The following is a 57,671-nucleotide window of genomic DNA, read 5'->3' as shown; positions in this document are numbered from 1 at the left end:
CCGCTAAAAACCATCCGCTTAGTAAAAGTATAAACAAACCTATGACACGGCAGATCGTTCCGAATGTGTTGCTCATCGGTGCTCCTTTAACGCTTTAATGATCGCTTGGATTTGTCGTCGGTGGATGAAGGTGTGCATGTACATAAACGAGTTCCAGTCGAAGTTGTTGAACGAGTAGAACCATGGATGGGGTTTGGTCATTTTGGAGTGATATTTTGGCAAAGCATTGAAAAAGGTTTGGTATTCATCGATAAAGGCTTTAAAATCATCGAGTGTACCGGAACGGTTGGCGAACGGTTTTACCCCTGCTATCGTGACGATTTCACTGTATTCTCTCTCCTCGGATAGGGCGGTGATAATCCCCATCACTTTTCGTCCCGTGATGCAGAGGTGCTCTATAACCATGTTGAGGGAAAATTGGCGTGAGTGATCTTCGATGGCGAACGTTTTGTCGATAACGACTTGTTGCAACCGCTCCACTTCTTCTAACCCCTCCAAAAGAGAGATGATAATACGTGCTTCGCGTTTAAAAAGCCAAAAAGCGATTTGCCATGTAAAAAATGTCCGCACCAGCGGAATCAACAATAGCCGTATGAGTAAAAATTCTCCTCGCGGCAATCCATCACCCGGTTTTCCCTGTACCATATCAGCTCCTCGCCCAATCAGATAGGTGCATAGTAGTCTCAATTTTCTAAATTAAATCTTAAAATTAGTGCAAATACTCTAATTTGTAAAATATAATTCGTATATGTACTCTAAATATGGTAGAATTTTCCCATGACAAAGCCAAAAAAGATAACGACTAAAGAGCGGATTAAAAGCACGGCGATAGAGCTGTTTAATGCCCATGATTCACTCTCTATCACAACTAACCATATTGCCAAAGCGGCGGGAATTTCTGCGGGGAATCTTTACTATCATTACCGCAATAAAGAGGAAATCATCCGAGAAATTTATTCTGATATGTCTCAGCGGATGGAATTATCAAAAAGTTTTGAAAAAATGGTTAGTTCTGATAACCCTTTGAGGGTATTGGATGAATCGCAAGAGCATTTTGGGGATTTGTTTTGGGAATACCGATTTTTTATGCGAGATGCTCCGGTGTTGATGGCACTCGATAGCGAGTTAAAAAAGGTCTTTGTCGCTAACCAAGAGAAACGGATTATTCAGATAACAGGGCTAATTAGATTCCTTATTAGCGAAGAGATTTTAGAAAATATAGCTAAAGAGGATATTCCTCTACGTGCCAAGCTCTATTGGTTTGTTACGGCGTATTGGCAAGTGTTTGCCTCGATGGATGGCGAAGTGAGTCGTGAGTCGATACGGGAGACAAAAGAGACGATGTTTAAAATCCATATTGCCCCGTTTTTATCGGAGAAAGGGCGGGGGATGATGGGAATAGTCGGAGAGATTAATCCAATTTAGTTTTTTTAAACAAAAAACAGTTACAATTTATCATTATTAATAGTAAAAGGGTGTGTATGAAAGCAATCGGCGGAATTTTAGCGGCAGTCATCATTGGAGCAATCGTGATGATGTTTGCGGGGCATATGAACAGCGTCCCAACATTGGATGAGTCGGCAAAAGCCTCATGGGCACAGGTACAAAACCAGTATCAACGTCGTGCCGATTTGGTTCCTAATCTTGTTGCCACGGTCAAAGGATACGCATCACATGAAAAAGAAGTTTTAGTCGGTGTTACTGAAGCGCGTGCCAAAGTGGGACAAATGAACATCACTCCGGCGGTTTTGAATGATCCAAAAGCATTTGCCGCATTTGAAAAAGCGCAAGGGGAACTTAGCAGTGCGCTGTCACGGCTGATGATGGTAAGTGAGCGTTATCCTGAGCTCAAAGCCGATAAAAACTTTATGGCATTACAATCACAGTTGGAGGGGACTGAAAACCGTATCAGCGTTGCACGCCGTGATTACATCGATACCGTGAAAGAATATAATCTCGAATTGCGTACCGTTCCGGGTCGATGGGTAGCCGCTATTCTCTATCCCGATGCGACGGTAAAAGAGACATTTTCCGCAGAACCGCAGAGTCAAAAAGCACCTACTGTATCGTTTTAAATAATGATACGTTTTTTTGTAACTCTTCTCTTTTTTATCGGAGTTGCCACTTGGGCGGCTCCAACCTTTCCAGAGCTGAGTGGTCGTGTTGTCGATCAGGCAGAATTGCTTACACCAGATCAGGAACAATCCCTATCCGAACTCTCGAAAACGATCGAAGATAACAGCACTGCTCAGGTCGTCGTTGTCACTCTCAAATCACTGGAAGGGTACGATATCTCTGATTACGGCTATCAGCTCGGACGCTACTGGAAAATAGGGCAGAAAGATAAGAATAACGGTCTTTTGATTATCATCGCACCGAATGATCACAAAGTCCGTATTGAGGTTGGGTATGGGCTAGAAGGTGATATTACGGATGCTCAAGCAAATGATCTAATCTTAACGAAAATGGTTCCACGTTTTAAACAAAAAGATGTTTATGGTGGTATCAAAGATACGATGGAAGAAATCAAAGTAATTATTTCAAAAGAGTATCAGGCAGAACCTGTCAAGGAAAAATCGCACCTTTTCTATATTCTTTTAATTGCATTGATACCACTTTTAGTTTTAATTTTTTGGGCAGGTACCTATTATTTTTCAAAACAAGTGATGGTTATTCTTAAATTGACGGCTTCACTCTTTATTGGAGGAATCGTCGGTATGTTAATTTGGATAGCAAGCCATCTAGTAATAATTAGCGCAATTGTGGGTTTGATTGTATTTATCATTACCTACTTCTCTAACAAAAATTCTGACTTTGGTTCTATTATCGATACAATTGGCAATTCGTCTGGATCAATGAGCAGTGATTCGTTTGATATTTTTAGTGGGAGTGGCGGCAGTTTCGGCGGTGGCGGTTCTAGTGTCGATATCGGTGATTTATTAGATGGATTGGGGAGTTAATGAAACAGTTAAATGAGACACTAAAAACTCAGATTAAAGAGGCAATAGAGAGTGCCGAAGCTCAAAGCTCGTGCGAGTTTGTCGCAGTGATTACTCAAAAAAGCGGAAATTATAGAATATATGCCTTCTTTGTTGCGGCATTGAGCGCATTATTGATCCCCCATTTGATTTTTTGGCTAACAGATTGGTTTAGTATTGAAAAAATATTTCAGTGGCAGATCACATCCTTTATTTTATTGATGATCCTTACCCAATTATCAGTGGTCACAAATGCGTTAGCCCCATTTGCAGTAAAACAACGTCAAGCAGCATTGGTCGCACAGCAGAGTTTTAGAAAATTTGGATTGTATCGGACGTCGAAACGGCGAGCTATTTTATTTTTTGTCTCTATTGATGAAAAATATGCCGAGATTATCACCGATATCGGAATCGATGCGAAAATATCTACTGAAACATGGCAAGTGGTTATCGATACATTTCGCCAAAATTTAGAGACGAAAAATGTAGCGCAGGGCTATCTGGAAGCTATCGAAGCATGTGGTGCGATTTTAAAGCGAGAGTTTCCTGCCGAAGCAGGGGATGTGGACGAGTTGCCGAATGAGTTGATTGTAGACACTTCTAATTAATTTGTTATTTGTTCAATCTTTTCAACCCATGGATACCCTAAAAATCCCTTATGTAGATAGACTCTAATGTGATCATTTTCATTATACTGATGATAGAGGGTTGAATCGATTTGGATACGGTGTTGCATGGGCTGATTATTCCATCCGTAGAGATTTAGAAAATAGGTGGTTGATTTTTTACGTCCGCTGTGTATCTCTTTTGAGGTGATGGAAGAAGCAAAGGTAGTCGCATCAGAAGAATCGAGATAGACATTGACCTCTTTAATCTCTACCAATGCACTGAGAAATAATCCCAAAGACCCCAATGTGAACAGCTCAAACAACACAGGAGAAAAACGGGAACTTTGACGCAGATATTTGTAGACGATAACGATGATGGCGACGAGAGAGATTATTGTTACTGCAATACCCATTGGGAGGATGCTGTAAGAATCACTCAGCTGGGGGAAGGTTAGATAGTTATTATGTTCAAAATAGAGCATCATTCCACCATTTACGATGAGTGCAACGATAAGAGTGTGAAATACAAAAGCGATCTTTCCTGAATATTCACGATAGATCGGATGGTGTGGAGCTGCTTTGGAGGGGAGATGCTCTATGGCTTGTTTCATCAAGGGGACAATGGTTTTAAATAATCCTTTTGCCTGATCATCGCTGAGGGTTTCCGTCGTATTTTTAGTTTTTAGAAGAAACCGACCGTCAAAACACTCTATTTTTTGTACTTTTATCCCTTTTTCATGATGAGACCAGAATAGGGAATAAAGAGCTTCTCTCAAAGATTTGTTATTGCTTAATTCGTTGCAGAGCCATTCATCATCGGAGATGATATAGATAGTTTCATCAAATCGACTATCTCCGCTTTGACATTCGGTGCTAAGTCCCAAAGATTTGAAAAAACGTTCAAACGGTGTTTCAAATTTGAGAGAAAAATCGTATCCATAGATATTTTCAATTGATATACTTATCGAAACTACCGAATCATCTTTTTTATGCCCAAGTGTATAATAATAGGTTGTCCCCTCGATCATTCCACTCATTAGATTTATATCTTCGAAATAGCCGTTGTGTCTATCGCTATACTTTTTTCGAAAGGTTGAGAACCATAGATAGATTCCTGCAATCATCACGATTAATGCGATGCGTAGAGGCGGAATGTACATGTATTCGACCCCGAAAATAAGTGCGGCAATAATAAAAGGAAAAAAAATGATCGATAATGCAAAAAATGCTAGAGCCAAGAGAAACCTTATTAATTAATTATCAATAATAATATATCATTATAAAACTTTAATAGTATGAAAAAATTATTTATTCATGAAGGAAAAACATGCGTATGCAAATAGTTGTTTTGTTATTTATATCATTGAGTCTTGAAGCCGGAATCATCCGCGATATGTTTCAAAAACGATCTTCTGTCCAAGAGGTCAAAAAACTCACCGACATAGCCTACGGCGTGGACAAAAAACAGTCTCTCGATGTCTATCTCCCCTCAAACCCTAAAAATGCTCCTATCATCGTCATGGTTCACGGCGGTGCATGGAAAATGGGGGATAAGAAATCGGATAACGTCGTTCAAAACAAAATGAATCGATGGGTTTCTAAAGGTGCTATATTTGTATCGGTCAATTATCGATTAGTTCCGAAAGTGGCTCCACAGCAACAAGCTGAAGATGTCGCAACGGCTCTTGCGTTTGTTGAGTCGCATGCAGCTTCGTGGGATGGTGATGCTTCAAAAGTAATTTTGATGGGGCACTCTGCGGGGGCACATTTGGTCTCGTTGATCTCGGCTAATCCTCAAAAATACGTTTCGCTCGGTCTCCAACCGTGGCTTGGTACAATATCTCTCGATACGGCAACGATGGATTTGGTACAGACAATGCAGCGGAAGCATTACGATTTTTACGATGATGTGTTTGGGAGCGATAAGGATATTTGGATGCAAGATTCTCCGCTCTATCAACTTGATCGTTCCGCACCTCCGATGTTGCTCGTCTGCTCCAGTATTCGTGAAGATAAACCGTGTGAGAATTCCAAACCGTTTATGATAAAAGGGGTTAATATGGGGCTTAGAATCGAGATGAACGAACAACCGCTGAACCATGGTGAGATTAATGATGAACTCGGCAAGCCAAGCGGTTATACCGAGAGGGTTGAGCAGTTTATCCGCTCATTAGGAATTGATCTTTAATCAACAGCACATAAGCTTAAAAATTATATTATATTAAAAATAATTAATAGGTAATTTGAATGTCCCTAAACGTTACAAAATATATTGTATTTATGTCTGTATTTATAATTTTTACCGGATGCTCTTCGCACAACATGGAAAATAGTATGGATACAAATCAAATAAACAAGGGCATTGAAATTTCCCCTCCCGAGTTAAACACTTCGATTCCCGCACCAACAATAGAAAAAAAGGTTGAGCCTAAAAAAAATCCGTCCGCTAAATCGGTTGGAAAAAAAGATGCAACTAAAAAATCCAATAAAACTTCTCTCAACAATGAAACAGATACGGATAAGTCAGAATCAGCGATAAAAGAGCTCAATCAAAAGGTTAAAGAGAGTAAAACACGTGAAGTACGTGAGATTTTAAACGCAAATCCAAAAGCCATTGATATGATCGAAGAGTCGGAAAAAAAACTGCTTTATGTCGGTCCTAGCGGCTGGAGAGTGATAGACATTATCGAAGGATTACGAAACGGCCGTTTGCGTGAGAAAGAGATCGTATCACATATCAAAGCGGCTAAACTCCCTTATAAAAAGTATTCGTATGATGAGATACAAGCCCTTTTAAAACAGAAGATACCGTTTAAGGTCATTAATACCATGATGACGGTGTCAAAGTAAGCCATCACTCCCAGATAATTTTGTTACGTCCGCTCTCTTTTGCCCGATAGAGTTTCATGTCTGCATCATTTAGGAATTCGCTAAACCCGTCAAACTGTGTGCTGAATTCGGATACCCCCATACTGACCGTGCACGATATAGATCCATTTTTCGTCGGAATGACCAATAAAGCAATACTTTCTTTAATGGATGCTGCCAAAATGACGGCGTGTTCGACAGAGGTATTGGGCATTAGAATAACAAATTCTTCCCCTCCGATACGTGCAAAAATATCATCTTTGCGAATACGGGTTTTGACACTTTGTGAAATATAGATTAGAACATTATCCCCATTCTGATGACCGTATGTATCATTGATGGATTTAAAAAAATCGATATCAAAGATGATCAGAGATAATGGCGATTCATGCCGTATGGATTGAGCGATTTCTCTTACAACATTCTCTTCGAGATAGCGTCGGTTGTAAATATGAGTGAGTGGGTCGGTAGTGGCTAATTCCATAAGCAGATCATTGGCTTTTTGAAGTTCGGCTGTTTTGTTGAGCACTTCATTTTCGAGATTCTGGGCTAATGATTCTAACGCGGCATTGGATTGCAGCAGTAAGGCGTTGGTTTCATTCATTTGACGGAGAAAAGCGCCGAAAAAGAGGGTGGATGTCATAAGTGCTGCGATAAATTCCTGTATATACAATGTGTTTTGTACCGAATCAAAAATCGCAAACGGACCCTGATGACGGATAGTATAATAAATGGCAATCATACTAATAATCATCCCTATGTCCATACCTGAACGAAGACCGTTACGATAGACAATCCATAATGTCATTAAAATAAAAATCATAGGAGTCGTAGGTAGAACACTTGGGGTAAATTCGATAGAAAAGAGGGCAATAGCAAGTAAAATAGCTAACGTATCGGTCAGTATCGATTCAAAAAGATGTTGAGTAAAGAGAAATTTTTTCGGGTACTCTGCCCATAAAATAATGAGCGGAGTAAGAAACAAAATACCCAGAGAATCTCCGAAAAAGCTGATACGCCAAAAAGCTATAAAATTGGTTTGAGATTCGATTTGGGTATTGTAGATAAGTGTGGTAAAAAAAGCGCTTACCGATGGGTTGATTGCCAGAGCGATAACGATAAACAAAAGGGTAAATCGAATATTATTGAAACTATCATCATTAGGACAAAGACGACGAAGAAGATACGCCGAAAATAATGTTTCGCCTAAATTTATGAGTATAAATTGTAATGTCTGAAGCGAGGTCAACATCGGTATATCTGCGATAATTTCTGCGGGAATGATTGCTAGAACAATCCATATCCATTCGCGTATAGGGCGTAAGAGAAATACCGCTAATAATAAACCGTTTGGGAACCAGACAATCGATAATCCCTCACTCATTGTGGTGAAATAAAGACTGATTTTGATGAGGGCAATGTATGTGATTATCAGAGAAAGGAAAAAAATCGGATAGGATCTAATGGCGTTTGTCTGATTATGGACGTTCATCCTGCCCTCGCTAGAAATGATAAAAAATCATTATAGCTTAATATTGGGAGGTCTATGATGTTTTTGTAATCAATGATGGTGATGAAACTCCAACACCTCTTTGATCTCTTCTGGGGTTGCTTCATGGATATCCAATACGGTTCCCTCGAAAACGAGATCCATACCGGCGAGCGGGTGATTACCATCGAGTGTCGCGTGATCACCCTCTATCTCGGTGACGGTATAAATGATTACATCGTCAGAATCCTCTTCAAAATACCCATCGAGTTCCATTCCGACACTTACCTCTACCGGTAATTCGCTGAGGGCTTCTGTGATAACGAGGGAAGGATCATAGTTTCCGAATGCTTTATCCGCAGAGAGTTCAATTTTAAACGTTTCGCCGATACTTTTCCCTTCTAACCCTTTTTCAACGGTTGGAAAGATGTGACCGTAATTACCGTGGAGATAAACGAGTGATTCTTCCTCTTCATGGAGAAGATTTCCTTCGGTATCGTTGATGTGATAGTCGAGGGTAACGAGGCAGTCTTTTTTAATGGTCATGAGATTTCCTTAGGGTAATGGTATAAGAATCGGATTAAACGCTTTGGTCGAGATTATAGCGTGTCCACCTATTGTAAGCTCTGAAGCTTCACTGGAACTCAAAACGGTACGGACGATAGAAGAACCGACAAGCAGGGTGACGATAAAAACCGGAGTATCCTCTTCGATTTTAAGAACCTCTCCGATTAGCTGAAGTTTTCCGCTTAGGCTCTGGGGGCTAAAGAACTCCATAGGCGAGCAGAGCCGCTTGATATGACCTGATTCGACCTGCGCGAGACGATCGGAGAGTTTGACGGTCTCGGCGATATCGTGGCTCACCAGTAGCGTTGTGACACCGAGCCGATCATGTATAAGGCTTAGTTCATCTTGGAGCTTTTGGCGCATGGAAGGGTCGAGCGCCGAGAGGGGCTCATCGAGGAGCAATATCTTCGGATGACGTACCAATGCACGGGCAAGGGCAACACGCTGTTTCTGTCCCCCTGAGAGAGTCGCGGGGAGACGGTTTGAGAGTTGAGAGAGTTCAACGAGTTCGATCAGCTCATCGACATTATGACGCTGCTGTGCATTTTCGGCGGCGAAGAGGAGATTTTCCCGGACACTCATTGTCGGGAAGAGAGCGTAATCTTGGAAGACAAACCCGATGCTCCGTTTCTGGGGTGGGAGATTGATTTTCTTACTGCCGTCAAACCACACCTCTCCGTCTACTTCGATAGTACCGCCATCAGGTTTTTCGAGTCCGGCAATCATACGCATCAATGTCGTTTTTCCGGCACCTGAGGGACCGAAGAGGGTTAGGAACTCGCCGTCGTTGATGGCAAGGTCAAAATGGGCATTGATTGAGCCTTCAGCAGTATCGAGACGCTTGGTAATATTAATTACTATCATCGAATACCGCCGAGTGATTTTTTATTGAGGGTGTAGACGAGGAGCAGTATCGAGAATGTCACGATAAAGAGGGTGAGAGCGTATTGATGCGCCATTGCGTAGTTGAGCGATTCGACTTCGTCGTAGATGGCGATGGAGGCAACACGCGTTTCGTCGGGGATATTTCCTCCGATCATCAGGATCACCCCAAACTCTCCGACCGTGTGGGCGAATGCGAGGACGATTCCCGAAATCAGTCCGTGACGGATTGAGGGGAGGATAACACGTAGCATTGTCTCCAGTTTTGATTTGCCGAGGGTGTAGGCGGCTTCAAAGATCGATGGAGGGACTTGGGCTAAGGCGGATTGGATCGGATGAACCATAAACGGGAGGCTGAAAAGGACGGAGCCGATTACTAACCCCTCAAAACTGAATGCCAAGCGGATACCGTGCTCGGTTAAAAAGCTCCCGATAGCGGATGCGGGGCTGAATGCCAGTAGAAGATAAAACCCCAGAACTGAAGGCGGTAGTACGAGGGGCATGCTCACCACTGTTTCAATGATACTTTTGAACCGCATTTTTGAAAAAACCAAAAATGATGCGAGGGGAATAGCGATAAAAAGCAATATCAATGTAGTAATGGATGCGAGTTTAAAGGTCAGCACCATCGTGCTGATGAATTCAGATTCCATGGGTCTCTCTCAATAAGGATATTTCGCTTGGACTCACCATCCAAAACACTTCATCATCTTGATCAATACTGAGTGTATCGAATGTCAGTGTAGGGACGAGAGCGCTAAGCGTCGTCTTATGGTAGGTGAGGGTGATTTGAGAAAGGATGCTTCCGCGCTCTATGGTTTGAACAACAGCGCGCTGAATATTTGCGGTGGTGGCGATGCGTGTTTTAGAGAGGATAACTTCGGTCTCTTTAAATGCCAGAGTGACCGGAGTATTCAGTAACTGGTTTTCGTCCGAAATTTCGGCGAGAAGAAGATAAAAAGTATCTTTTTCTACATTAACCCCTAAACAGGAGAGATGTTCAGAGGAGGTTACGGAGGTGATAGTGGCGGATATGATGTTCATAAAAGTTCTATTCTCACTTTGATATCGGCAGGTTGTGCGTTGTAGGGCGATGAGGTGACGATCATATCGACACCTGTTGCCGCGTATTCGGCGATATTTTTGGCACTGATTCCTCCGGTTGCGATGAGGGTGATGTGGGGATAATCGGCTCGGAGGATACGTACCGCATCGGAGAGCTTGCTCAGAGGGAGTTTTTCGAGCTGGAGGATATCAGCTCCCATCGCGGCAAATTTGAGCGCTTGGGCAATGTCTTCGGCTTCCATGACGATCTTTTTCTCCGGATTTACTTTTTTGGTTTTGATTAGTGCTTCCGCAAACACTTTATCCGATGGGAAAAACACACGGTGATATTCAAACACCAGGATTGATTCGGAGAGTCCCAGACGGTGTGCGACACCTCCGCCGGATTCGACCGCTTTAATCGCGATTTTTTTCGTAAACGGAGTCGTTTTACGGGTGGTGGCGACCACGATATCGGGGTTGATCGAATGCGCTAATAACACGGCTTCACGGGTATAGGTAGCGATACCGCTCGCATAATCGAGGAGGTTTTGGACACTTTTCCAGATACGGTGGATATTTCCGGCTTCACCGTGTGCTTCGAGAAAGACACTTTTGGGCGGGATGAGGGTTCCTGATTTAACAAACCCATCGATCTCTAACCCGTACAGACCGCACAGACGCACTGCCTCTTCCATACATGAAACGACGAGAGGACGTTCACGGCTAGCAAAGGTGATACGGGCGCGTTGGTCGGTGATCCCCAGTGATGCGGTCGTTAGATCGCCGTAGGGGACATCCTCGCTCAGCAGTGCTTCGAGTTCAAAATCGTTGAGAGTGATCATATCGATGTTTCCCAGCCGATAAATGCCCAGTTAACAGCACGAGGAGGGCGGTTTTGTCCGATAATCACCTCACGGTAATACTCTCGTGCTTTGAACTGCTGTTCTTCATCGAGTGAATGGACACTCCAAATCAGCGATTCGACGAAATCCTCTTCATTGGCGCTTCGGACGCTTCCCCGACCTGTTTCGATGTAATCGACGCGGGGGAGGTAGCCGTGAGAATAGAGGATGATCGGAATGTACCAGTAGTCGGGTTTCGTTTTGACCTTTTTACCAATGTAATCGAGGATATTCATATCGACGAAACTCCCCCCGACTTTGTAGGTGAGATAACATCCACGGCGTGCATGAGCAGACATTTTCGCTAACGCTGTATCGACATCAGAGACCTCTATGGAGCGTGAGGCAACGACAATATCAGCCAGCGGCAAACTGCTCCAGTCATCGTCCCAACCTATATGATATGTTTTAATATTAGTTACCCCTTCGCGCGCGGCGTAGGCTTTTAACTCTTCGAGCATTTGGGCGGAGAAGTCGATAGCGATCACCTCTTTGACCCGTTTTGCCAAGGGGATCGCGAGGGTTCCCGGTCCGCATCCGATGTCGAGAACCACTTCGTCCCCCGTGATATTCATGCGGGAGATGAAATCGTCCACATAGGGACTGTTGATGACGGACGCCGCCATATCGGCAGATTTTTCATCCCAGTCACTGCTCGTTTTTCCTTTGAAATCAGTGGTGGCTTTGTGTTCACGGTACATTGCGGAAAAATTGATCGGTTCTAAAAACATGGTCTCTCCTAAGTTGTTATTATTATACTGAAATATCGGGGAGATCGACTCCCCAAAGGTGATTAAAATTTGTAACGGATATTGCCGAAGACACTGCGTCCCGCTTCAGGATAGCCGTAGCTGTAGTAAAAGTTTCGATCGAATACATTGTTGATACCCAAATCGAATGAGACCGCTTTGGTAGCTCTCAAGGTCGCTTTGGTATTCCACACCGAGACGCATCCTGTTGAACTATAGAGATTTTTCGTATTGGGTGCGGTTCCGGTCGTTCCCGTAGCGGCATAACGCTCTGAATCATACTCATAGGTATTGAACCATGTCAGGTTTTCGATCGGAGTGTAGGCGACGGTAGCGATGAACTTCTCTTTCGGTACGTCGGTGATTTTTTGGCTCTCATCGACTTCGTTGGTCATTTTCAGGTAGGTGTAGCTCCCCTCAAAGGAAAGTGATTCGAATGGTGCATAGACGGTGGATAGTTCAAACCCTTTTTGGGTTACTTTTCCGACGTTTTGGAGTTGTTGCTGTTGAGTGTAGGTTGCTCCGCTTTTGTACCAGAGCGGTATATAAGCGCTTTGGATGTAGTCGCTCACATCCGCGTAAAACAAGGCTCCGCTAAACGACGCATTTCCGAGTGATTTGGTTCCGCCCACTTCGTAGTTGATGGTTTTTTCAACATCTAGTGCAGGATTCGGGACAAAGGTGTTGAATTTAAACGAGTAGCGGTCTTTGATCGATGGGATACGGCTTTTCCCTGAAACACCGCCGTACCATGAGAGGGAATCATCGATTTGTCCCTCCAGTTTGATCATAGGATTAAAGGAGGAGGTGTCTCCGTGGGCAAACTCTTGGCTTGTTGTGTATCCGGTCGTTGTGTTTTGGCTCACTCCAGCACCATCATTATAATAATTGGTATTGGGTTTGCCGTATTGGGTATTTTGCGCCGTATCGATCTCTTCGCGGTCATAGCTGGTTCCGATGGTCAGTTTGAGTGTTTTAGAGAAGGTATGGGTATCTTCGATGCCGAATGAGCTGATGGTATCTTTCATCTCATAGACCGCCACTTGATTAACGCCCCCTTCTTGGTGGTCGTCGATTTTGTAGTGAAGCGCCATTTTGAGGGTATTATCGGAAGAGAGTTTTACTCCGCTCTCTAATGATGCCCCTTTGGTGTATTCGTCATACCAGCTAGGATTACCGACTCCTCCATAGGCAAAGGTGTTGTACAAGCCGTTATTCGTATAGATCGCGAGTGAGTTTTGGAATTTGTCATAAAAGACGCGGCTTTTGAGATACCAGTTTCCAAAATCGGTTTTGGAGAGGAAATAGAGACTTTGTTTGTCCCAATAGCGCCATTGCCAGAACCCGCGCCCCGACAAGTTCATCGCCTCATCCGGTGGAACCCCTTTGTCGGCATTTTGGCGGATGTAGTTGATGGCGTATTCGTCGGTTGAGTTCGGGGTAAATCCGACTTTTAGATTGAGCTTGTCGTCGGTTGCATAGGCGTTGTTGCGATCGCCGCCGTCTTCATTGATCGTGCGTACAGGGGTGAAATCATCGGAGAGGGGATAGGTATCGCGCTGGGTTTTAGATCCGGATGCCTGAATGTAATAGCTCCCTTGATTGGTTCCGAGGTTGATGTATTCGGTTCGTCCGTTTCCGCTGAAAAATCCTGCTCCGACTTCCCCTTCGAACTCTTTGGTCGGTTTTTTGGTAACGAGATTGATCGCACCCGCAAAGGTATTGGCTCCCAGAAGGGGAGACGCGAGTCCTTTGGAGACTTCGATTTCGGAGAGATCGAACGTCGTGAATCGCGAGAAATCAACGTATCCGTCATACGGTACGGCGATAGGGATACCGTCGATAAAGAGCGGGGCGTGTTTAACGTCAAATCCTCGTATCATAATCATCTGTTCATTACGGGCACCAAAACTTTGGATCGTTGCACCCGGTAGAAGGTTAAGCGCTTCGACGACGGTTTTTCGTTCATGATCTTGCATCGCTTGTGCATCGATGATCGTAGTCGTAGAACTCGATGTATCCGAGGTACTCGTTACATCAACTTTGCCGAGTTCAAAGACTCCCTCTGTACCGTATAAAACCGACGCAGTTGCCAGTGATAGTAATAACATATGTTTCTTCATTCTTTTTCCTTAAGTTTAAATGTAGGGTCGGATTTCGGCATTGAACCGTGATAGCATCCACTGATTTTGAGCATGATCGGTGGAAGAGGGTTTGAGGACGAGGTGGACGTGATTAAGCTCCTTTTGGATGGTTTTAATGGTAGTGATGCACTGTTGGGGGGTTCCCAAAATGGCGTTGTCAAAAAACTTCTGACCGTTGAAAAACCCTTTGCGCTCGTTTAGAAGCAGTTGGTAGGCTTCGAGATCGAATGTCGGCTGGGTTTGCTCTTCTTGGACGGCGCGCATACACCGAACAAAATGATCGATCGCCGGCCAAACAGCGCGTGATGCCTCTTCGTACGTATCGGCGACATAAAAAACCCGCATGATGACCATTTCGGGCTCATATTCTGCGATCGAGCGATAAAGGTTACGTGCCTCGATACACTCCTCTAAAGAGGCACCTTGGGACATCATCAGCCCATAGCCGTGCCGTGCGGCAAATGCTATCGTCTCTTCGGAGGAGAAGGTCGCGACGAAAAAGGGGACTCGCGTTTGGATCGGATGAGGTGCGATGGGAATGTTTTTGGTTTGGACGAAATCACCGTTGTACTCAGTATCGTTGCCGTGCAACAAGGCATCGATGGACTCGACGCTCTCGTACATCACCGCTCTTAGATCCTCTTTGTTTTGAAGAAAATATCTGGTGTCGGGAGCGAATCCCCCTTTGGCAAATCCCGCATTGATCCGACCGTCTGAGAGATTGTCGAGCACCGCGATACTTTCAGCGAGTCGGACGGGGTGGTAAAAGGGGGCGAGAAACCCTGCGCTCCCCAGTCGGATACATCCGGTACGCCCCGCCGCATAACCGATCATTACCGCAGGATCGGGAATGACGCTAAAAGCGTTGAAATGGTGTTCGCCGAACCACGCTTCATCAAATTCGAGTTCATCGGCCAACTCAACGAGACGGAGCTGTTCCATAATGCTCTCTTGCACATTGCCGGAGTAGTTTTCGCTAAGGCAAAATAGTCCTATTTTCATGGTACTTCCTATATGTATCAAATATGATATAACGATAGTTAAAAAAACGCTTATCCCCGATAGGCAGGGAAAAAGAGTTTTTCAAACCGTTTTTTCTCCTGATCGATTGGGGCGATCAGATCGGGATAAAAGGTGTGTATCAGCCACCGTATTCCCATGAGTCTCGTGAGAGACGGGGGACGGCTGATATAGTTGAACGGTAGGGTAGGGACAGTTAAAACGTGTCCACTCTTAACCGCACGAAGATTTTTCCACTGAGGATTGGTTTTAAGCGATGTTGCAAATGACTCTTCCATGGCAACGATGACATCCGGATCGGCGAGGAGGATTGTTTCCAGTGATATTTTTTCCATCCCGTAATGGGAAGAGACTTTACAATTAATAGCATTTTTGGCTCCGCTGTAGGTGAAAGGCTCGAGGTGTCTTGAACCTTCACACTCGCTCGACATTCCATCCAACCCTTCGGCAAAGTAGTAGCGAACGTCTTTACGTGCATTGACTTTGGCCTGAAGCGATTTTATCAATCCTAAGGTCTCTTGGGTATAGGCGATGAGTTCGGAGGATCGTTTAGTGTTTCCGGTGAGTTTGCCTAAGAGATTGAACTCTCCCACAAGATCATTGATCGTGTCGTCACGAACGAGGAGTACGGGGATACCTAACGCGGATAACTTACCGAGTTGATTTTCAACACCGGTTGCATTCCCCCACATGAGAATAACATCGGGCTTTATGGAAGCTAAAATTTCTATGTTAGGAGTGTTGCCTTGTCCAAAATATCCACCAACCACCGGACGTGAAGCGGCTACACCGACATAGGGTTTTTGGTCGGGTCTAAACGGAAAATTTAATCCTGCAACGAGAGAGGGATCGAACGCTGTTAGGCTGATAGTCAGCGGTGGAGAAGCCGAATAGATTTTGGTGATTTTATCGGGAATCGTAACAACTCTGCCGTAATCGTCGGTGATGGTACGAGCTTGTACGTTTGTAATAAGCAATCCGATTATGAGGATAAGTATTTTCATAGAGTTCCTTTGTTAAAAATCGGGAGACAGCGGGTATGGGTATCGTGGACGATGAGGTCGGCTTCTATTCCATAAACGTCATGGATCATATCAGGGGTTATTACCTCTTCAGGAGTGCCGTCAGCGATGATTTTACCGTGGTTCATTACTGCGACTCGGCTGGAAACCAGCAGAGCATGATCGGGATAATGGGTCGTTTTGAGAAAGGTATAGCCTTGGGTACTGAGAGATACAATCAGTTCCAAAAGGCGAATTTGGTTACCGTAATCGAGACCCGATACCGGTTCATCCATGATAAACGTATCCACCCCCTGGGTAAGGGCACGAGCGAGAAGTACCATCTGTTTTTGTCCGCCGCTAAGCTGACCGAAAGGACGCGCGGCTAAATCGGCAATCCCGACTCTTTCCAATGCTTCATGGGCAATAGTATAATCACGAGCGGAGGGGGCAGCGAAAAATCCGAGCTTGGATACACGACCCATGATGACCATCTCCAGTACACTGTAGTTGAACGGTACGTTGTGATATTGGGGGATATAGGCGATATGTTCTGCGATCTCACGATGCGAATAGCGGTGCAGCGTTTTGTCGTTGAGCCATATCTCACCCCGTTTAGCGTTGATAAGTTTGAGGATAAGGCGAATAAGGGTACTTTTACCGCATCCGTTTGGTCCTAACAGACTGACGACCTCACCGCGACGGAGGGTGAAATCGATCCCTTCCAATACCGGACGCTTAGGGTACGAAAAATGGAGATCATTTACCGTAATGATAGGTTTTAGTTCCATGCTGCCCTCGCGTTTTTAAGTACGATGATAAAGACAGGAATCCCGATAAGCGACGTGAGAATTCCGATAGGGACTTCGACGGTGAAAGCCAGTCGTGAGATGGTATCGGCAAGGAGCAAAAATGCCCCTCCCACTATCGCCGAAAGAGGCATCAACAGTCGATGTGAGGGTCCCACCGCCATACGGATGATATGAGGGATGATAAGCCCGATCCATCCAATAATCCCCGCCATAACGACGGAGAGTGAACTGGCTAATGTTGCGAGTATAATTGCCCCTAGACGAATCATCGTAACATTAATCCCTAATGCTTTTGCCTCTTCATCTCCCAAGCTCATGAGATCGAAGTATTTGCCCAATACAATCATCCCAATGACACTGACAAGCATCGGAATCGAGATAAGCAATACTCCATGTAAATCCGCCATGGTCAAACTCCCCATCAACCAGTAAACGATGGCTGGGAGAGTGCTGTAGGGATCAGCGAGGTATTTGATGATGGAGAGGAGCGAGGTAAAGAGCGCACTACTGATAACCCCTCCGAGAACCAGCATCACGGTTGAGCGTGAGTTGGTTACCATTGTCCCGATGAGTACCGCAACTCCGACCGCGACAAATCCGAAGGCAAATGCGAGCAACTGAACGACGTACCATTGCTCGCTTATAAGCATCCCCATTGCCGCACCGAATGATGCCCCAGCGAGTACTCCTAAAATCCCCGGTGAGACGAGAGGATTGACAAACATTGCCTGAAACGCGGCACCGGAGGTTGCTAGAGCTGATCCGATGAGGATGGCGAGTAGGACACGAGGAAGACGAATCTGTAAAATAATGTTATCGAGGAGGGTATAGGTATCATTGCCTACTCCTCCGAGAACTTTAAACTGGAGATAGCCGATCAATGTCTCCAGTGTAATCGGATACTGTCCCCATAATAGAGATAATGTGGCGACAACGAGTAAAAGCACTGTTGAGCCGATTATCCAACTGATCGGTTTGATATTTTTCATCATAGCCCTTAAAACTTCAGATTGATACTGCCGAACAGTCCGAACGGTTCACCGGTTTGATAGGTAGTCGTGACACCGGTGGCAGCGAGATAATTATCCGCAGCATTGATGGTTGCAATGTATTTTTCATTGGTCAGATTCGTGGCTGTGAGACGGAAAAGAGCATCATGTGAACCCATAAACTGTGTCATACGGTAAGCTACATCAAAATCAACCAGCGTAAATGCATCGATTTTTTGGGTATTTTGTACATCTCCCCATCGGCTGGAGGTATAACGTCCGCTTGGAGTTAGCGTCCAATCCCCTAGGTGGTAAGAGAGAGCGACTTTAGCCATATACTCCGGTGCGTCAGGGAGCTGTTTGCCATCTGTGTTGACCGTTGTACTTGTACCGCTTTGAAAGTTTTGGGTAAATTGGTACTGATTATATGAAAGTGCCAAAAGAAACTCAAGATTTTCATTGATCGGTCCATAGGCTGAGAACTCCGCACCGTATCCGAATGCATCACCGATATTTGCAGGATACGAGACACCGTACTGCGGATCATAAACGTTGGCTTGTTTGTTTTGTACGTAAGATACAAAAAGGTTTGGATTCAGAGTGATCGAACCAATGGTGGATTTGAAGCCTAAATCAATATTATCGGAGAGTTCCAAATCAAGTTTATCCCAAAGCTGTTGGAGCGTTACGTTCTTACTGACGAAGTTGGCTCGATTCGAAACATACGTAGGGAAAAGATTGACGTCAAATCCGTAAGTACGTGAGTAATCGATATACGCTGAAGTCGATGGGGATATTGCATATCCTACATAGAGCGATGGAATAAAAGTATGAAAGGTTTTTGCATCGACACTTGAGTATGTATCCAATGTCCCGTTGGCAATTGCAGTATCATAGTTCGAGCTGGTAGATGCACCTGTCCCGTTCGTATAGCTGTGGAGCGAACCGAGTTTGAAAGTTTGATATTGTAATCCTGCGGTATAGGTTAATCGGTCGATTGTTCCACTCAGTTGTGCGAAAGGGGCTTGCAAAATATGGTAGTCGTTGTCGGCAAGTACGGCATATCCGTTAAATACCAAATTACCGCTGCTGTTAACCGTATATTTTTCTTGATCAGCAGGAGGTCCGGGAGGGAGCTGTTTATGATACCAATACCCTATAGACGTTTTGAGCGCTTCGGAAAAAGTATGATCATACGAGGTTACGGCACCGAAGAGATCATGATCGATCTTCCAGTTAATGACACGATTTTTACTGGCATTACCATCGCTGCTGACACTGGAATACCAATATTCTCCTTTGTCTTTTTTATAGTAGGGTTTGATGGTAATGACATCTGATGACGTCGGTTTATATTCAAATTCGCCTAAAACTGCCGTGGTATAAAATTTTTGTTTATTGAAATCATAGTAGTTGACGTTATTAGCGGTAGTCGGTTTGGTTGTTGCATAATCTTTTGAAAAATATTTACCCAAATCATTGGCTTCCGCATAGCTGAGATTGTAATAGTTATGATGATCGTCCGCATTACGGATCGCGGTGAGTTTAGCTTTAAACGTACTGTTAGGGGTATAGGTGAGTCCTACAGTACCGTTGAGCCGTTTGAGATCCCCTTCGCCTTTTGTTTTGTCATTGGTGAGTTGTGAGAATGAACCGAATACCGCTATATCGCCGACTTTACCCGAATCGAAGCGGACAAAGGTACGTTGGAAGTTGTCCGAACCGAACGATTGAGACACTTCTGCGGCGGATTTCGATTTTGCACCGAGAACATTCATATCGACTTTACCGATCAAAGATGAAAATCCGAGGTTTTTATCAGATGGGAGATACCCTTTGAACAAATCAATTGAGGATACATTTTCCATATCCATCAACTGTTTTCCGCCACCGGGATTACTGGAGATCGGCATACCGTCGATCATAAAGACCCCTCCGGGACCACTTTGGCTTTTACCGCGGATACGGATTGGGTCATGATAAGAAGGCTCATTCGATCCGGCCTGATCGACAGGGGTAAAATTGACCGAAGGCGAATAAGCGATAACGCTGTAAGGGTTCATATTAGCCTGTGTACTGAGGGTGGCGATGCTTTTAGCTCCAAAGGTTTGTGAGCCCTTGGAGAGATTGCTTTCTGCGCCTAAGAGATCGTTATAATCAACCGTATCGCTAACTACGATACGTTCGATACTTAAAGGACTCGCGGCAAGTACCGCACACGCGGCGATGGAAATTACAAGAGGGGAAAGCTTCATTGGTTGGCTCCTAATAGATTTTTAGCTTCTTGATCACTGAGTTTGACGTGTAAGAAAAGCGTATAGAACTCTTTTGTACGCTGGGTCAGGTCTACTTTATAAGTTTTTGGATGGAAAATTGAATCAACCCATTGAATACCTAGTACTCGCATAAAAGACGGTGGTCGGTCTATCCAGTTAAACGGTTGCACGGGGACAAGGTGAATACGTCCTGTTTGTACCGCACGGAGATTTTTCCACATAGGATCATTTTTGAGATCAAAATAAACACTTTTATTTTGGACGACAATGACATCAGGATTGTAAGAAAGGAGAGTCTCAAAACTGATTTTCTCTAACCCTAAGATACCGCTTTGTTGGCATTTATGGACATTCTCTCCTCCGGCGAAATTAAGCGCTTCGACATGAAACGATTTGTCGCACTCGGTAGAGAGACCATCCAATCCTTCCGCATAGTAATAGCGAACAGGTTTGGTTTTGACAACACTCTTATGTACCTCATTGATAATACTTTGGGAATAGGAAGCCAATACGCCTGCACGTTTAGCCTCACCGATAGCCTCCCCGGCAAGACGGAATGCACGCGGCATATCGTTGATTTCCCGAAACGGAATCATAAAGGTCGGAATATGGGTTTTTTCGATTTCATGTGCGACGGTTTGAACCAGCATATCATCTTGCCATACGAGTACGAGTTGCGGTTTGTATGTCATGAGTGTTTCGAGATTGATATTTTGTCCACCACCGTGAAAGGAACCTATTACCGGCAGAGAGAGAAATTTTTTATTCAGATACTTCTCATCAGCGCTGTTATTCGCATTTTTTGCCGCGAAATTGAGACCAATCATTTTTTCCGGATTGAGGGTATAAATGAGATAATTCATCGGGGGAGATGAACCGAAAACACGATCGGTTTGATCGGGAAGTATAGCCGGATGTCCATCCATATCGGTGATTGTTTTTGCATGGGCTCCAACAACAAACACCGATAAAAGGAGTACTTTAAGCAACGTATTCATAGGTTTCCTTTAGGATTTATGTAAACTGAAAGCGATAGGGATACTCAGTTCAAAGGTTTTTCCCAATGCGGGAAAATCACCGCTGAGGCTGAGAATCGTTTGTATCGCTTTGGTATCGAGTACGTTACTGCCACTGGTTGATTTAACCTGTGCCATTTCAACAGTACCGTTTGGTTGTAGAATAAATGTGACCATTACAACCCCTTCCAATCGCAATTTTCGTGCAATAGTAGGGTAGGTGATGGCATTTTCGATCATAGCTCGAATGTGTCCCAATGCCGCTCCGCCGATTTGATTATCTGAGTTTTTTGGTAATTCTTTTTCAGAGCCGGATGGTGTCAAATGAGGAGAATCATTGTCGTTTTTGGCTGGCGAAACTGAAGACGCGGATTGGGACACGGCTAGGGGCGCGGACGCCTCAGAGGACACCGAAGGAGTTAATGACGGTGTCCGCTCAGGGGTCGTAGAAATCAGAGGTTTTAAAGGAACCGTTAGAGGTTGTACTTTGGATGTTTGAACCGGTTTTTGTATCATCTGAGTTTTGTGCAAAACAGAGGTCTCCATCCGTTGTATATCACCGCTGGTCGACGTAAAATCCGAGAGGGAGATCGTGATCGTTTTTTCTGCTTCGGGCATAGGGATCGGATGAAGCGCTATATAATAAGATATGGCCGCCAACAGGGTAGCATGTACCCCGATTGAAGCGGCAAATGATTTTGTTTTTGATAAAGAGTTCTTATTGTGTATCTTTTTTGATATAACGGTAGGGTTTAAAAAAAACATCTCAGTTTTCCTCGTTTCCCATTTGCTTCCAAATAGAGGCATAAGGGTGGCGTTCGATCGGTGCAACGGTGGTTCGACGGTTGATCATACGGATAGAAAGCGGCTCGATCCAGTTCCAAAACTCTTCGATACGCTCAGGTGGCATACTCAGATCATTGATTGTTTTTTTGTACATCATCAGCCAAATTTCACGCCCTTTTTCATCGATAGTGATATGAAAATGGCGCATTCTTAGAGCGGGATGACCATGTACCGAGGTATAGGCTTTTTCCCCTCCGAGTGCTTCGACGAAAAAATCGGCGGTCTTTTCGGTTGCAAAGGTAAACATGGAATCATCAGCAGGGAAGAGATTGCCGATAGCACTTTTACGAAGTAAACCATGATGGTAACGGACCATTTGACGTATATTTTCTTCACCCCATTGTTGATAAAGGAGGATGGAAGGAAAAGCGACTTCGGGATAGACAAAGTCGATTTTAGCTTCGGCAGTATGGGGTGTCATACTTGCGCTTTGAAATGGTTTTGTTCCGCATGCACTGAACATTGATACCGGTTTTCCCTCAGACATTAAAATTGTCATGCTATTTCCTTTCGTATTCTTAAAACTTTACGTTAGCCCCCTCAGAGGGGAGATATATTAAAAACGGTAGTTCGCTTCCAAACGCATTTCGCGGTTAGATGTTTCTGCCGTTGCCAAAGTTGTTTGATCATTGTTCTGATCCATTAGACGGGCTTTAAGCTCTGTCCCTTTCCAATTACCGGAAAGTTTGTAGGTCACATCAAAGTTCCATTGACGGGTGTCACCGTTTCCGAAAGCTCTGTCGGTCATGCTTTGATACGGTTTTTTACTCGGATCACGGTCATAATACGAATAGCTTAGCATGGTGCTGACCCCTGATACGATAGCATTACAGTCATAATCAAACTGAGCTTTGTAGGCGTCTGTATTGGCATTCCAATCGGTTTGCGTCATACTGCGAGTATAGCCCTGCGTCGGGAATCCGCGCCAAGGTGCAATCATATCTGCACCGCCATCCGTGTGTGATGTTGAGAGTAAAAAAGTTGCCGCACGATAATTTGCTGTTGCTTTTAATGCCCAAAGATAGGTATCGACACTGTTGTCACTATCATAGTTGTTAACTTTAGGCAAGATAATATCTCCTGCACCTTTGTCATACTGTTGCATGTATAAACCGCCGAATCCGAGGATAACATCTCCCGCTTCGAGTGCGTAATTAGCTTCGAGACGGAGATGATCGACCAAATCCGGCCAATGCATTACCCAACCTTGGAGCTCAAGATTATCAATCGATTTATTGGTTACTCCGACGATAGTGACATTTGGAGCCTCACCGTGTGTCGCTCCGCTTGTGTGATACCCCGTGTCATAATAATTGCTGATTTTTGTAGGTGTGTCCAGTGTTTCGGCCATATTCCCAAAATAGTCCATACCGCGTTCTTTGATTTTATCGACATAGTTCAACTGTATCGTCGTGTTGAGCAGATCATTGGAAACGACATCAGCCCCCTCAAGCGCAATAGGGATCATTTTAGTATCGTTCGGAGACATCCATGGATTACTCATCAGCATTCGACCCGCTTTGATTTTACTTTTTGCAAGGTCATATTGCAAATACGCTTGCGCTAAAACCGCATACCCTTCACCGTAGCTATAAGCTGATCCCGGTCCTCGTAAGAATAGATCTTTGGCTGTATTGGCATTTGTACCGTCTTCTTTGTCCGTCCATCCGCCCGGGTTCTGGGTGGTATAGAGACCTGTACCGAAACTAAATCCATACAAAGGTGCCGTCTTATAAATCAAACTTCCGCCGATGGCAAATCCGGTCGCACTGTATTTGGCATCGTTATCCCAATCAGTAGCAAAATATTGAGCTCTGAGACGACCGTCCAGTTTTCCCTCTTTAAATGCTGAGGCTAAATCATCCGCCGCTTGAGCAAACACACAGGTTCCTAAAATCAGTGCGGTTGCAATACTTAATTTTGTCATGACAGATCCTTATTTTTTAGCAGGTAAGCCATACCCGTTTGCTTTTAAAATTTCTAATGCTTTAGCTGATGACATAAATCGGAGGAACTTTTTAGCCGCGATTTGATTTTCAGGAGAAGCGTTTTTGAGTCCTACCATTGCCTGATCGATGGTGTTATACGATTTAGGATCGACTTCAACCCATTTCCCGACATTTTTCATCTCAGGGGAGAGGACGATTGATTTGGCCATAAACCCGATATCGACCGCTTGAGTCGTGACATAGGCACCCACTTGTGAAATGGATTCGGCGGTAATGATTTTAGGTGCCGCATCATTCGCTACTTTGTAATATTTCATCGCGTTCATCGCTTCGATACCGTATGGGGCTGTTTTTGGATTGGCAACGGCGATTTTTTTAACCGATGGATCAGCGACAACGGCAACCCCTTTTGAGAGATCGGCACCTGTAGCACTCCAGAGGATTAGCGTCCCATAAGCATATACTTGTGATGGAGTCGTCGTAAACCCACCTTGTGCCAATTTTGCCGGAAACTCGACGTCGGCAGAGAGAAACGCATCGTAGGGTGCACCGCTCATGATTTGTTGCGTTAGTTTACCGGAAGATCCGGTGATGATTTTGACGCCGATTCCGCTTTCTTTAGTGAACACCTTGGCGATATCATCCGCCGCATACTTCATATTGGCCGCAGCGGCAACAGTGATCGTTTGTGCCGCAAGTGCGGAGGCAAACACAAGGGATGCCAATACAATTTTTATCAGTTTCATTGAGGTTCCTTTTTACAACATGCCGATAATGACACTAGAAGCTTTGAAGATAGCATAGACATCATCGTCTTTTTTCATCATCAGCTCATCGCACGATTCATTAGTAATGATTGAAGTGAGGGTAGTGTTTCCGATTGTCATTTTGATCTCAGCATTTACCGCCCCTTTGATCACTTCGCTTACGGTAGCTCGGAGAACATTACGCGCGCTGATACGCAACGGTTTGGTTTTCGCCAAAATAATTGAGCTCGATTTGATGAGGGCATAGGCACTTGACCCGATGGCTATTTCGAGATTCTTAACCGACTCATTGGTGAGAGTAGCGACAAGTTTTTCCGAACCGACTGATAAAATGAGTTCAGAATTTACCGCACCGGTGATAACTGAATCGACGGTACCGTATAGGGTATTACGGGCAGAGGTTAACATGGAGGCTCCTTTGTATCTGTTTTGATATAACGATAACTACAAACCTAACATTGCAAAAACGGTTCGCAAAAAATACGACAATTTCGTTATGTTTTGTAAGATATAACGAATTATAAGAAAAAAGTCTTAAAATTGTCCGACCGTTGATAATAATGCGTTATAAAAGTATTGTTTTATGATAGGGTATTTCGTAGTATTTTATATTGTTAAAAGATTCGTCATTCCCGACTTGATCGGGAATCCAGCTATTATAGTTTGAAAAGCTCGCCGAGTTTATGCGTGTGCGATTTTCGGCTGTATGGCTCCATTGATAGGGTCTGCATGAAGATTAAGACCGATTGCCTTCATAACCTTCATAACAGTACTGAATTTCGGCTCAGCACCCTCTTGAAATGTTTTGTAAAGGCTTTCTCTCCCCAATCCTGTTTCTTTGGAAATTTGGGTCATTCCTTTTGCTTTAGCTATATAGCCGACGGCTCTTAAGAGTTCGTCTTGATCACCATCCTCAAGAACTTGTGAAATGTATTCGGCAATAGCTTCTTCGCTGTCTAAATATTCAGACATATCAAAATCTGTAAGATGATTAGCCATTTTTATACTCCTTTGCCACTTCTTTGGCTTTATTAATATCTCTTTGTTGGGTTGATTTATCCCCACCGATTAAAAGGATGATGATTTCTTTGTTTTGAACGAAATAGTAAACCCGATATCCCGGACCCAAATCGATCTTTAACTCGGACACACCATCACCAACCGGCTCAGACTTTCCGAAATTCCCTTGCGCCATTCTGTCGATTCCTCGACCTATAGCGATCTTGGCTTTAATATCTTTGAGCTTTGAATGCCAATGAGTGAATTCATCTGTCTTTTTGGTTTTATACATAGGAATAATAGTATCCTAAAAGATACATTCTGTCAAGAGAGATTACAGCCCGATAATAATATGCAACGGCGAAATAATAGCGTAGGCGGTCATTCCGACTTGTAGATTTTGGAGTGAATCTTGTTTTTCGAGGGCGATGAGAAAGGTACCACCATCCAAGCGCAATCCGATCTCGATATTTACCCCTGAAGTTTCAAGGGTTTCTACCGTACCGGCGAGGACGTTATCCTCGGCGTCGGAAGAGGGTGGTGTGGAGACGACATGGATATCGCTCGATTTGATAATTGCGTAGGTATCGCATCCCACTGTGAGCCCCATATTGAGTACCGATTTGGCGGTGATGGTAGAGCGCATGACATCCGAACCGCTGAGGGCGAGGGTGAGGGTGGAATGCAGACCGTTTGTATGGATTTCTTTGAGTACACTCGGGAGCTGATTACGAGCACTGGTAGTCAGGAAGGTACGGCTTAAAATTCGTGCCAGACGTTCAGGATCATTACCCGCTTCTGAGAATCGGTCGATAAACTGGCGGTGAAGTTCGTTAAATCGGTGGAAGGTTGCGATCAGTTCACGGGCATAGGGGGTAAGTTTTGTTCCTCCGCCCCCTTTGCCTCCGGTTGTCCGTTCGATGAGGGGCTGATCGGCGAGGGCATTCATGCCGTTGATTCGCTCCCATGCCGCTTTGTAGCTCATTTTCATCTCTTTGGCGGCAGCATGGATTGAACCGATTTTATCGATTCGCTCCAGCAGTTCGATCCGTCCTGAACCGAGAAAACTTTGCCCCTCTTTGGTGAGCCAAAAACGTCCGTCGATTTTCATTAGAGGTTAAAGCTGTGTTTCATAGGTACTTCGATGGTTTTAAGTGCAAACTCACCGCCCAAAAAGAGGTACGAGGCTAAAACGCCTTGTGCCAAGAGCATATCAGAACCATCTTTGTAGGGGAGGCCGCTGACTTTGATTTCACGTAGAAAAGGGGTTTCTTTCCCATAGATAACATCAACCGCCCCTTTGGATCGGGATAAGAGTTCTAAAAGCAGCGGTCGTGGGATGGGCAATTCCTCATCACTTAGTCCCGCCGAAGTGGTGTTGATAATCAGATCATAATCTTTAGCGGTAAAACCGTCCCAACAGTATGCAGTTATCCCTTCCTTGGTAAAAAAATCCAGCCGCCCGGGTGAGCGGTTGAGAATGGTAGGGGTTATTTCTCCTCGAAGCAGTGCGATCGAGAGTGCACGTGCTGTTCCGCCTGCTCCTAAAATTAGCGCATTTTTGATAGGGCCGAACGATTGTATGGCACTCATAAAACCGTCTGCATCGGTGTTATAACCAATGAGTTTTCCTTTTTCATACACAATGGTATTGACGGCTTTAATCGTTTTTGCGATACCTCGTACTTCGTCACATTGGGCGTATGCTGCTTCTTTGTGTGGGACGGTGATATTGGCACCACTGAGTTTTTTGGCTAAAAAAACGTCACGCAGCTGTGAGCTGTTATTCAAATGGGTTCGGGAGTAGCAAGCACAAATGCCTAACGCTTTGAAGACACTGTTATGCATCAAGGGTGAGCGTGAATGGCTGATGGGATCACCGAAGATACTGAAAATCTTCATAGCGGTTTGACCAAATCATCTAAAGTACTGGTAAGAGCACCGAGTTTGTTGGTCACTTCAAGGTATTCGAGCTCGTGCACCGAATCGGCGACAACTCCCGCTCCCGCTTGTAAAATAACGAAATCCGGTTTGATAAGGGCGGTTCGGATAGTGATCGCACTGTCCATATTCCCGTCAAATCCGAAATAACCGATGGTTCCGCTGTAAAAACCGCGTTTTACCCCTTCAAACTGGGCGATAAGTTCCATCGCACGGATTTTAGGGGCACCGGTCATGGTTCCTGCGGTGAAAGTTGCGGCAAGGAGGTCGAACATATCTTTATCCTCTGCGATTTGGGCATGGACATCGGATACGATATGCATGACATGAGAATAGCGCTCGACGTGCATCATCTCCTCTACTTTTACCGTTCCGGTTTTGGCAACACGTCCGACATCATTACGACCCAAATCGATCAGCATCAAATGTTCAGAGAGTTCTTTGGGATCGGAAAGGAGTTCCTCCTCGAGTTCTAAATCCCGTTGTTTGGTCCCTCCGCGTTTACGGGTTCCTGCGATAGGACGCAGCAAGATATCTCCGTCGCTGAGACGTACCATTACCTCGGGTGAGCTTCCGACGATACTGAAACCCTCATATTCCATTAAATACATGTAGGGAGAAGGATTCTTAAGTCTCAAAATACGGTAAAAACTAAACGGATCAACCTGCGCATGGCGGATGTAGCGGTTGGTCATCAGAATCTGAAAAACATCCCCGCTTTTAATCATCTCTTTGGATTCATCGACCATAGAGAAAAATTTCTCTTTGGTATGGATAAACTCTCCCCCTTGATCTTCCCGTATCGCTTTTAACGGGGTGTATTGATAAGGAGCCTTGAGATTCGTCTCGATCTCCTCAAAACGGCTTATCATTGATTCTACACAGCTTAAAAGGGTAATCGTCGCATTTTTATGAGAGACGACGAGAGTAAGCTTCGGCAGGATGAGATCCATATCGGGGGTTTGTGTCTGATCGATAAGATTGCTCATGGAATCTTCGAGAACATGTTCGAATACCTGTACCATATCGTATCCGATATAACCGATAAATCCGTCGATGTAACCTACCTTCAGCTCACGTGCACGTTCACGATAAGCCGCTTGATCGAGTTTACGATAATACTCTTTTAAAAAATCAAACGGGGAGATGTCAAGCTGGTGTGATTCATTTATTGAATCAATATAGACACTTTTTTTATCGGCATAGATAAGCCGTTCACGTGCTCCTATGACGATAATAGTGTAGTTGCCTTCGCTGTTTCCGGCACTTTCAAGTAAAAAACTCACCTCACCCGGGAAAAAGCTTTTAGCCTTTTCATAGACGGCGATCGGAGCGAATTGGTCGAGAGAAAAATGGCGCGATGTGATCACATTATTTCCCTGTTATATAGGCGCCGGATTCAATGTTCTTACGAACGGTTCCGAGCACGTCACGTGCTGCTTTTTCACCTTGGAACGGTCCAACCATTACTTTGGTTGATGCTCCGTTTGGAACGGTGATGTATTTTAATCCGCTTGCATTAAGACGATCAAATAACGCTTTATTCGGCTCTTTGCTGAATGACCCTACTTGAATGTAATACGTTCCTCCGTCTGCAGCAGCTTTCGGGGTAGTTTCCACAGGTGCTTTCTCAGCTGCTTTTTGAGCAGTTACAGCTATCGTTTTGCTTTCTTGAGCAGGGATTTTTTTCGCTTCTGCTACTTTTTTCGCTTCTGCAGCTTTTTTTGGTTCAGTTGGTTTGACACTTTTAATCGTAGGGGTATTGACGACCGGTTGAGCCGCTTTAGGTGCAGTTTGTGCCACCGTCGATTTAGCCGGAGTTTTTGCTTCCACTTTAGGAATGACTGCGGCAGCAGGAGCTGGTGTTATCGGCTTTGCTTGTTGAACAGGAACATTTTGTTGCACCGGTGCTGTTGGAGCAGGCTGAGATGCTGCTGGCGCGGCAGTTTGAAATGATTCTTGTTTGATTTTTTGCGCAATTTTCCCTAAATCCTGAGCAGACGTTTCATTTCCTCCCTCTTGGATCACTTCTACCGGTTCGAAAAGCGGATCATCGATCACTTCAGTGGGTGCGGATGGTACCGGAGGAACAGCAGCATGCGGCGCTGGGGCTTCGTTTTGCGTCTTAAGTGAATTCATAATCACCAATACAATGATCAGAATAAGAGTTAATGCCGCAATTGCCAATAAAAGCTTTTTACTGTTTGATCGTGATCCGCTTTTGTTGAGGATGATATCGTTGAGTTCGTTTTTTTCTTCCATCTTAGTCCCGTTCCTTAGGTGTCATAGTTATAGAGTATCGAGTTACATGTGCTTCGACCATGAAGCACCACGCTCTTTTGCGTACACTTCATAGGGAAGGTTGAGAATGTTATATTCCATCGGCAACTCAAGCGTAGGGAACATTCTCCACTGTTTTGGTTGTTTTGCGGCTAATTTCATGGAAATCATTTTACCCAGTTGATCAGCCTCTTGTAAAGTAGTATGACCTTTATGGATATAAACATGCAAATGGCCCGGTGTTTTGGTTTCAAACGCTGTAAAATTGATAAATCCCTCTTCACGCAAAAGAAGTTGTGTTTTGTGGTAAAAACGTTGAGGATCGTTTCCGTTGTAGTCGATAACAATATTTTCTACTTTATTGAACTGGTTAATCAGCGAGTGGGCAACAGTAATCTGTTTTTTGAGATGCTGATCGATGATTGACTGGGTCAATGCCTTATCAATCTTTTCGTATTTATTGAAAAAAGTCCGCCCTTTGTAATCGATTTTATTCACAACATTATCATGCTTCAGCCAGTAATGATCCGAGATCATTTTAATGAGTTTCATATCCATCGATGTCATGGGCTACCTTTATTTATTAATAGGTTGGTTGTTTATAAATAATGAAATTTTGTGCTAATGCTTTCAACTCATCTTTGATGGCGGCTTGCTTTTCAGTATTTTCGATATCGTCCAAAACGTCTGCAATTTTATTGGCGATGAGTTCAAATTCTTTTTCTTTCATACCGCGTGACGTGAGAGCAGGGCTTCCGATACGGACTCCCGATGTGACGAATGGAGAACGTGTTTCACCCGGAACGGTATTTTTATTAACGGTGATTCCTGCACGTCCCAGTGCAGCATCGGCCTCTTTCCCGCTGAACGGTTTGTTCAAGAAGGAAACGAGGATGAGATGGTTATCGGTTCCGCCGCTGACGATATCATAACCGCGTTTCATTAACACATCGGCCAACACTGCCGCATTCGCTTTCACTTGCTTAGCGTATACTTTCCATTCAGGAGAGAGATTGAATTTAAATCCGACCGCTTTTGCCGCGATAACGTGAACCAACGGTCCACCTTGAAGCGCAGGGAAGATAGCGGAATTGATTTTTTTGGCGATCTCTTCGTCGTTGGTCATAATCATACCGCCGCGAGGACCTGCGAGAGTTTTATGCGTTGTCGTAGTAACAATATCGGCGTATGGGAACGGGCTAGGGTGCTCACCGGCACATACAAGACCTGCGATATGAGCGATATCCGCGAACAAAAGTGCTCCGACTGCATCAGCGATTTCACGGAACTTAGCAAAATCGATTTCACGAGCGTAGGCTGAAGCACCGCAGACAATGATTTTCGGCTGAACGATTTTAGCAATATCCATAACACGCTCGTAGTTGATACGACCGTCAAGCTCTACACCGTAGGAAAAACTGTGGTAGTTTTTACCCGAAAAACTTACTTTTGAACCGTGGGTCAAGTGACCGCCGTGGCTGAGATCCATACCGAGAAGTTTGTCTCCCGCTTGCAATAATGCTGCGTACACTGCACCGTTTGCTGATGAACCGGAGTGTGGTTGCACGTTGGCAAATTTACATCCGAATAGTTCGCATGCACGATCAATCGCGAGTTGCTCAACACCGTCTGCGTATTCGCATCCGCCGTAGTAGCGTTTTGCCGGATAACCCTCAGCGTATTTGTTGGTAAAGACCGAACCCATTGCTTCCATTACGGCCGGAAGGGTAAAATTTTCAGAAGCGATCATCTCCAAATGGTCACTTTGACGTTCGAGCTCTTGCTCACATAGGGCGTAAATTTCGTTATCGAATTCTTTGAGGAAACTCATTCTTCTTCTCCGTTGTTGATTTGGTTGTGTTGTAAAGGTTTCATAGCCGGGAAGAGCAATACGTCCCGGATCGAGTGTTGGTTGGTCAGCATCATGACGAGGCGGTCGATTCCGATTCCTTGTCCTGCGGTTGGTGCCATTCCGTAAGAAAGAGCAGTAACAAAATCTTCATCCATCTCATGGGCTTCATCATCGCCGGAGTCTTTGGCTGCCATTTGCCCCTCAAAACGCTCTAATTGATCGACAGGATCGTTAAGTTCGCTAAATGCGTTTGCAATTTCACGTCCGGCAATGAAAAGTTCGAAGCGGTCGGTCAGTTCAGGACGTTCGTCATTACGGCGTGCAAGCGGTGAAATTTCAACGGGATAATGGGTAATAAACGTCGGATTAATCAGTTTTTCTTCGACAAATTCATCAAATAATTCGCCTTGAAGCTGTCCGAGATTCATTGCGGCATTGGCTTCGAGGTTTTTGGATTTCAAATAGGCCAAAATAGCTTCTTTGTCATTAACGATCTCCTCCGGAACACCGCCGATAACACTCAAACTTTGGATCAATTCGATTTCGGTAAATTGATCGAAATCGACTTCAAACTCACCGTAAGGGAGACGTTTAGGGAGATTAAGATGATCGAAAAGATATTCGAAATATTCTTTGGTAATCTCGATTAGGTCTTTATAGGTTTTATACGCCCAATAAAACTCGATGGAGGTAAACTCAGGGTTATGGGTTGCATCCATCCCCTCGTTACGGAAGTTGCGGTTGATCTCAAACACCGCCTCAAATCCGCCGACGATAAGACGTTTGAGATAAAGCTCAGGGGCAATACGTAAAAATCGATCAACGCCCAAAGCATTATGATGGGTGACAAATGGTTTGGCATTGGCACCGCCGGCGATCGGATGCATCATCGGAGTCTCAACTTCCAAAAATCCTTTATCTTCGAAGAAACGGCGGGTTAGACTGATTACTTTGGAACGAATGTGAAATGTTTTACGCACTTCCGAGTTCATAATAAGATCAAGATAGCGCTGACGATAGCGCATTTCTTTGTCTTGGATACCATGGAACTTTTCCGGTAGCGGGGAAATTGCTTTGGTAAGTATGGTGAGTTTGTCGGCATGGAGTGAAAGCTCACCGTGCTGAGTGACAAACGGATACCCGCTCACTTCGATGATATCACCGACTTCGATCAATTTTTTAAAGACGTCATTGTAAAAATTTTCAGGAAGGTTGTCACGTGCAACGTAGATTTGGAGCATACCGCTTTCATCTTCGATTTTAAGAAAGCTCGCTTTCCCCATGAGTCGATAAAGTTTAATCCGTCCGGCTACCGTGTAATGGCGGTGTTCATCACGTTTTTCCTCTGTTTGGAACAAATCGGAGTTAACGTTGTGAAACTTATCGATCGTTGTGTTACGATTGGAGTTATTTGCATACGGATCAATCCCGAGGGCTCTGAGCGCTTCAGCTTTTTCGATTCGTTGTTGTACGTATTGGTTTTCAAATGCCAATTTTTTTCCTTCTTTACTATGTTTATTTTGTCGTTTTGTCCTGGCAATTTTTGCAAATGCCGTATATTTGCATAGAATGCTCTTGCATGATGAACCCTAATGCTTCGGTAATATTTTTTTGACGCTCTTCAATCGCTTCATCAACAAACTCGGTAATAGTGCCGCAAGTTGTGCAAATAATATGATCATGATGATCTTTTGCCCCTAATTCGTATTTTTTCCCTTGCGCTCCAAATGAGAGAGAAGTAACCATGTCAGACTCTTCCAAAAGCGACAACGTACGATAAACGGTAGCAATTCCTGTATTGAGTTCCGGATGCTTTTGTTGAATCAAATGATGGAGTCCCTCAGGGGTGAGATGCTCATCAGAATTATAAAGCATCTCTAAAATGACTTCACGCTGAATCGTAAATTTGAGACCGTTAATCTTTAATAATTGCTTGAAGTCATTTAAAAGTTTATTGTATTCAATAGTTCTTTCAGTGAAATCGGTATAAGAATTCATAAATTATTTTTCCTTTTTCGAACCATGTTGGATAGTTTTTTCATTCGTTTTTTCACTAGATTCTGCGCTATCGGTTTTATTTTCATCTCCAACTAGCGATGTGACATCATCTGTTTCGATGTGGAGGATAAAATCTCCCGTAGCAAACATCGGTTTGTAAAAAAAGCTATTCGCCATTTTAGGCTCAAAGTTTTCTCGTATAGCCGTTACGCTGAAAAGAGCATAGACGATTATAGAGATAATAAAGAAAAATTTACTACTTCCGACAAGAAATCCAAGGACCCGATCGAGAGGCCCTAAACCGCTGAGAGAACTTAACTTTTTAAATCCGGCACCCAGTGCCACCATAAGCAGCCAAAAAATCCCCAAGGCAAAAATAAATCCGACTAGATTAATTGCCGTTGCGCTTTCAAAATGAAAAATATTTTCACTTAAAAATTTTCCGATAAACCCGCCGATGTGTGAAGCGACATAGACGCCGCCGACAATACCGACCATTCCAAATATTTCTTTTGAAAAACCGTTTAACAATCCTTTAAGCCCCAAAAGCAAAATGATCGATCCTACAGCAAGGTCAAAATAATTCATATCCATTAAAACTCCATTTCAAGACGGTCTTTGCCATTCTTTTTAGCTCGGTATAAAGCAACATCTGAGCGTGTGATAATTGCATCCATCGTATCACCTTCAATAATCTTGGTTAATCCGATACTGAGTGTGACCGGAATCTGTTGATTTTGGAATAACGGTTTGTTGTTGCGACAGAGATTCAAAAGTCGTTCCGCTACGAGTTGAGCTCCGGCTGAATCGGTTCGGTTGAGCAATATGATAAACTCTTCGCCTCCGAATCGATAAACTCGATCTCCGTCTCTTAATGCTTTTTTCAAAAGTTTCGCAATGAAGATAAGAACTTTGTCTCCGGCAATATGGCCGAATCGGTCATTAATTAATTTAAAATTATCGACATCGATCATGAGTGCAAAACTTTCAAAATCCAGTTTTTCTTTTTCGAGAACTGCTTTTAAATGTTCTTGAAGTGCATAGCGGTTAAATGCTTTGGTGAGAGGATCGAGAGAAGTCTTCATCTCTAAAGTTTTAACTTGTTCCAAAAGGGTGTAAATCACATCATTGGCTCGAGTTACTTCATCGCTCAAATGGTCTTGAATAGCACTGAATTTTTCGGAAATTTTTCCGAAATCAATCAGAGCTGAGGCAGTTGTTTCTCCAAGCAATTCAGCATGTCTTTCGGTAATTTCCCCGATTTTCATATTGGTAGCAGCATAAGAATCGATACTTTTTTGTGCTAATTCTTTATACTCTTCGGTTGTACTGCTTCGATAGGCTTGTAAATCAAATTCGCCTGAGACATAAGCATCCAAAACTTCGTGGGTAGCAGTAGCAATAAGTTCTGCAAACTCGGTAGGGTTAATGGTTGCCTGTGAGTTACTTAAAGAGTCCAACTGGATTGTGAGTTCTCTGCAAAAATGGATAAGTAAAGGGTTGACTAGGTTCGTTTCCACCATTTGACCTTATTTGTGTTTCGAAGGTTCAAATACCTCTTTATCGTGGAGAAAAAGGCAATTATAAAACTTTCTAAAAGTTATGCCATTATACTTTTTCTAACATAAATCTAACTTTTGCTCCTGCCAATCAGTCCCTTTTTAGGATAAAAGGATAAAATTCGTGAACTAATAATTATGGTGCGTAAGCACGCAGGAGATGATATGAGCACATGGAGCCGATCCAGTTGGAGAGAAAAACCGATTAAACAACAGCCGACTTATCCGGATACGGCAGTTTTGGAGCAAATCGAATCACAGCTTCGCAATTATCCTCCTCTTGTTTTTGCAGGTGAAGCACGTACCCTGAAAAAGAATTTTGCAGATGTATGCGAGGGTAAAGCATTTTTACTCCAGGGCGGAGATTGTGCCGAGAGTTTTTCAGAATTTCACGCCCACAATATTCGTGATACTTTTAAAGTCATGATGCAAATGGCCGTTGTTATGACATTTGCCGGCGGAGTTCCGGTCGTCAAAGTAGGGCGTTTGGGCGGACAGTTTGCAAAACCCCGTTCATCGGATAACGAAACGATTGACGGTATAAGTCTCCCTAGTTATCGCGGTGATATTATCAACGGTGTTGATTTTAATGAAACAGCCCGTATTCCCGATCCGCACCGTATGGTGCAAGCCTACAATCAATCGGCGGCTACACTTAATCTACTCCGTGCATTCGCATCCGGCGGATTAGCCGATTTACATCAGGTCCATGCATGGAATCTAGGTTTTGTCGGACAAAATGAGATGACTAAAAAATACGATGAACTTTCACGCCAAATCGATGACTCACTACGTTTTATGGCGGCATGCGGGATCACTTCGGATACTTATCGTACGTTACGTGAGACCGACTTTTATACCTCTCATGAAGCATTGTTGCTAAATTATGAAGAAGCATTTACGCGACAAGATTCACTTACCGGTGAATGGTATGATGTATCGTCACATATGTTGTGGATCGGTGACCGTACCCGACAACTTGATGGTGCACATGTTGAGTTTATGCGCGGAATCAAAAATCCGATCGGGGTTAAAGCAGGCCCCTCTATGGATCCGGAAGATTTGATTCGATTGTGTGATATTTTAAATCCTCATAACGAAGCAGGGCGATTGAATGTCATCGTCCGTATGGGGGCGGATAAAGTTGGAGACGGAATGCCTGCATTAATCCGTGCCGTTGAGAGAGAAGGGAAAAAAGTTCTTTGGAGCTGTGATCCGATGCATGGTAATACTATCACCAGCGGTGGATATAAAACACGCCCCGTTGACTCGATTTTGAAAGAGATGAAACAGTTTTTCCAAGTTCACAAATCAGAAGGCACCTATGCGGGAGGGGTTCATTTAGAGATGACCGGCAAAAATGTTACCGAGTGTTTGGGTGGATCGTTTGAGATTACGTCTGAGAATCTAAAAAGCCGCTACCATACGCACTGTGATCCTCGTTTGAATGCGGATCAGTCGCTTGAACTTGCATTTTTGATCGCTGATACACTTAAAGAAGCGCATCGCTAATTAATCGTTCGTGGTGAGCTTGTCGAACCATGAACATCCTTCGACGAGCTCAGGACGAACGGTAGCCTGAACTTTTTTATTTCTTTTGACAGCTTGGGCAAACGCCTGAAATTACAATCGATATTTCTTCTGCAACGTATTGGCTCATCCTTGTTGTGTCTTGAAGTAATACCAACGGATTAAACGGTACATCTTTGAGCTCACCGCACGTTTTACACATGACATGGGCATGGGATTCTTTTTCAATTTCATATTTGGTTTTTTGCCCCGGTATTTTCACTTCGCGAATCAGACTGACATCCAACATGGTATGAACATTTTTATAGAGTGTAGCTAATGAAATAGAGGAAAATTTTTTACGAATAGCACTATAGAGATCATCAATGCTGATATGTCCGGTATGGTACATTAATTCTATAATAGCAATCCGCTGCGGTGTTGCTTTGAGCTGATGAGATTTTAGTAAGTGTTCATGTTTCATAATGAGGGAATTATAAGATATTTTTAGAGTTAAAAAGCATAAAGAGATTTAAACGGGAAGATTCTTGAAATAATTTTTAAGATATTTCCCCCCGGCAGGGAGAAATTTACATCGATTCGATGATACGGAGTAGTTCATCCGGCTTGTTGGAATATTGCAATGCAATGTCTTTACTGACGATTTTCTTACGGAGGAATTCAATGATTTCCTGTGTTTGTGTTGTCATACTTGTAGCTGTTTGATTGAGCTGCATTTGTGAATAGAGTTGATGAACCTTATCTTCGCGGATCAAGTTGGCGATTGCAGGATTAGTAATCATAATCTCTTGGGCCGCAATACGACCTCCACCGATTTTCGGCAAAAGAGCCTGTGCAATAACGGCGATCAGGGACGTAGAGAGCTGTGCACGTACTTGAGGCTGTTCATCCCCCGAAAAAACGTCAATAATACGGTTAATCGTTTGAGGAGCCGAATTAGTATGGAGTGTTCCGAAAACCAAGTGACCCGTTTCCGCAGCAGTTAGGGCAGCAGAGATTGTTTCACGGTCACGCATCTCCCCGATTAGAATAACATCCGGGTCTTCACGCATTGCGTATTTCAATGCTGCAGAGAAACTTTTGGTATCGGTTCCGACATTTCTATGGGAGAAGAGCGATTTTTTGTTGGTGTGGACAAACTCAACAGGATCTTCGACCGTTACGATATGCCGTGCTTCATTCATATTGATTTCATTAAGCATAGCGGCCAATGTCGTCGATTTACCGCTACCGGTAGGGCCGGTTACAAGGATTAGTCCTTTTTCCCTTTTTATAATCTCTTTGAAGATTCTTTTTGCATTTAAATCATCGAGAGAGGGGATAATAACAGGGATAATACGGAAGGCACAGGCCACATCATCCATTGTACGATAATAGTTGGCACGAAATCGTCCTACATCAGGAATAACGATTGAAAAGTCAAGTTCATTATTCTCCTCAAACATTTTTTTCTGTTTCTCGGTGAGGAGAGAGTATCCCATCTCTTCAATCTCACGTCCGTCAAGAATAGGAAGATTTAGGGCAACCAGACGTCCGTCAATACGTATTTGCGGTTCTGAACGGCTAACAAGGTGTAGATCTGACGCTTTATAGGCGACGACACTTTTAAGGAGTTTATAAATATCTAATCCAGCATTCATGAGTGAAATATTCCTTCGTAATGAGATTGATCGTATCCGATAATAAGGTTGTCGCTATATTCAATAATAGGGCGTTTGAGGAGAAGGTTATGATTCCCCATCCATTCAATTTTGCCATTTTCATCTAACGACAGATTTTTAATGCCGAGTGTTCGATAGGTTGTACCTTTTGTATTCAACAGTACACTCATATCGGATTTTTTTAGCCATTCTTCAATTTTTTCTCGTGAAACAGGTGTCACTTTGAAATCATGAAAAGTATAAACTATGGAATGTGCATCCAAAAACTGAAGAGCTTTTTTAACACTCCCGCAGCTTTTAATCCCATAAATGTGTGTCATATTTTACTCGATGATCTTTGGAACGATGAAAAAATGTTCTGACGCATGGGGTGCGTGTGACAAAATATCATCATTGATAGATTGATCGACGATTCCTATATCTTCACGAAGAGACGTTGCCGTATCGGACATTGCAAATGTTGCACTGATACCATCCGTATTTAATTCGGAGAGATTGTCAACGAACGAAACGATTTCACTTAACTGCGATATCATCTCCTCTCGTTGATCTTGCGGTATTTGAAGATATGAGAGTTTTTCTAAACGTTGTAAGAGGTTTTCGTCGATTTGCATGGTTAACCTAAGTTGTGATAAATTTATGAAAAATAATTGTACCCTAAAAATAGGTTCACAAAACTTTAACGTAGGGTAAGATATTATTGCTCTAATTAATGATTGTGAAAGACAGGAGCTGTTTTGAGTCTAAAAGAGAATATGGATGCCCTCAAAGAGGAACTTAGTTCTGAAGAGAAATTTTTCGAAAGTGCTATTCGAACCGAACGTTTTGTGAAACGGTATCAAAAACCTTTGATCGCTGTCGTAGTTGCATCGCTGTTTGCCGTAGGTGGAGCTATAGGATATCAAACCTATACAAAAGCTAAAATTGAGAGTTCGAATGTAGCATTTAATGCTTTATTAGCTAATCCGGCAGATACAATAGCACAGCAGACTCTTAAAAATGATAATCCTGCATTGTACGATGTCTGGAAACTTTCACAAGGAATTTCTCATAACGACATTACTGTGTTAGAGGGATTGAAAAAATCTGAAGCATTTGGTGTTTCCGATATTGCCGCATATGAAGCCGCTGCGATCAAGGGGGATATGCAAGCGCTTGACGCATACACCAAACAACAGGGTGCATTGTACAAAGATCTAGCGTTGCTAGAGCTTGCTGTTAGTGCGATTGAAAAGGGTGATACAGTATTGGCACACCAAAAAATATCTCTTATCCCTGAAGATTCACCACTTTATACAGTGGCTCAGTCGCTCTCTCATTACGGAGTAAAATAATGAAAATCACCTTAATCGCGTTATCCGCCGCATTGGCCGTTATGTTCAGCGGATGCTCACACAAAGAAGTCTTTAAGCCTGAACATGTGAAAGGTGAATGGCGCAATGCCGGACATCTGAGTTCATCCATACAGCAGGTAACCCAATCGGCTGCTGTTTTGGAGAATGGGCATCTTCTTTCCAAAGACGGAGAGAAAGTACTCAAACTTCCGAAGGATTATCGTCTGATTAATGCCAATGATACATGGATTATCACCGCGAGTCCCGATGGCAATATAGTTTTATTACCACATGATGGGAGTGATTCGAAGGTAACGTTTGATTTTAAACGTGGCGTTGCTGCGGCAAGCATTCAAGGTGATGTCGTTGCGGTTTTATTTACCAATAACGAAATGGCTTTGTATTCACTTGAGAGTAAAAAACTTCTTTTTAAAGAGTCTTCTAATGCCGCCATTGCCGTGGATACTCGAATCGCGAATCCTTATTTTCTTAAAGAACTTGTTATGTTTTTAACGTTGGACGGGAAAATCGTTATCGTTAATTCTGAGACAAAACAAGTTTTGCGTTCGGTCGTTGTGGGTTCAGATGAATATTTCAATAATATTACGTATATGAACGTTATCGACAATAATCTTGTTGCGTCAACCGGGAATACGGTATTAGCTCTTTCACAAAAAGAGGCACGTGAAAAATATGAGATTCGAAATATTGCTTATGCTGCTGATGGGATATGGTTAACAACGAAACAGGGTGAAGTTATCGCACTAAGTCCAACATTGCAGTTTAAAGCAAAGAAAAAATTTCCGTTTGCCCATTTTGTCGGGATCAGTATCCAAAATGACCGTGTGTTTGTTTTGGAACAAGAAGGTTACCTGATTGCATTGAGCAAAAATCTTTTGATGCATGATGTGTATGATGTTGATTTGGACAGTGATAATAAAATATTTGTGGGAGACGGTCAGTTCTATTTTGATGACCGCTATATTAATATCAAATAATGTCCGGAGAGCTGGAAGCTTTTATTGAATACATTACGGTCATAAAGGCACTAAGCCCTCGAACCATCGAGGCTTATACTCGTGACTTGAATGATATCGAAGAAGCCGCTCACAAACCTCTTGTGGAAATCGATTCAAATATGATTTTCCGGATACTTGGGACTATTCCTAATAAACGTACCCTCAATCGAAAGCTTTCTTCGGTTAACTCCTTTTTAGATTTTTGCCATCGCAGTCGATTTGACTCGGCATCGTCGAAATTTACCCTCTCAAAAGTACCGAAAAATCTTCCCAAATATTTAACTTTTGAAACCATACAATCCGGTTTAGAAATGATTGATCGCAGCGAATGGATCGGACTGCGCGATTACGCGATACTTCTCTTTTTGTACGCGACCGGAGTACGGGTTAGTGAATGTTTAATGGTTGAAGAGGGTGATATTGAGGGAGAATGGCTCCGTATTCGTCACGGTAAGGGGGAGAAAGAACGTTATGTTCCCATTGCACAGGAGGCACTGAAAGCATTAAGAGCCTATCAGAACGCATCTCCGTATCATCGTCGAACATTGTGGCTAAACTATCGCGGAGAGCCTCTTAGCCGTGTCTCTGTTTTTAAAATTAACCAAAAATATTTAGGTATTTCTCCCCATGCTCTGCGCCATTCTTATGCGACGGCACTGATTCTCGGCGGAGCGGATTTACGGGTTGTTCAAGAGTTGTTGGGACATTCTTCACTGTTAACAACTCAAATTTATACCCATGTTCAAAAACAAAATCTTCAAGATACCGTATTGAGACATCATCCCATGGCAATAAGTTGATATTGATCAAGTTTTTTTCGTTTTTAAAAAGCTATTATCTACGTTAAAAAAGGATATACCTATGACCTATGCTTCATTTACAGCGGATGTTATCTTTGGCGATAAACAGCCTGTTATTACACCACTGATTACGAACGAGTTTACCAAAGAGATACGGATAGCTTTCCGCGCAGGGCAATCGATGAAAGCCCACAAAACATCGTTTCCGATTACGGTAATGATCGTATCGGGTGAGATCGATTTCGGTATCGCTGATGAGAGAATCATTTTTGGTGCGGGAGATGTTATTGCGCTGGAACCCAATGTGATCCATGATCTCAACGCACTAGAAGATTCGATTGTTCGCCTGAGTCTGCATAAAGGGGACAGTGTCGCACGGGTAAGCGGGGTACTTAAGCTATAATATCGTCATGATATTATGTGACGTTGGCAATACATCGGTTGATTTGTTCATCGAGGGGCAATGCAGTAAGTTCAGTGCAGAGGATTTTGATCCCGCAACACTTCGAGATGATGTCTATTTTGTGAGTGTGAACACTGCTTTCAATGAACGTATTCGAGGCTATCCGAATTGGCACGATCTTAGAGCGTTCATTGATTGGGATAAATATTACCCGACGATGGGCCTTGACCGGATTATGGTGTGCGAAGCGGTAGATAATGGGGTCATTGTCGATGCGGGGAGTGCCATTACCGTTGATCTAATGCATGATAGTGTATATCAGGGGGGATTTATCTCACTGGGACTTCGTGCTGCGCAAGAAGCGTACGGGCGACTCTCTCCTGCACTTGAAATGTCATTTAACTTTGAGGTTGATTTGACTATAATGGCGAAAAATACTCCCGATGCACTTACGGTCGGTTTTTTCGCCCCTTTGATTGAAAAGATCAAGGGTTTTGAAAAAACCATTTTTTTAACCGGAGGAGATGCTCGGCAATTGTCTCATTTTTTACCTGAGGCAGTTGTGGTGGAAGATTTGATCTTTCAAGGGATGAAAAAGTTGATTGAAAAAGGTGTTAAATGCTAAGTGTCGCACTCCCAAAAGGGCGAATTGCTGAGGATACGTTAGAAATTTTCGAAACGATTTTTGGAAGCAGTTTTAAATTTGATGATCGTAAATTGATTCTTCAAACCGAAAATTTTAAATTTTTGTTGGTACGAAATCAGGACGTTGCAACCTATGTTTATCATCAGGCCGCCGATATCGGTGTGGTAGGTCTTGATACCCTCGAAGAGCAAGGATTGGATGTCATTCGTCTTTTGGATCTACAAAAAGGAAAATGCCGTGTCGCTATCGGGATGCGTGCGGGAGAAAAACCGGATTTTACGAAAAGTGAGATCAAGGTAGCGACCAAAATGGTGAATATCACAAAGCGCTATTTTGCAGAGCGTGCGGTAGCGGCTGACATAATCAAATTGTATGGTTCCATCGAGCTCGCTCCCCTCGTAGGGCTTGCCGATATGATTGTTGATGTGGTTGAGACGGGAAGTACGATGAAACAAAACGGGTTGGAAGTGGTTGAGACTATCATGGAATCGACGACACACCTTATCGCGAATAAAAACAGCTTTTTTGAGAAGAAAAGTGAAATTTTAGATATTTATGAAAAAATTAATACTCTTTTGTATGGTGTAAAGTAAAAAGTTCACTATTGATTAACAATAAGTACCTACAATAAGTACACGTAAAAGATTAAAAGGATAATTATGTCAAGTCGCACGATGTCACATTTTGCATTAGCAATACTTTGCGCAGGCTCAACTGTAATGGCAGATGGTTTTTCAAGTGTAGAATACGTTAAAGTGAATCAATCGATACCTATTATGTCGACGATTCAAGAACAGGTTCCCAGTGAAAAATGTTACGACGTTCAAGAACAAGTAAGTTCTGGCAGCGGTGGAAATAGTATTGTCGGTGCAGTAGCCGGAGGAGCGATTGGCGGTGTTTTGGGACATCAAATCGGTGGTGGTAAGGGCAAAACGGTTGCAACGGTTGGGGGCGCTATATTGGGTACACTAGCAGGACAAAACGTTGCAAATAACTATGGTGGGAATAGTCCTGCTACTTACCGCAATGTTCGCAGATGTGAGACAGTTAATACCGTACGTTCCCGTCAAGTCTTGAGCGGTTATACCAATATCGCTAAATTCAGAGGTAAAGAAATCACAGTAGAAAGTGATGAACCTCTTAAACAAATTCCTGTTACGATTACTTACAGCTACTAATCCTTTTCGTCCGCTATTTATGCGGACACATCTTCCCTTTACTTATACCTTTTTTAGCTTTTTTTTGTTAGAATATAGCATAAATATTAAGTTTTTTAGGAGTCTCTCATGGCACTCAAAGTGGCGATAAATGGCACAGGAAGAATCGGGCTTATCGTAGCAAAAATTATTGCTGAGCGTAGTGACATTGAACTGGTTGCTCTAAATACGACCGCTAAACCTGAAATGCTTGAGTACTTACTCAAATTTGACAGTGTTCATCGTGGAATTGATGCCAAAGTGGTGGATGAAAATACGATTGCTATTGGCGGAAAAAATGTTCGCATGTTCCGTGAACGTGATATTGACAAGGTTGATTTCGGAAGCACCGGAGCGGAAGTCGTTATTGAATGTACGGGAGTATTTTTAGATCAGGAAAGCTGTCAAAAACACTTGAAAAACGGGATTCGAAAAGTCGTTATGTCTGCACCTGCAAAAGATGATTCTCCAACCTATGTATATGGTGTCAACTCAGACAGTTACAAAGGTGAAGCAATTATTTCCAATGCGAGTTGCACAACAAACTGCCTTGGACCGATTTGTAAAGTATTGGATGATGCATTTGGTATTGAAAACGGTTTAATGACAACGATTCACTCGTATACGAACGATCAGAATATTTTGGATGTTAAACACTCTAAAGATCCTCGTCGCGCCCGTGCAGCTGCTCTTAATATGATTCCTACCTCTACCGGTGCTGCAAAAGCCATTGGTAAAGTAATGCCTCAATTACTCGGCAAACTTAACGGTTATGCGATGCGTGTACCGACTCCGGATGTTTCTGTGGTTGATTTAACTGTTAATTTGAAACAATCGGTTACTAAAGAAGATATTCACGCAGCGTTTAATGCCGCAGCTGAAGGCTCATTCAAGGGACTCATAGAAGTCGATAACGATAAGCGTGTATCATGTGATTTTGTCGGCTCAACCTACAGTTCAACGTATGTTCCGGATATGACGAGTGTCGTAGATGGGCATACCGTAAAAGTATTGGCATGGTATGACAATGAGTGGGGATACAGCAGTCGTTTGGTTGATATGACGGTTCTTGTCGGAACACATTGATGTTACAGTATACGAACCATTTCGATACTAAAACACTCGATCCTTTTACCCTTGAAAAAGGGTTTGAGGCGGTTCATTATGAAGCACAAAGCAAAGAAGTCGGATATTATCATCTGCCTGTGATGTCTCAAGGACTTGCAGAAGAGTTGCATATAATCCGAGAAGATATTGATCGCCGATTTAATACCATAGCTGTCATTGGAATCGGCGGATCTTCACTTGGTATCAAAGCGATTGAGCGGCTATTGCGTCCTCGTACTCCGAATGCTAAAAAAATCATTTACCTCGAAAACTCCGATCCTGTCAGTATTATCAGTGAAATGAAACAAATTGATAAGTTTAGAACTCTCTTTATTGTTATTTCAAAATCGGGCGGGACAGTAGAGACACTTTCGATTTTTAAGCGGTTAATTGTCAGTTTTGAACTGACATTGGATCACTCGGATCAAATTTATATCGTCAGCGATGAAGATTCGATACTTTCACACTTTGCGGATGAACATCACCTTCGTCGTTTTGCAATTCCCAGTAATGTCGGAGGGCGTTTTTCGGTTTTAAGTGCCGTTGGAATTGTCCCTCTCACATTAGCCGGTTTTGATACTGCAGCCATACTGAAAGGCTCTCAAGCCTTTTTGGAACGATTTTGGAATCGCAAAGAAGAACATTTACTGCAAAAAGCAGCTTTTTATGTTACTCATAAAGATCAATATCCTATGAACGTCTTGTTTGCTTATTCGGATACGTTTGAAGAATTGGGGAAATGGATTGTACAGTTATGGGGTGAATCACTTGGTAAACGAACACGTCGCGGTGAGCGGGTCGGATTGACTCCTATTTCTTTAATAGGTTCAGTGGATCAGCACTCATTTTTACAGCTTATTATTGAAGGGCCTCTGAATAAGACAGTGACCTTCGTCCATATTGATCACTCGGAAGATCACTTGATGATCCCTGACCTATCACTTAAGTTTTTAGAAAAAAGCGATTTTGTTAACGGTGTGAGCTTTAATGACCTTATTAATGCGCAATGTAAGGCAACCATGCAAAGTGTTTTGCAAAGCGGAGTAAGTGTAGATGAAATTGCATGGAAACGTATTGATGAAATATCAGTGGGTGAAATGATCGTTTATTATGAGCTTTTAACCTCTATAAGTGGTGCACTGATGGAAATAAATACGTACGATCAACCGGGTGTGGAATTGGGAAAAACAATCTTAACTGGATATTTTCAAAAATAAAACGCTCTTTATGAGCGTTTATCGCAAATCTCATGTTCAGATTCCTTGATCAGAGAATCCATTAGTGTAAAGAGTATAAGACTTGCATCTTCCATAGATTGGAAATTTTTAATAACTTCATCTGCATGCTCAACAGAGTGATCCCCATTTTCAATGAATTTAAGATTTTTGTGCACTTCAGTATGAACCGTTGCGTGTGGTTTTTCGATCTCTTTATAGCTTGAGAGATGGGAAAATCGTTCTTTTCCCGAACCGCTTTCATACCATTTGCCGAGACGGCAATTATGATGGTCACTAAAGGAGACTTCAGGCTTACCGTTGACAAGTGTTTTATATGCATTTGATTTAAACATGATATGATCAATTTTTGCTAGCGTAACAAAAGTTGTATTTTCAATTACACTCGTCTGCAATGAAGTACTGAGTGCATCTTCATTGAATGTGTTAAGGGTAACTCTAAAGGATTCGATTGCATTGCTTGATTCGTTGGCAATGTCACTCATATCTTCGGAATTTGTATGAATTTCAGTTGTCTCTTGCTGAAGGGTTTGGACAGCTATGGCAATTTCACCGGTTGCTTTTTGGGTGCGTTCGGCAAGTTTACGTACTTCATCAGCAACGACGGCAAAGCCTCTTCCGTGTTCACCCGCACGAGCTGCTTCGATAGCGGCATTGAGTGCCAATAAGTTGGTTTGATCGGCAATGTCTTTGATCAGGTTAACAACAGAACTGATTTCATTGGTTTTTTCATTGAGTGAATTGATGGCATCCGCAGACGTTTGAACCAATTCTATTAGCCGGCTGAGTTTGCTAATAATGAGTTCCAACTCGTGAACTGTTTCAGAAGCATTTTTAGAGGTGGAATGGCTTATTTGTGTGATATTTCCAAGTCTTTGAATGGTATTTTGAAGATCTTTTTGGATCACATCAAGTCCACCTCCGATACCGGAACCAATTTTCCCAAGAGCACTGTTTAGGATAGATTTTTGAATATGAATATAGGTTGTATGCATTGCATCAATAGCTTTATTTACAAAGCTGCTTGCCTCTTTATATTCTCCCTGTAACCCTTGTATATTGATTCGGCGATAATACTCATCACGGCTTGATGCTTCGACACTGGCACGTATTTCGCGGATAAAAACTTCGGTCTGATCGAGCATATTGTTGGTATTCCAGCACAAATCACTAAGTTCTCCGTGATCTTTGATGTGGGTAATACGATTTTCCAGATTTCCTTTTTCCGCACCTTTAATCACTGCAGCAACCTCATGGATTGTCTCTTGGGTTTTATGAATATTTATAAAAATAAACCATGCTAATGCAAAATTAAAAAGATTGAGTATACGGATCCAGCTCCACCCATCAATCATTGTTTCGAGCACAAGAGCAATAATAAATAAGGCTATTGATGCAACATTTGCATATTGTACTTTAGAGAGTGAGGATAAATTCATCGTATGACATTCCTTTGTCTTGTAAGAATTGGTTCAGTGCTGCTTCAGATGCCGAAATTCCACCCTGACGCTCTTTTTGGAGTAAGGTAGCATAAAAAGGTTTGATAACATTGAGTGCTTTTTCAGAGGGTTTTCTGCGCACTGAGTGATAACTGCTGATTGCTCGATTAGTATCGAATGAGGGGGTAACATGGGCAAATACCCAATAAAAGTCTCCCCCTTTTGTCTTGTTCTTAACATACGCAAAAATTTCTTTTCCTTCTTTAATCCGATTCCAAAGGAGTTTAAAAACAATTCCGGGCATATCTTCATGGCGCAATATATTATGGGGCTGATCAATGAGTTCAAGTTCACTATACCCGGACATTTGGATAAAGAGGGAATTTCCATACGTAATTTTACCGTTTAGATCGGTCTTGGAGACGATAAAATCTTCCTCTCCGAATGTTAACTCTTGGTTGGACATAAACATCCCCTTTCTGCAAAAAATATATTAGAAACCGTTTATGTTAGTCTAACAGCCATTTCCTGAATGTTTTCCCTTTTATCGGACGACTGACAAATTTTTGATAAATATTTTCCGCTTTCTTACGTGGAATCGCAACATAGCTGAGATGATCAAGCTGATCGATTTTACCAATTTCTTCTTGCGTTAAGCCACATTCATTGATAAGTGCTCCGACAATGTCACCTGCTCGAAGTTTCTCTTTTTTCCCTGCGTCAATACAGATAGTACGCATCAAAGTTTCAATGGAAAATCTTTCTCGAATGTCGGGTAGATCGATAGGTGTGACAGGGCGTTTTAACTCTAAGAATCGTTCATATTGGAAGTGATTGACGAGTGTAATGGCAATGCCGTTTTTCCCGGCACGTCCGGTTCTACCGATACGATGGGTATATCGCTCATTTTGAATCGGCACTTCATAATTAATAATGGCGTCAAGACCTTCAATATCGATTCCACGTCCCGCGACATCGGTAGCAACAAGAATAGGGGCACTTAAGTTACGAAACTGGATGATCGCTTCGTTTCGGTCAAACTGTTCCATATCTCCATGCAGTGTTAGAACATGTATTCCTATACGGTTAAGATCGTCACACAAAGCATTTGCATCCACTTTCGTATTACAGAAAATGATCGTATTGGTAATTCCGTGAAGATGGAGCACTTTTGCGATTGCGGGGAGTTTATCGTTACACAGATAGGCTATTTCTTCGATTTTCGGTTTACTGACCGTATGTGCGGTTTGAAGCATAACCGGATCTTTCATAAACTCCGAAGTGATCGTTTGAATCGAATCGGGAAATGTAGCGGAAAAAAGGAGAGTTTGGCGTGATGGGGGAGTAAAGCCCAAAATTGAGGTAATATCTTCGATAAATCCCATATCGATCATTTGATCGGCTTCGTCCAAAACCACAGTTTGTATTTGTGCCGTATCGAAAGCATCCATTTGGAGAAGTTTTAAAACACGCCCCGGAGTACCGACGATGATGTGGGCCCCGTGTTTGAGGGAGTGGAGTTGTCCACGCATCGGAACACCGCCGCAGAGGGTAAGAATTTTGATATTGCCGATTTCAGAAGCCAATGATCGGAGTACTTTTGCCACTTGTTCGGCAAGTTCGCGGGTAGGGCAGAGGATAAGGGATTGGATACCGAATGATTTTGGGTTAATCGGATTCAAAACTCCCAAGCCAAAAGCCAAGGTTTTTCCGCTTCCGGTTGCTGCTTGGGCAATACAATCTTTTTTCTCTAAAATGATAGGAAGAGAAGTGGACTGAATCGGGGTCATTGTGATGAATTCAAGGCGTTTTAATGCCTCTTTCAAAGGTGCGCGTAACGCTAAGGAGTCGAATGAGGACATTGTGTCGCTTTGTAATATAGATACGGGATTATAGCATAGATGGAGGAAACCCCACAGAGGAGGGGCTTTGAGAAGGGTTGATTATACCGCTTTAATCGTGACGCCGTATTTTTCTTCAGCTACGTTACGTGCTTGAAGTGAGTATGAAGCAATCTCATTAAAGTTGAGATATTTATATACTTGATCCGCTTTTCCAGCCAATTTTTCAGGAACGATACTCATGTATTCAGCTACTGTTGGGATACGCCCGAGTTTAGCACACACCGAAGCAAGCTCAGCAGAACCGAGGTATACTTGAGTCCCTTTCCCTAAACGGTTGTCGAAGTTACGGGTAGAGGTTGAGAACACGGTTGAACCCTCGCGTGAACTCGCTTGGTTACCCATACAGAGTGAACATCCCGGAACTTCGGTTTGTGCCGCGATCGCTTTATACACGTCGTAGTACCCTTCGTTGATGAGTTGTTGCTCATCCATACGGGTCGGCGGTACGATCCAGAATTTTTCAACGGCGATTTTGCCTTCGCCGCGCATTACTTCACCCGCCGCACGATAATGTCCGATGTTGGTCATACAGCTGCCGAGGAATACTTCGTTGATTTCAGTACCTGCAACTTCACTGAGCAATTTAACATTGTCAGGATCGTTCGGACATGCAAGGATCGGTTCTTTAACGTCGTTAAGATCGATTTCGATGATCGCTGCATACTCTGCGTCTGCATCCGGTTCCATCAATGACGGAGCGGCCAACCACTCTTTCATTTTGTCTGCACGGCGTTGAAGAGTACGAGCATCCTCATACCCATCAGCAACCATTGCTTCGATCAACGTGACGTTCGATTTTAGGTATTCGATGACCGGTTCTTTGTTAAGACGAACGGTACATGCCGCCGCAGAACGCTCAGCCGATGCATCGGAAAGTTCAAACGCTTGTTCTACTTTCATATTTGGAAGACCTTCGATCTCCAACACACGTCCGTTGAAGATGTTTTTCTTACCTTTTTTCTCAACGGTCAAAAGACCCGCTTTGATCGCATAATACGGGATCGCATTAACCAAGTCACGTAGTGTAATACCCGGTTGCATTTCACCTTTGAAACGTACCAAAACTGATTCCGGCATCTCAAGAGGCATAGCGCCTGTAACACCTGCAAATGCTACAAGACCTGAACCTGCAGGGAAACTCACACCGATTGGGAAACGAGTATGGCTATCGCCACCTGTTCCTACAGTATCAGGAAGAACCATACGGTTCAACCATGAGTGGATAACACCATCTGCAGGACGAAGAGCAACACCGCTGCGTGAGCTGATGAATGCCGGAAGCGTTGCGTGTAATTTTACGTCAGACGGTTTTGGGTATGCCGCTGTATGACAGAACGACTGAAGAACGAAATCCGCTGAGAATCCAAGAGCAGAGAGTTCTTTGATCTCATCACGTGTCATCGGTCCAGTGGTATCTTGGCTTCCTACAGTGCTTGTGATAGGCTCACAGTACATACCGGGGCGTACACCCTCCATACCACATGCTTTACCTACCATTTTTTGTGCAAGGGTGTATCCTTTGCCGGTATCGGCTGGTTGGATAGGAGTTGCGAAAATAGTTGCCGGCTCCATGCCAAGCGCAGTACGTGCTTTTGCCGTCAATCCGCGACCAATGATAAGAGGGATACGTCCACCGGCACGTACTTCGTCTTCGATCGTATTTGGACGAAGGCTAAAATTAGCGATAACAGCACCGTTTTTAGTGATGGTTCCCGCTTTTGTATCGATATCGAGTACATCGCCTGTTTCCATTTGAGATACATCTGCTTCGATAGGGAGTGCACCTGAATCTTCACACGTTGCAAAGAAGATCGGAGCGATGATGCTACCGATAACAACTCCACCCGTACGTTTGTTCGGGATACCAGGGATATCATCACCCATGTGCCATTGAACGGAGTTCGCTGCTGATTTACGGCTAGAACCTGTCCCTACAACGTCGCCGACATAAGCGATTTGCATCCCTTTTTCTTTGAGTTCAGCGATTTTAGCGATACCTTCAGGCATTTTAGCGCTCAACATTGTTGTGGCATGAAGCGGGATATCAGAACGGGTAAATGCCGCGCTCGCAGGAGAGAGGTCATCAGTATTGGTTTCACCCGGGAATTTGAAAACAACGACACTGAATTTTTCTGCCAATGTTTTTTTGCTAGTGAACCATTCTGCATCGGCCCATGATTGTAAAACTTCTTTCGCATATTTATTGGTTTTTGAAAGCTCAACAATATCATTGAACGCATCGTATACCAAAAGGGTATGTTTGAGTTCATGTGCCGCTTCGTTTGCGATAGAATCGTTGCTTAATGCATTGATAAGAGGTTTAACATTGTAACCGCCTACCATTTTACCTAGGATTTTGATTGCCGCTTTTTTGTGATCGTCACTGTTAATATCGCTGTTGTCTGCCAAGAATGCTTTTACTTCCCCTTGGACGACTTGGTGCAAAAATGCCGCTTTAACGTATGCGCCATCATCAACACCCGGATTGACGCGCTCTGCCAACATCTCAACCAATTCACCGTCTTTAGAACTTGTCGTGCTAATAAGTGCTACTAACTCGGTAACTTGCTCTTTTGTAAGAGGAAATGGAGGGATTCCCTGTGCTGCGCGTTCCGCTACGTGTGCTTTGTATTCGTCCATAAAAGCCATAGTGACTCCTGTGCATATTAATTTTGAATGATTATATCAGAACAAAAAAACAGTTTTGACATAGTGTTACAAAAATACTCATTTGTTTTAATTAAAGAGTCTAAAAATGTGTATAAATGTAACATTAATTATTTTTGGATAGTGCAATAAAAAAGAATGAAGTACATAGTATAGGTAAAAGCGTTACAAATTGAGAAAAAATAGGAAGATTCTCCGAAAGGAGAATTAAAAAGGATCGTTTACGATGATATCGCGGTTGCCTTTGGCATTGGGAGAAGAGAGAACACCATTATTTTCTAGCTGTTCGATGAGACGGGCAGAACGGTTGTACCCGATTTGAAGACGCCGCTGTAGATAACTGATAGAGGTTTTTTGCTCACTGAGAATGATATTTCTAGCTTCCTCATAGAGTTCATCTACCTCTTCATCGTTTCCGTTACCACCTTCGGATTTAGGAATATCTTCTTTATCGCGTAAAAATTTGCGGTCGTATTCGGGCTCACGCTGAGCTTTGAGAAAATCAACTACTTTTTCGATTTCAACTTCCGTACTCCATGGAGCATGGAGACGTACAAGCCCGCTCATCCCCGGAGGGGTGAACAACATATCTCCTCTTCCGAGGAGTGATTCGGCACCCATTCCGTCAAGAATGATTTTACTATCGATTTTCTGTCCAACTTTATAACTGATACGGGACGGAAGATTGGCTTTGATAAGACCTGTTACGACATCGACACTCGGGCGCTGTGTTGCTACGATCAAGTGGATACCGCTGGCACGTGCCATTTGAGCTAAACGGGCAATCGAATATTCGACATCTTTACCGCTGGTCATCATAAGATCGGCCAACTCATCGATTATGACAACAATATAGGGGAGGGGATCGCGTTTTTCGCTTTTCGCTTTTTCGTTGTAGTTCTCAATATTTTTGGTACGTGTCTCACTCATTAACTGATAACGGCGTTCCATCTCATATACCATATTGTTTAGGGCAGATATCGCTTCTTTTGGTTTGGTGATAACAGGGGTCAGAAGATGGGGAATATCATTATAAATCGAAAATTCAAGCATCTTTGGATCGATCATTAGCAGTCTGAGTTGATCAGGCGAGTTTTTGTAGAGCAGGCTCAAAATCATCGAGTTGATACCGACACTTTTACCGCTCCCTGTTGTACCTGCGATTAGGAGATGAGGGAGTTTTTTAAGATCGGTAATAAACGGTTTACCGACAATATCTTTTCCTAAAATAAGAGTGAGCGGAGAGGCCGCTTCTTGGAAAAGTTTGCTTTCCAGCATTTCGCGGAGATAGATCGTTTCGACTGTTTTATTAGGTATTTCTATCCCTACGACATCTTTACCCGGAATAGGGGCTTGAATACGGATTGTTTGAGCTCGTAATGCCATAGCAAGGTCATCTTGCAATCCTAAAATCTTAGACACTTTGATATTGGCGGCCGGTTTAAATTCAAATGTTGAGACAACAGGACCTGCATAAGTACGTACAACATCCCCGTCGATATTAAAGTGACCCAATTTTTCGATGAGATCACGAATTTTGTCATCAAGTTCGGCTTCATCGACCAACGTCTGTTTTTTCGGAGGATTTTGGAAGAAATCGACAGGAGGAAGTTTAAAGTTTTTTGGTTTTTCACTGATCCCTTTATCGATTTGGTCCAAAAGGATTTTGTTCTCCTCAAGCTCATCGACAACAAGAGCATGCTTCTTGGATTCTTTGACTTTTTTTGCCATACTGAGAATTGTTGACTCTTTTGGGGCAGTCTCGATGCTAATGGATGTTTCTACCTCGAAAGCCGGTTCTGGTGACATCTGCATTGGTACTGACGGGGTGTATTCTACAGATGTTTCCGAAGGTATTTCTTCAAAAGAGGTGTAGGTATTTTCATAATTATCTTCGACCGGATATGATATTGTTTCCGGATTCGGTTTTGATTGGACGGGAGCTGATTCTCTTTTTTGGATGGGTTTAGGAGTGCTAAGCGGTTTATCCATGTACTCTTTGAGCGGCTGAGCGAGTTCGGATAAACTTTGCTCCATTACCAATACAACCGATACGGTAACCATCATCAGCCATAATGTCCATAAACCAAAGGTACCGATATAAACGGATAAGAAGTCAACAATAGTTCCGCCAAATATGCCGCGATAAACTCCTTCGACAACCATGGCTTGAAAAAAGAGCATAGCAAAAAACAAAAGGGTAAAAATCCCAGCCAATTCAAAACGACGATAGAACTCCCCATCATATTTATAGGAATAAAAAAGCGGAATCATCAATAATAGCAAGTAGATATAAGCAACATAGCCGAAAATATATACATTGGTTTGGGCAAAAGAGGCTCCATAGGCACCAATAATGGATGCATCACCTATGATAGTGGCAATGCCTAAATAAAATAAAATACCGAAACCGGCTATAAACAGTGTATCGCGTAAAATAGGAGATCCTTGAAAATAGGTATGAAAAGTGGTTTTATTATAGCAAAAAAGGGTATATAAACCCCTTTTATTGCAGATTGCTATAAATAATTTACAAGTGAAAGTTTAGAAACTTTTGAGATGTTTGATAAAAGCGCCTGATAATTGAGGCTGAGTTGCTGCATTTGTAAGGTTGCTTCTGCAACATCAGTATCAATAACATCGGATTGGAGTGTTTTGGTACTGATTATGAGCATATCTGTACGATCAGACGATGCTTGCAGCACTTGTGAATAGGATCCAACCTCCGTTTGTAGACGACTGACATGATCACTCATGTCATCTAACATTTGAATGGAATTTTGGATGCCGATATTTCGAGGGTCTGTGGTATCAGAACCATCAGCACGCTTTTTCCCTTCTTCAACCGATTTAATCATTTCTTCGATTTGGGAAAAGAAATCTGTTTTTGAATCCCTCACTGTTAGGGCGCTGTTGGCGTTGAAGAGCAATGTTGAACCACTTGTGGATCCGGCTGCCGGATAAGTATCTGAAGCGGAATCGTACATTGCAATTGATGCTTGCGTTGATGGATTTATTTTGTCTTCAAATATTATGCGTCCGGCATAATCAAGTGTTGTTGAAGAAAGGGTATTTGATGCGGTTATCGCTGTATCATAAGCCGCTGATGTATTGGCTGTCGGAAGTGTTCCCGATGTCGCCATATTGACAACATCCATCATCTGTTGGTATGTCATTTGGTCTGCATCTACCGCAACACGAGGAGCTGTTGCTGTAAAAATATTATAGTTTGTGACACCACCATCAAGTGAAAATGTTGATCCGGCTGATGAAAAGTTGATTTGGGCAGTAAATGCGGTTCCGGCTACATTTTTTCCTTGGACAACGAACTGCTTTCCATCTAAAGTAGTTTCTCCGCTCACATCAAGCAGTCTGGTTGAACTGGTTGCATAGTTATTGGTGGTTTTATCGATTTGAGATATATTGGATAAGAGCTTAGCCCCATTTTGCTCAAAATTCGTCCGATCGTAATTGATCCCTTCTATGGTATTTAGTGTTCCGGCTGGTGTCGTAAATCCACTTTTGGTAAATTCTTTAACATAAACTCCCGGTGTAGTAACCGCAGCGGTCTCGAAATCAGTTGAACCAGACTGTAAATTATCAATGTCAGTTACATCTGCCCCGCCGGCTCCGCTAAAATCAACGGCACCCACCATATGAAAATCAAGCTTACTGGACCCTGCACTTTTATCGCTGATTTCAATTTGACCGTTGGCATTGAGGCTGACATTTACTTGATTAGTGGTCGGATTTAGTTGATTCGGATCATACGCAAGAGCAATTTTATGGGTCAAATCGTCCATAGTATCTGTCATATTCATCTGTATTTTAGATTTGAACGTGGTTCCGTCGGTTCTTGTCCCTTGAAGATAAAAATAAGAAGAACGGGCGGCATCATTGGTTGAATTGGTATCGGTATCACCCATCAGATCGCGAATAGTACTCGAAGCTGTAAGATAAGTATCTTTTGAAGAACTGCGAGTCATTCCCGTATCTTTCATGATATCCGGATATAGATCTGTTAAACTCTTTTGCGCTAGATTAGAAGTTATTGTACGGTTGATCTTGTTTTCTTCACCTAAAAAGAGCTGATCGCCGCTGATATTGTATTTTTGTTTAACACCTGAGCCTAAAAAAGCTTCCAAATTTTGATCATTTCCTTGATACGTACCGTCCGCCCCGATTGGTTTTACCGATGTGGCGGTTCCGGAAAAGAGATATTGACCTCCTATTGAGGTGTTCGCCAAAGTTAAGAGATGATTTTGGAGTCCGCGAAGTTCTTTTGCAATAGCTTGTGTACTTGCATCAGAGTTTACATCATTGGCGGCATTGATCAGTTTGACTTTCATAGATTCAATCGTTTTAACGATTTCACCGATCGTAGTATCTGTTTGGGTAGAAATTTTATAGGCGCTTTGTGCACTGCTTTTTACTTGGGATAAAGTTGTAATTTCATTGTCCAAACGGAGTGTATCAATAAAAACACCGGGATCTTCATGGGCATATTGAATTTTTTGGCCTGACGCAATTTGTTTATTGACATCAAACATTTGTTGATTTATTTTATTATTTTCACCGTATATATTATTGTAATACGATCCTGATGTAATCCTCACGTCAAATCCTTTTGTGCAAGCTTAAATACATTAAAGCAATAAAAGTTCCATACTCTATTATCGGCAAAAATAGAAAATGGATTAGTAAAACCACTTTTACGTCTTTTTAAGTAAAGCCTCCCTATAATTTCACCTCTTCAAACACATGCCAGTGTGGTGAAATGGTAGACACGCCGGATTCAAAATCCGGTATAGCGATATGTGCCGGTTCGAGTCCGGCCACTGGTACCACCCTCTTGTTTATATCAGTCCAAAATCATCCAAAAAATCCAATACAAACCCCTTGTTTAGCCACTTTGTCTATTTTTTATGTCCAAATTAATCCATGTCCACAATCAAAATATTAAATATTTTTGAGATAAAAATACGATTATTATAAATATTCGTACCAAATATGGTATGATTAAATTAATTATTCAATCCGATTGAAAATAATCGATACTCAAAGTGTACAACCGATTTTAAAATGATAGTAATTTGAATTTAAAATGATAGTAACGTACCATTTTAACCTCTCATGAGTGCAAAACACTATCATTTCATATTCAAATAAAAATAATGCACAATCTACAGAT

60 protein-coding genes and 1 tRNA gene (1 of these 61 running past the window's edge) are annotated in these 57,671 nt (G+C 42.9%); 17 read left to right on the top strand and 44 right to left on the bottom strand.

All coding sequences use genetic code 11. The features are described 5' to 3' along the window. Both PHI47_RS05090 and PHI47_RS05085 read right to left on the bottom strand, forming a co-directional pair. Window positions 1–76: the 5' end (the start) of a hypothetical protein gene (locus tag PHI47_RS05090; RefSeq protein WP_299934485.1), read on the bottom strand. The gene continues 128 nt to the left of window position 1, outside the view; the window shows 76 of its 204 coding nt (coding positions 1–76); it begins with the start codon at window positions 74–76; the stop codon falls past the left edge of the window. Next, window positions 73–645, bottom strand: coding sequence for a hypothetical protein (locus PHI47_RS05085; RefSeq protein ID WP_299934482.1), 573 nt, complete (start codon window positions 643–645; stop codon window positions 73–75). The genes PHI47_RS05090 and PHI47_RS05085 overlap by 4 nt, the downstream gene beginning before the upstream one ends. Window positions 646–777: 132 nt before the next feature. On the opposite strand from PHI47_RS05085, the gene PHI47_RS05080 reads away from it, so the two are divergent. Genes PHI47_RS05080 through PHI47_RS05065 form a run of 4 tightly spaced genes read left to right on the top strand, consistent with a single transcriptional unit; the run spans window position 778 to window position 3,586 of the window. Next, a complete protein-coding gene (locus PHI47_RS05080; protein WP_299934479.1) occupies window positions 778–1,425 on the top strand; it encodes a TetR/AcrR family transcriptional regulator in 648 nt (215 codons plus the stop codon). Between the two features lie 56 nt (window positions 1,426–1,481). Further along, the gene (locus tag PHI47_RS05075) at window positions 1,482–2,075 is read left to right on the top strand and encodes a LemA family protein (RefSeq protein WP_299934476.1); all 594 of its coding nucleotides are present in this window, start codon (window positions 1,482–1,484) and stop codon (window positions 2,073–2,075) included. A 3-nt stretch (window positions 2,076–2,078) separates the two neighbouring features. Further along, window positions 2,079–2,960 carry a TPM domain-containing protein gene (locus tag PHI47_RS05070; RefSeq protein ID WP_299934473.1) on the top strand — a complete coding sequence of 294 codons (882 nt, stop codon included), beginning with the start codon at window positions 2,079–2,081 and terminating at the stop codon, window positions 2,958–2,960. Continuing rightward, complete coding sequence (locus PHI47_RS05065; RefSeq protein ID WP_299934470.1) at window positions 2,960–3,586, top strand: TPM domain-containing protein; 627 nt, start codon at window positions 2,960–2,962, stop codon at window positions 3,584–3,586. The genes PHI47_RS05070 and PHI47_RS05065 overlap by 1 nt, the downstream gene beginning before the upstream one ends. Here PHI47_RS05065 and PHI47_RS05060 read toward each other — a convergent pair. Continuing rightward, window positions 3,583–4,824 carry a hypothetical protein gene (locus PHI47_RS05060; protein ID WP_299934467.1) on the bottom strand — a complete coding sequence of 414 codons (1,242 nt, stop codon included), beginning with the start codon at window positions 4,822–4,824 and terminating at the stop codon, window positions 3,583–3,585. The genes PHI47_RS05065 and PHI47_RS05060 overlap by 4 nt on opposite strands. Window positions 4,825–4,919: 95 nt before the next feature. Here PHI47_RS05060 and PHI47_RS05055 point away from each other — a divergent pair, with 95 nt between their 5' ends. Next, window positions 4,920–5,774, top strand: a complete 855-nt coding sequence (locus tag PHI47_RS05055; protein WP_299934464.1) for an alpha/beta hydrolase — start codon at window positions 4,920–4,922, stop codon at window positions 5,772–5,774. Between the two features lie 146 nt (window positions 5,775–5,920). Next, window positions 5,921–6,436: a hypothetical protein gene (locus PHI47_RS05050; protein ID WP_299934461.1), complete on the top strand. Its 516-nt coding sequence runs from the start codon at window positions 5,921–5,923 to the stop codon at window positions 6,434–6,436. A gap of 4 nt (window positions 6,437–6,440) precedes the next feature. Here PHI47_RS05050 and PHI47_RS05045 read toward each other — a convergent pair whose 3' ends face one another. The 31 genes from PHI47_RS05045 to PHI47_RS04895 all read right to left on the bottom strand — a co-directional run bounded on the left by PHI47_RS05045 (window position 6,441) and on the right by PHI47_RS04895 (window position 35,503). Continuing rightward, window positions 6,441–7,946, bottom strand: a complete 1,506-nt coding sequence (locus PHI47_RS05045; RefSeq protein ID WP_299934459.1) for a diguanylate cyclase — start codon at window positions 7,944–7,946, stop codon at window positions 6,441–6,443. Between the two features lie 69 nt (window positions 7,947–8,015). Continuing rightward, window positions 8,016–8,489 carry a peptidylprolyl isomerase gene (locus tag PHI47_RS05040; RefSeq protein ID WP_299934456.1) on the bottom strand — a complete coding sequence of 158 codons (474 nt, stop codon included), beginning with the start codon at window positions 8,487–8,489 and terminating at the stop codon, window positions 8,016–8,018. A gap of 9 nt (window positions 8,490–8,498) precedes the next feature. Then, window positions 8,499–9,374 carry an ABC transporter ATP-binding protein gene (locus PHI47_RS05035; protein ID WP_299934451.1) on the bottom strand — a complete coding sequence of 292 codons (876 nt, stop codon included), beginning with the start codon at window positions 9,372–9,374 and terminating at the stop codon, window positions 8,499–8,501. Next, a complete protein-coding gene (gene modB, locus PHI47_RS05030) occupies window positions 9,371–10,045 on the bottom strand; it encodes a molybdate ABC transporter permease subunit (RefSeq protein WP_299934448.1) in 675 nt (224 codons plus the stop codon). Before modB ends, PHI47_RS05035 begins: the two co-directional genes overlap by 4 nt. Next, on the bottom strand, window positions 10,035–10,436 hold the full coding sequence (locus tag PHI47_RS05025) for a hypothetical protein (protein WP_299934445.1): 402 nt from the start codon (window positions 10,434–10,436) through the stop codon (window positions 10,035–10,037). The genes modB and PHI47_RS05025 overlap by 11 nt, the downstream gene beginning before the upstream one ends. Further along, window positions 10,433–11,281 (bottom strand): ModD protein, encoded by an 849-nt coding sequence (gene modD / locus PHI47_RS05020; RefSeq protein WP_299934443.1) that lies wholly within the window; start codon window positions 11,279–11,281, stop codon window positions 10,433–10,435. The genes PHI47_RS05025 and modD overlap by 4 nt, the downstream gene beginning before the upstream one ends. Beyond that, a complete protein-coding gene (locus tag PHI47_RS05015) occupies window positions 11,278–12,072 on the bottom strand; it encodes a class I SAM-dependent methyltransferase (RefSeq protein ID WP_299934440.1) in 795 nt (264 codons plus the stop codon). The genes modD and PHI47_RS05015 overlap by 4 nt, the downstream gene beginning before the upstream one ends. Before the next feature lie 62 nt (window positions 12,073–12,134). Then, complete coding sequence (locus PHI47_RS05010) at window positions 12,135–14,213, bottom strand: TonB-dependent receptor (RefSeq protein ID WP_299934437.1); 2,079 nt, start codon at window positions 14,211–14,213, stop codon at window positions 12,135–12,137. Between the two features lie 15 nt (window positions 14,214–14,228). Further along, the gene (locus PHI47_RS05005; RefSeq protein ID WP_299934435.1) at window positions 14,229–15,236 is read right to left on the bottom strand and encodes an LLM class flavin-dependent oxidoreductase; all 1,008 of its coding nucleotides are present in this window, start codon (window positions 15,234–15,236) and stop codon (window positions 14,229–14,231) included. A gap of 50 nt (window positions 15,237–15,286) precedes the next feature. After that, window positions 15,287–16,258 carry an ABC transporter substrate-binding protein gene (locus tag PHI47_RS05000; protein WP_299934432.1) on the bottom strand — a complete coding sequence of 324 codons (972 nt, stop codon included), beginning with the start codon at window positions 16,256–16,258 and terminating at the stop codon, window positions 15,287–15,289. After that, window positions 16,255–17,046 (bottom strand): ABC transporter ATP-binding protein, encoded by a 792-nt coding sequence (locus PHI47_RS04995; protein WP_299934430.1) that lies wholly within the window; start codon window positions 17,044–17,046, stop codon window positions 16,255–16,257. Before PHI47_RS04995 ends, PHI47_RS05000 begins: the two co-directional genes overlap by 4 nt. Beyond that, window positions 17,037–18,056 carry an iron ABC transporter permease gene (locus PHI47_RS04990; RefSeq protein WP_299934427.1) on the bottom strand — a complete coding sequence of 340 codons (1,020 nt, stop codon included), beginning with the start codon at window positions 18,054–18,056 and terminating at the stop codon, window positions 17,037–17,039. The genes PHI47_RS04995 and PHI47_RS04990 overlap by 10 nt, the downstream gene beginning before the upstream one ends. An 8-nt stretch (window positions 18,057–18,064) precedes the next feature. Then, on the bottom strand, window positions 18,065–20,311 hold the full coding sequence (locus PHI47_RS04985; RefSeq protein WP_299934424.1) for a TonB-dependent receptor: 2,247 nt from the start codon (window positions 20,309–20,311) through the stop codon (window positions 18,065–18,067). After that, window positions 20,308–21,330 carry an ABC transporter substrate-binding protein gene (locus PHI47_RS04980; protein ID WP_299934421.1) on the bottom strand — a complete coding sequence of 341 codons (1,023 nt, stop codon included), beginning with the start codon at window positions 21,328–21,330 and terminating at the stop codon, window positions 20,308–20,310. The genes PHI47_RS04985 and PHI47_RS04980 overlap by 4 nt, the downstream gene beginning before the upstream one ends. 9 nt (window positions 21,331–21,339) lie before the next feature. Further along, window positions 21,340–22,113 carry an energy transducer TonB gene (locus PHI47_RS04975; RefSeq protein ID WP_299934419.1) on the bottom strand — a complete coding sequence of 258 codons (774 nt, stop codon included), beginning with the start codon at window positions 22,111–22,113 and terminating at the stop codon, window positions 21,340–21,342. Between the two features lies 1 nt (window position 22,114). Next, window positions 22,115–22,693 carry a globin gene (locus PHI47_RS04970; RefSeq protein WP_299934416.1) on the bottom strand — a complete coding sequence of 193 codons (579 nt, stop codon included), beginning with the start codon at window positions 22,691–22,693 and terminating at the stop codon, window positions 22,115–22,117. 57 nt (window positions 22,694–22,750) lie between these two features. Beyond that, window positions 22,751–24,121 carry an OprD family outer membrane porin gene (locus PHI47_RS04965; RefSeq protein ID WP_299934412.1) on the bottom strand — a complete coding sequence of 457 codons (1,371 nt, stop codon included), beginning with the start codon at window positions 24,119–24,121 and terminating at the stop codon, window positions 22,751–22,753. Between the two features lie 9 nt (window positions 24,122–24,130). After that, window positions 24,131–24,889 (bottom strand): molybdate ABC transporter substrate-binding protein, encoded by a 759-nt coding sequence (gene modA / locus PHI47_RS04960; RefSeq protein ID WP_299934409.1) that lies wholly within the window; start codon window positions 24,887–24,889, stop codon window positions 24,131–24,133. A 12-nt stretch (window positions 24,890–24,901) separates the two neighbouring features. Next, window positions 24,902–25,318, bottom strand: a complete 417-nt coding sequence (locus PHI47_RS04955; protein WP_299934407.1) for a TOBE domain-containing protein — start codon at window positions 25,316–25,318, stop codon at window positions 24,902–24,904. 273 nt (window positions 25,319–25,591) lie between these two features. Beyond that, a complete protein-coding gene (locus PHI47_RS04950) occupies window positions 25,592–25,909 on the bottom strand; it encodes an addiction module antidote protein (protein ID WP_299934404.1) in 318 nt (105 codons plus the stop codon). Further along, window positions 25,902–26,201 carry a type II toxin-antitoxin system RelE/ParE family toxin gene (locus PHI47_RS04945; protein ID WP_299934401.1) on the bottom strand — a complete coding sequence of 100 codons (300 nt, stop codon included), beginning with the start codon at window positions 26,199–26,201 and terminating at the stop codon, window positions 25,902–25,904. Before PHI47_RS04945 ends, PHI47_RS04950 begins: the two co-directional genes overlap by 8 nt. Window positions 26,202–26,243: 42 nt before the next feature. Further along, on the bottom strand, window positions 26,244–27,020 hold the full coding sequence (locus PHI47_RS04940) for a TOBE domain-containing protein (protein WP_299934398.1): 777 nt from the start codon (window positions 27,018–27,020) through the stop codon (window positions 26,244–26,246). Then, window positions 27,020–27,811, bottom strand: coding sequence for a shikimate dehydrogenase (locus PHI47_RS04935; RefSeq protein WP_299934395.1), 792 nt, complete (start codon window positions 27,809–27,811; stop codon window positions 27,020–27,022). Before PHI47_RS04935 ends, PHI47_RS04940 begins: the two co-directional genes overlap by 1 nt. After that, window positions 27,808–29,220: an anthranilate synthase component I family protein gene (locus tag PHI47_RS04930; protein WP_299934392.1), complete on the bottom strand. Its 1,413-nt coding sequence runs from the start codon at window positions 29,218–29,220 to the stop codon at window positions 27,808–27,810. The genes PHI47_RS04935 and PHI47_RS04930 overlap by 4 nt, the downstream gene beginning before the upstream one ends. A 1-nt stretch (window position 29,221) precedes the next feature. Further along, window positions 29,222–30,112, bottom strand: coding sequence for an SPOR domain-containing protein (locus tag PHI47_RS04925; RefSeq protein WP_299934389.1), 891 nt, complete (start codon window positions 30,110–30,112; stop codon window positions 29,222–29,224). 42 nt (window positions 30,113–30,154) lie between these two features. After that, window positions 30,155–30,697: a DUF1882 domain-containing protein gene (locus PHI47_RS04920; protein ID WP_299934386.1), complete on the bottom strand. Its 543-nt coding sequence runs from the start codon at window positions 30,695–30,697 to the stop codon at window positions 30,155–30,157. A gap of 16 nt (window positions 30,698–30,713) precedes the next feature. Next, on the bottom strand, window positions 30,714–31,961 hold the full coding sequence (locus PHI47_RS04915; RefSeq protein ID WP_299934384.1) for a serine hydroxymethyltransferase: 1,248 nt from the start codon (window positions 31,959–31,961) through the stop codon (window positions 30,714–30,716). After that, window positions 31,958–33,475 (bottom strand): lysine--tRNA ligase, encoded by a 1,518-nt coding sequence (gene lysS / locus PHI47_RS04910; RefSeq protein ID WP_299934381.1) that lies wholly within the window; start codon window positions 33,473–33,475, stop codon window positions 31,958–31,960. Before lysS ends, PHI47_RS04915 begins: the two co-directional genes overlap by 4 nt. Window positions 33,476–33,497: 22 nt before the next feature. Then, window positions 33,498–33,980, bottom strand: coding sequence for a Fur family transcriptional regulator (locus PHI47_RS04905; RefSeq protein ID WP_299934378.1), 483 nt, complete (start codon window positions 33,978–33,980; stop codon window positions 33,498–33,500). Window positions 33,981–33,983: 3 nt separating this feature from the next. Continuing rightward, window positions 33,984–34,574 (bottom strand): CvpA family protein, encoded by a 591-nt coding sequence (locus tag PHI47_RS04900; RefSeq protein ID WP_299934376.1) that lies wholly within the window; start codon window positions 34,572–34,574, stop codon window positions 33,984–33,986. After that, complete coding sequence (locus tag PHI47_RS04895) at window positions 34,574–35,503, bottom strand: GGDEF domain-containing protein (RefSeq protein WP_299934373.1); 930 nt, start codon at window positions 35,501–35,503, stop codon at window positions 34,574–34,576. Before PHI47_RS04895 ends, PHI47_RS04900 begins: the two co-directional genes overlap by 1 nt. Before the next feature lie 201 nt (window positions 35,504–35,704). Here PHI47_RS04895 and PHI47_RS04890 point away from each other — a divergent pair, with 201 nt between their 5' ends. Continuing rightward, entirely contained in the window at window positions 35,705–37,051 is a 1,347-nt protein-coding gene (locus PHI47_RS04890; protein ID WP_299934370.1) for a class II 3-deoxy-7-phosphoheptulonate synthase, read from the top strand. A gap of 76 nt (window positions 37,052–37,127) precedes the next feature. Here PHI47_RS04890 and PHI47_RS04885 read toward each other — a convergent pair whose 3' ends face one another. The 4 genes from PHI47_RS04885 to gatC all read right to left on the bottom strand — a co-directional run bounded on the left by PHI47_RS04885 (window position 37,128) and on the right by gatC (window position 39,344). Beyond that, the gene (locus PHI47_RS04885) at window positions 37,128–37,532 is read right to left on the bottom strand and encodes a Fur family transcriptional regulator (protein ID WP_299934368.1); all 405 of its coding nucleotides are present in this window, start codon (window positions 37,530–37,532) and stop codon (window positions 37,128–37,130) included. Between the two features lie 106 nt (window positions 37,533–37,638). Continuing rightward, window positions 37,639–38,709 carry a type IV pilus twitching motility protein PilT gene (locus PHI47_RS04880; RefSeq protein ID WP_299934365.1) on the bottom strand — a complete coding sequence of 357 codons (1,071 nt, stop codon included), beginning with the start codon at window positions 38,707–38,709 and terminating at the stop codon, window positions 37,639–37,641. Further along, window positions 38,706–39,050, bottom strand: coding sequence for an arsenate reductase family protein (locus tag PHI47_RS04875; RefSeq protein WP_299934362.1), 345 nt, complete (start codon window positions 39,048–39,050; stop codon window positions 38,706–38,708). The genes PHI47_RS04880 and PHI47_RS04875 overlap by 4 nt, the downstream gene beginning before the upstream one ends. A gap of 3 nt (window positions 39,051–39,053) precedes the next feature. After that, complete coding sequence (gene gatC, locus PHI47_RS04870) at window positions 39,054–39,344, bottom strand: Asp-tRNA(Asn)/Glu-tRNA(Gln) amidotransferase subunit GatC (RefSeq protein WP_299934359.1); 291 nt, start codon at window positions 39,342–39,344, stop codon at window positions 39,054–39,056. A 123-nt stretch (window positions 39,345–39,467) separates the two neighbouring features. Between gatC and PHI47_RS04865 the strand changes: the two genes are divergently transcribed. The 9 genes from PHI47_RS04865 to PHI47_RS04825 all read left to right on the top strand — a co-directional run bounded on the left by PHI47_RS04865 (window position 39,468) and on the right by PHI47_RS04825 (window position 46,452). After that, window positions 39,468–40,064, top strand: a complete 597-nt coding sequence (locus tag PHI47_RS04865; protein WP_299934356.1) for a hypothetical protein — start codon at window positions 39,468–39,470, stop codon at window positions 40,062–40,064. After that, on the top strand, window positions 40,064–41,062 hold the full coding sequence (locus tag PHI47_RS04860) for a hypothetical protein (protein WP_299934353.1): 999 nt from the start codon (window positions 40,064–40,066) through the stop codon (window positions 41,060–41,062). The genes PHI47_RS04865 and PHI47_RS04860 overlap by 1 nt, the downstream gene beginning before the upstream one ends. After that, window positions 41,062–41,883: a tyrosine-type recombinase/integrase gene (locus tag PHI47_RS04855; protein WP_299934350.1), complete on the top strand. Its 822-nt coding sequence runs from the start codon at window positions 41,062–41,064 to the stop codon at window positions 41,881–41,883. The genes PHI47_RS04860 and PHI47_RS04855 overlap by 1 nt, the downstream gene beginning before the upstream one ends. Before the next feature lie 61 nt (window positions 41,884–41,944). Then, on the top strand, window positions 41,945–42,286 hold the full coding sequence (locus PHI47_RS04850) for a cupin domain-containing protein (protein WP_299934347.1): 342 nt from the start codon (window positions 41,945–41,947) through the stop codon (window positions 42,284–42,286). Window positions 42,287–42,293: 7 nt separating this feature from the next. Then, on the top strand, window positions 42,294–42,911 hold the full coding sequence (locus PHI47_RS04845; RefSeq protein WP_299934344.1) for a type III pantothenate kinase: 618 nt from the start codon (window positions 42,294–42,296) through the stop codon (window positions 42,909–42,911). Beyond that, window positions 42,905–43,525, top strand: a complete 621-nt coding sequence (hisG, locus tag PHI47_RS04840) for an ATP phosphoribosyltransferase (RefSeq protein ID WP_299934342.1) — start codon at window positions 42,905–42,907, stop codon at window positions 43,523–43,525. The genes PHI47_RS04845 and hisG overlap by 7 nt, the downstream gene beginning before the upstream one ends. A gap of 66 nt (window positions 43,526–43,591) precedes the next feature. Then, on the top strand, window positions 43,592–44,110 hold the full coding sequence (locus PHI47_RS04835; RefSeq protein WP_299934339.1) for a glycine zipper 2TM domain-containing protein: 519 nt from the start codon (window positions 43,592–43,594) through the stop codon (window positions 44,108–44,110). A gap of 108 nt (window positions 44,111–44,218) precedes the next feature. Then, window positions 44,219–45,214, top strand: a complete 996-nt coding sequence (gene gap / locus PHI47_RS04830; protein WP_299934336.1) for a type I glyceraldehyde-3-phosphate dehydrogenase — start codon at window positions 44,219–44,221, stop codon at window positions 45,212–45,214. Then, the gene (locus tag PHI47_RS04825) at window positions 45,214–46,452 is read left to right on the top strand and encodes a glucose-6-phosphate isomerase (RefSeq protein WP_299934333.1); all 1,239 of its coding nucleotides are present in this window, start codon (window positions 45,214–45,216) and stop codon (window positions 46,450–46,452) included. The genes gap and PHI47_RS04825 overlap by 1 nt, the downstream gene beginning before the upstream one ends. An 8-nt stretch (window positions 46,453–46,460) precedes the next feature. Here the strand turns inward: PHI47_RS04825 and PHI47_RS04820 are convergent, their stop codons facing one another. The 6 genes from PHI47_RS04820 to flgL all read right to left on the bottom strand — a co-directional run bounded on the left by PHI47_RS04820 (window position 46,461) and on the right by flgL (window position 57,096). Next, the gene (locus PHI47_RS04820; RefSeq protein WP_299934331.1) at window positions 46,461–47,909 is read right to left on the bottom strand and encodes a methyl-accepting chemotaxis protein; all 1,449 of its coding nucleotides are present in this window, start codon (window positions 47,907–47,909) and stop codon (window positions 46,461–46,463) included. Further along, entirely contained in the window at window positions 47,887–48,375 is a 489-nt protein-coding gene (locus PHI47_RS04815) for a PAS domain S-box protein (protein WP_299934329.1), read from the bottom strand. The genes PHI47_RS04820 and PHI47_RS04815 overlap by 23 nt, the downstream gene beginning before the upstream one ends. Window positions 48,376–48,418: 43 nt before the next feature. Then, complete coding sequence (dbpA, locus tag PHI47_RS04810) at window positions 48,419–49,771, bottom strand: ATP-dependent RNA helicase DbpA (protein WP_299934327.1); 1,353 nt, start codon at window positions 49,769–49,771, stop codon at window positions 48,419–48,421. A gap of 81 nt (window positions 49,772–49,852) precedes the next feature. Then, window positions 49,853–52,462, bottom strand: coding sequence for a bifunctional aconitate hydratase 2/2-methylisocitrate dehydratase (gene acnB / locus PHI47_RS04805; RefSeq protein WP_299934325.1), 2,610 nt, complete (start codon window positions 52,460–52,462; stop codon window positions 49,853–49,855). Between the two features lie 225 nt (window positions 52,463–52,687). Further along, window positions 52,688–54,898: a DNA translocase FtsK 4TM domain-containing protein gene (locus PHI47_RS04800; protein WP_299934826.1), complete on the bottom strand. Its 2,211-nt coding sequence runs from the start codon at window positions 54,896–54,898 to the stop codon at window positions 52,688–52,690. Window positions 54,899–54,999: 101 nt separating this feature from the next. After that, window positions 55,000–57,096, bottom strand: coding sequence for a flagellar hook-associated protein FlgL (flgL, locus tag PHI47_RS04795; RefSeq protein ID WP_299934323.1), 2,097 nt, complete (start codon window positions 57,094–57,096; stop codon window positions 55,000–55,002). Window positions 57,097–57,243: 147 nt separating this feature from the next. On the opposite strand from flgL, the gene PHI47_RS04790 reads away from it, so the two are divergent. Then, window positions 57,244–57,327: transfer RNA gene (locus PHI47_RS04790), tRNA-Leu, on the top strand. Window positions 57,328–57,671 lie beyond the last annotated feature (344 nt).

The organism is Sulfuricurvum sp., assembly GCF_028713855.1.
Classification (GTDB): domain Bacteria; phylum Campylobacterota; class Campylobacteria; order Campylobacterales; family Sulfurimonadaceae; genus Sulfuricurvum.
Note: the sequence above shows the minus strand (reverse complement) of the source record. Positions and strands in the feature narration are given on the sequence as shown.

Bases quoted from the DNA above. Each gene is read 5' to 3' on its own strand.
- PHI47_RS05085 (WP_299934482.1), bottom strand. From the start codon at position 645: ATGGTACAGGGAAAACCGGGTGATGGATTGCCGCGAGGAGAATTTTTA.
- PHI47_RS05080 (WP_299934479.1), top strand. From the start codon at position 778: ATGACAAAGCCAAAAAAGATAACGACTAAAGAGCGGATTAAAAGCACG.
- PHI47_RS05075 (WP_299934476.1), top strand. From the start codon at position 1,482: ATGAAAGCAATCGGCGGAATTTTAGCGGCAGTCATCATTGGAGCAATC.
- PHI47_RS05070 (WP_299934473.1), top strand. From the start codon at position 2,079: ATGATACGTTTTTTTGTAACTCTTCTCTTTTTTATCGGAGTTGCCACT.
- PHI47_RS05065 (WP_299934470.1), top strand. From the start codon at position 2,960: ATGAAACAGTTAAATGAGACACTAAAAACTCAGATTAAAGAGGCAATA.
- PHI47_RS05055 (WP_299934464.1), top strand. From the start codon at position 4,920: ATGCAAATAGTTGTTTTGTTATTTATATCATTGAGTCTTGAAGCCGGA.
- PHI47_RS05050 (WP_299934461.1), top strand. From the start codon at position 5,921: ATGGATACAAATCAAATAAACAAGGGCATTGAAATTTCCCCTCCCGAG.
- PHI47_RS05045 (WP_299934459.1), bottom strand. From the start codon at position 7,946: ATGAACGTCCATAATCAGACAAACGCCATTAGATCCTATCCGATTTTT.
- PHI47_RS05040 (WP_299934456.1), bottom strand. From the start codon at position 8,489: ATGACCATTAAAAAAGACTGCCTCGTTACCCTCGACTATCACATCAAC.
- PHI47_RS05035 (WP_299934451.1), bottom strand. From the start codon at position 9,374: ATGATAGTAATTAATATTACCAAGCGTCTCGATACTGCTGAAGGCTCA.
- modB (WP_299934448.1), bottom strand. From the start codon at position 10,045: ATGGAATCTGAATTCATCAGCACGATGGTGCTGACCTTTAAACTCGCA.
- PHI47_RS05025 (WP_299934445.1), bottom strand. From the start codon at position 10,436: ATGAACATCATATCCGCCACTATCACCTCCGTAACCTCCTCTGAACAT.
- modD (WP_299934443.1), bottom strand. From the start codon at position 11,281: ATGATCACTCTCAACGATTTTGAACTCGAAGCACTGCTGAGCGAGGAT.
- PHI47_RS05015 (WP_299934440.1), bottom strand. From the start codon at position 12,072: ATGTTTTTAGAACCGATCAATTTTTCCGCAATGTACCGTGAACACAAA.
- PHI47_RS05010 (WP_299934437.1), bottom strand. From the start codon at position 14,213: ATGAAGAAACATATGTTATTACTATCACTGGCAACTGCGTCGGTTTTA.
- PHI47_RS05005 (WP_299934435.1), bottom strand. From the start codon at position 15,236: ATGAAAATAGGACTATTTTGCCTTAGCGAAAACTACTCCGGCAATGTG.
- PHI47_RS05000 (WP_299934432.1), bottom strand. From the start codon at position 16,258: ATGAAAATACTTATCCTCATAATCGGATTGCTTATTACAAACGTACAA.
- PHI47_RS04995 (WP_299934430.1), bottom strand. From the start codon at position 17,046: ATGGAACTAAAACCTATCATTACGGTAAATGATCTCCATTTTTCGTAC.
- PHI47_RS04990 (WP_299934427.1), bottom strand. From the start codon at position 18,056: ATGAAAAATATCAAACCGATCAGTTGGATAATCGGCTCAACAGTGCTT.
- PHI47_RS04985 (WP_299934424.1), bottom strand. From the start codon at position 20,311: ATGAAGCTTTCCCCTCTTGTAATTTCCATCGCCGCGTGTGCGGTACTT.
- PHI47_RS04980 (WP_299934421.1), bottom strand. From the start codon at position 21,330: ATGAATACGTTGCTTAAAGTACTCCTTTTATCGGTGTTTGTTGTTGGA.
- PHI47_RS04975 (WP_299934419.1), bottom strand. From the start codon at position 22,113: ATGTTTTTTTTAAACCCTACCGTTATATCAAAAAAGATACACAATAAG.
- PHI47_RS04970 (WP_299934416.1), bottom strand. From the start codon at position 22,693: ATGACAATTTTAATGTCTGAGGGAAAACCGGTATCAATGTTCAGTGCA.
- PHI47_RS04965 (WP_299934412.1), bottom strand. From the start codon at position 24,121: ATGACAAAATTAAGTATTGCAACCGCACTGATTTTAGGAACCTGTGTG.
- modA (WP_299934409.1), bottom strand. From the start codon at position 24,889: ATGAAACTGATAAAAATTGTATTGGCATCCCTTGTGTTTGCCTCCGCA.
- PHI47_RS04955 (WP_299934407.1), bottom strand. From the start codon at position 25,318: ATGTTAACCTCTGCCCGTAATACCCTATACGGTACCGTCGATTCAGTT.
- PHI47_RS04950 (WP_299934404.1), bottom strand. From the start codon at position 25,909: ATGGCTAATCATCTTACAGATTTTGATATGTCTGAATATTTAGACAGC.
- PHI47_RS04945 (WP_299934401.1), bottom strand. From the start codon at position 26,201: ATGTATAAAACCAAAAAGACAGATGAATTCACTCATTGGCATTCAAAG.
- PHI47_RS04940 (WP_299934398.1), bottom strand. From the start codon at position 27,020: ATGAAAATCGACGGACGTTTTTGGCTCACCAAAGAGGGGCAAAGTTTT.
- PHI47_RS04935 (WP_299934395.1), bottom strand. From the start codon at position 27,811: ATGAAGATTTTCAGTATCTTCGGTGATCCCATCAGCCATTCACGCTCA.
- PHI47_RS04925 (WP_299934389.1), bottom strand. From the start codon at position 30,112: ATGGAAGAAAAAAACGAACTCAACGATATCATCCTCAACAAAAGCGGA.
- PHI47_RS04920 (WP_299934386.1), bottom strand. From the start codon at position 30,697: ATGACATCGATGGATATGAAACTCATTAAAATGATCTCGGATCATTAC.
- PHI47_RS04915 (WP_299934384.1), bottom strand. From the start codon at position 31,961: ATGAGTTTCCTCAAAGAATTCGATAACGAAATTTACGCCCTATGTGAG.
- PHI47_RS04905 (WP_299934378.1), bottom strand. From the start codon at position 33,980: ATGAATTCTTATACCGATTTCACTGAAAGAACTATTGAATACAATAAA.
- PHI47_RS04900 (WP_299934376.1), bottom strand. From the start codon at position 34,574: ATGGATATGAATTATTTTGACCTTGCTGTAGGATCGATCATTTTGCTT.
- PHI47_RS04895 (WP_299934373.1), bottom strand. From the start codon at position 35,503: ATGGTGGAAACGAACCTAGTCAACCCTTTACTTATCCATTTTTGCAGA.
- PHI47_RS04890 (WP_299934370.1), top strand. From the start codon at position 35,705: ATGAGCACATGGAGCCGATCCAGTTGGAGAGAAAAACCGATTAAACAA.
- PHI47_RS04885 (WP_299934368.1), bottom strand. From the start codon at position 37,532: ATGAAACATGAACACTTACTAAAATCTCATCAGCTCAAAGCAACACCG.
- PHI47_RS04880 (WP_299934365.1), bottom strand. From the start codon at position 38,709: ATGAATGCTGGATTAGATATTTATAAACTCCTTAAAAGTGTCGTCGCC.
- PHI47_RS04875 (WP_299934362.1), bottom strand. From the start codon at position 39,050: ATGACACACATTTATGGGATTAAAAGCTGCGGGAGTGTTAAAAAAGCT.
- gatC (WP_299934359.1), bottom strand. From the start codon at position 39,344: ATGCAAATCGACGAAAACCTCTTACAACGTTTAGAAAAACTCTCATAT.
- PHI47_RS04860 (WP_299934353.1), top strand. From the start codon at position 40,064: ATGAAAATCACCTTAATCGCGTTATCCGCCGCATTGGCCGTTATGTTC.
- PHI47_RS04855 (WP_299934350.1), top strand. From the start codon at position 41,062: ATGTCCGGAGAGCTGGAAGCTTTTATTGAATACATTACGGTCATAAAG.
- PHI47_RS04850 (WP_299934347.1), top strand. From the start codon at position 41,945: ATGACCTATGCTTCATTTACAGCGGATGTTATCTTTGGCGATAAACAG.
- PHI47_RS04845 (WP_299934344.1), top strand. From the start codon at position 42,294: ATGATATTATGTGACGTTGGCAATACATCGGTTGATTTGTTCATCGAG.
- hisG (WP_299934342.1), top strand. From the start codon at position 42,905: ATGCTAAGTGTCGCACTCCCAAAAGGGCGAATTGCTGAGGATACGTTA.
- PHI47_RS04835 (WP_299934339.1), top strand. From the start codon at position 43,592: ATGTCAAGTCGCACGATGTCACATTTTGCATTAGCAATACTTTGCGCA.
- gap (WP_299934336.1), top strand. From the start codon at position 44,219: ATGGCACTCAAAGTGGCGATAAATGGCACAGGAAGAATCGGGCTTATC.
- PHI47_RS04825 (WP_299934333.1), top strand. From the start codon at position 45,214: ATGTTACAGTATACGAACCATTTCGATACTAAAACACTCGATCCTTTT.
- PHI47_RS04820 (WP_299934331.1), bottom strand. From the start codon at position 47,909: ATGAATTTATCCTCACTCTCTAAAGTACAATATGCAAATGTTGCATCA.
- PHI47_RS04815 (WP_299934329.1), bottom strand. From the start codon at position 48,375: ATGTCCAACCAAGAGTTAACATTCGGAGAGGAAGATTTTATCGTCTCC.
- dbpA (WP_299934327.1), bottom strand. From the start codon at position 49,771: ATGTCCTCATTCGACTCCTTAGCGTTACGCGCACCTTTGAAAGAGGCA.
- acnB (WP_299934325.1), bottom strand. From the start codon at position 52,462: ATGGCTTTTATGGACGAATACAAAGCACACGTAGCGGAACGCGCAGCA.